The organism is Thioalkalivibrio sp. ARh3 (assembly GCF_000377265.1).
Taxonomy (GTDB): Bacteria; Pseudomonadota; Gammaproteobacteria; order Ectothiorhodospirales; family Ectothiorhodospiraceae; genus Thioalkalivibrio; species Thioalkalivibrio thiocyanoxidans.
On the sequence record NZ_KB897947.1, the window covers coordinates 397956 to 454943 of the forward strand.

Here is a 56988-nt window from a genome sequence, read left to right on the forward strand (position 1 = left end):
CCGAACAGGTTGGCCAGCACCGGGATCTCGGAACCCCTGGGGTTCTCGAACAGCAACGCAGGGCCGCCGGCGCGCAGCACACGATCGGCGATCTCGGTCATCTCCAGGTTCGGGTCGATCTCGGTGGTGATGCGCTTGAGCTCGCCGCGGGCCTCGAGCCCATCGATGAAATCACGCAGGTCCCTGTATTTCACGGGTATCTCCCAGGGCACGGCCGGTGGCCGGGCCTAGTCGCTGAATTCGGCCCAGACGGGGGCGTGGTCGGAGGGCCGTTCCCAGCCGCGGGGCTCGCGGTCGATCCCCGCAGCGGTCAGGCGTTTCTGCAAGGCCGGGCTGGCCAGCACCAGGTCGATGCGCAGGCCACGGTTGCGCCGGAACGAGGCGGCGCGATAGTCGAACCAGGAGAATTCCCCCTCCGGCTGATCGAACGCACGGAAGGTGTCCGCGAGGCCCAGCTCCGTGATGGCCGCCAGGGCCTCGCGTTCCGGGGTCGAGCAGAGGATGCGCTCGTGCCAGGCCTCGGGATCGTGTACGTCACGGTCCTCCGGGGCGATATTGAAATCACCCAGGACCACCAGATTCGGGTGCGCCTCGATCTCGGCGGCCAGCCAGGCGCGCATGCGCGCCAGCCAGTCGAGTTTGTAGGCGTACTTTTCGGTGCCTACGTTTTCGCCGTTCACCACATAGAGATTGACGACGCGGGTATCGCCGACCGTGGCCGCCAGGATGCGGCGCTGGGCATCCTCTAACCCGGGCGGGTCGGTGACCACGTCGGTCGCCTGGCTGCGCGAGAGGATGGCCACGCCGTTATAGGTCTTCTGGCCAGAGTAAACGACCTCGTAACCGGCATCCTGGATGGCGCTGACCGGGAAGTTCTCGTCGGTCAGCTTGGTCTCCTGCAGTGCGAGGATGTCGGTGCGCGAGCGGCCCAGCCAGTCGAGGACCTGGGGCAGGCGGACCTTCAGCGAGTTGACGTTCCAGCTGGCGATCTTCACGCGGCATCCTCCAGGCCGCTGTGGCGCAATAGCGCATCGATTTCGGGGTCACGTCCCCGAAACGCCCGGAACGAGTCGGCCGCGGGTCGCGAGGCCCCCACTTCCAGGATCTCGCGCAGATAGGCCGCTCCGACGTCGGGCGAGAACAGCCCCTCCTCCTCGAAGCGCGCAAAGGCATCGGCAGAGAGGACTTCCGCCCACTTGTAGCTGTAATAGCCCGCCGCGTAGCCGCCAGCAAAGATATGAGCGAAGCCATGGGGGAAGCGGTTGAACGCCGGCGGCCGGACCACCGCGACCTCGTCGCGGACCGCTTCCAGGAGATCGAGGATGGCCTGTGCACTGTCCGGTGCCGGACCCGCGTGCAGACGCATGTCGAACAGGGAGAACTCGACCTGGCGCAGCAGCTGGAGCGCCGCATGGAAGTGGCGGGTATCGACCAGGCGCTGGTAGAGGTCGTCCGGCATGGGCTCGCCAGTCTCGTGGTGACGAGCGAACAGATCCAGGGCCTCGCGCTCCCAGCACCAGTTCTCCATGAACTGGCTTGGCAGCTCCACCGCGTCCCATTCGACCCCATTGATCCCGGCAATCTCGGGCTCGTTCACGCGCGTAAGCATGTGGTGGAGACCGTGGCCGAATTCATGGAACAGGGTGATGACCTCGTCGTGCGTAAACAGAGCCGGCTTGCCATCCACGGGCGGGGTGGAGTTGCAGGTCATGAACGCGACCGGGACCTGCTGGGCGTCGGCGGAGACAAAACGCTGGCGGCAGACATCCATCCAGGCGCCACCGCGCTTGTTCTTGCGAGCGTAAAGATCGAAGTAGAAGCCGGCACGTTCGACACCGTTGGAATCAATAACACGGTAGTAGAGCACGTCGTCGTGCCAGCATTCGACACTCGGGTCGGCCTCGAAACGCACGCCAAACAGGCGCTCGACCAGACGGAACAGACCCTCGACAACCTGGGTGGCGGGGAAATAAGGCTTCAGCATCGTCTGGCTCAGGCCCAGGCGTCGTTCACGCATCTTCTCGGCGGCATAGGCCATGTCCCAGGCCTCGAGGGAATCGAGCCCCAGCTCCTCGCGCGCGAAGGTACGCAGTTCCTGCAGATCCTGCTCGGCCCGGGGGCGCGCGCGCCGGGCGAGGTCCTGCAGAAAAGTGTCGACCTGGGCGGCGGTCTCGGCCATCTTGGTCGCCAGCGAACGCTCGGCGTAGTGCCCGAACCCGGTGATACCTGCCTTCTCCTCCCGCAGCTGGAGGATTTCGACCATCACTTCGCTGTTATCGAAGCGGCCTGCATCGGGGCCCTGTTCAGATGCACGGGTCGCGAAGGCCTCGTAGACCCGGCGACGCAGGTCGCGATCGTCCGCGTGGCTCATGACGGCGAAATAGCTGGGAAAGTCGAGGGTGACAAGGTAGCCGGTCTGTTCGTGGGCACGGGCGTTCTGGGCGAGCATCGCCTGTTCGGCGGCCGGGACGCCCGAGAGTGCGTCCGGGTCGTCGGTCTGCCAGGTCCAGGACTGGGTCGCATCGAGGACGTTCTCCTCGAAGCGGGCCGTCAGCTCGGACAGACGGGAGTCGATCTCGCGCAGGCGAGCACGCGCATCCTCGGGGAGATCGACGCCGCTCAGATGGAAATCACGCAGGGCGTCATCGATGACCTTGCGCCGTTCGGGCGAGAGCTGGGCGTACTCCGGGCCATCGGCGAGGCGGCGGAAGGCGGCATACAGGCCCTGGTGCTGCGACACCCAGCTGCCGAACTCGGACAGCTTGGGCAGGCAGGCATTGTAGGCCTGACGCAGTTCAGGGCTGTTCATCACCGCATTCAGGTGACCAACCGGCGCCCATACCTGGGAGAGTCGGGCATCCAGGTGCTGGAGCGGTGCGACCAGGCCTTCCCAGGTGGGGGCCTCGCCGGCCTGCGCAACGAGCTGTTCGATCCCGTCGCGATTCTCCTGGAGGACGGTATCGAGCGCCGGTATCACGTGTTCGGGGGCGATCGATCGAAACGCCGGCAGACGATCCGTTTGCAGCAGGGGATTGGGCACGGAGACTCCTGGTTCGACTAGGAAGGGAATTATGCCATTCGGACCGCAACCCCGGGAGGGTGTTCCGGGGGTTGCGCGCCTCGATTCTGCACAGAAACCGTCCGGTCGACTCAGCGCGAAGTCTTGTCGGATGAAGGGGGCTGCAGGGGGAGGTAACGGCCCATGCCCGCGAGCCACGCAAGCGGTGCGTAGAAGGGGGCGCGCCGCGTACGCTGATACGCGTCCAGGGCGCTGTTGTAACGGACCAGGGTGTCCCGGATCGCCTGGTCCAGAGCGGCCACTCGGCGGCCCGCTTCCCCTTCTTTTTCGGCTTTTAAATCAAGACCTTGTGACGATATTGAATCCCAGAGGCTCCTGATCTCGCGTTCGGCCTCGGCGACTGTAGTCAGATCCCCCTGGCGACGGGCAGTCTCCTGGCGCTGCAAGGATCGATGCAGGTCTCGCAGGGCGGCGGGACCACGATCTCCGCCTTCGGTACAGACCTGCTGCAGGTGACCGTTTCGCTGCACCAGGAGGCGCTCCAGCTGGTCCCATGCCCCGACCACCCGCCGTTCCTGCACAGCCAGATGGGAATACAAGCGGGCGATCGCCAGTGTCAGAGCGACGAGCCCGACAATCGCAAGGATGACGAGGATCGCCATCAGTCACTACACGTCGACGTTCTCCGCACTGAGGGCCCGCGTCTCGATGAAATCGCGACGGGGTTCGACCTGGTCGCCCATCAGGGTGGTGAAGATCTCGTCGGCCCGGATCGCGTCCTCGACGCGAACCTGGAGGAGCCGCCGCGTTTCCGGATTCATGGTGGTCTCCCACAGCTGTTCCGGGTTCATCTCGCCAAGGCCCTTGTAGCGCTGGGTGGCAAGGCCACGGCGGCCCTCGTGAAGCAGCCACTCCATCGCCTCGGAGAAACCCTGGATGCGGTGAACCCGTTCGCCACGCTTGATGTAGGCACCGGAATCCAGCAGGGCATTCAGCCGGGCCGACAGATCCAGGATGGTCTGGAAATCGCGGGACGCCAGGGTGTCGTCGGTGATGTATTGCGAGAGGGCCGCCCCATGCTCGATGCGATCGAGGCTCAGCTGGGCATGGCCGTCGACGTCGGTGACGGGCCCGAGGCTGTAGCGGGTGGCACCCGCCCGGTCACTGGAGATGCTTTCGAGTATCCGGGCAAACCAGGCTTGAACGTCAGGGTTAGTGACACTGCGCGGTTCGGGAATGGCGTCCGCCTCGAGCATCGCCCAAAGGATGCGCGAATCGTACAGGCGACCCAGCCGCTCGACGGCTCGCGCAGCCTTCTGATAACCCTTGACCAGTTCTTCAAAGGCCTCGCCGGTCACCGGCGGGGCCTCGGGGCCCGGATAGAGCGCCGCGCCGTCCAGAGCAAGCGAGACCACGATTTCACCCATCTCGGCCTCGTCCCGGACATACTGCTCGCGCTTGCCGCGCTTGATCTTGTACAGCGGGGGCTGGGCGATGTACACGTGGCCGCGCTCGATCAGCTCGGGCATCTGCCGGAAGAAGAAGGTCAACAACAGGGTGCGGATGTGCGAGCCGTCGACGTCCGCGTCAGTCATGATGATGATGCGGTGGTAGCGCAGCTTGTCCGGATCGTATTCGTCCTTGCCAATCCCGCAACCGAGTGCCGTAATGAGCGTGCCGACCTCGGCGGAGCCGAGCATGCGGTCGAACCGGGCCCGCTCGACATTCAGGATCTTGCCCTTGAGCGGCAGGATCGCCTGGAAGTGACGGTCGCGACCCTGCTTTGCCGATCCGCCCGCAGAATCACCCTCCACCAGATAGAGCTCGGAATGGGCCGGGTCCTTTTCCTGGCAATCCGCGAGCTTGCCGGGCAGACCGGCGACATCCAGCGCCCCCTTGCGGCGTGTGACCTCCCGCGCCTTGCGGGCTGCCTCGCGGGCGCGCGCGGCCTCGAGCACCTTATCGGTGATCGCCTTGGCCTCGGTGGGGTTCTCCAGCAGGAAGTTGTGTACGGCATCTGACAGAACGCTATCGACGATCGGCTTGACCTCGGAGGACACGAGCTTGTCCTTGGTCTGCGACGAGAACTTCGGGTCGGGCACCTTAACCGACAGCACCGCAGTCAGGCCTTCGCGCATGTCATCGCCGGCAGTGGCGACCTTGGCCTTCTTGATCAGACCCTCGTTCTCCAGGTACTGATTGATCGTGCGCGTAAGGGCCGCGCGAAAACCGGCCATGTGAGTGCCGCCATCGCGCTGCGGGATATTGTTGGTGTAGCAGAAGATGTTCTCCTGGTAGGAGTCATTCCACTGCAGGGCCACCTCCACGACATAGTCATCTTCGCGGGTCTGGTTCGCATAGACAACGGTCGGGTGGAGAGCCGTTTTCTTCTGGTTCAGGTGTTCGACAAATGCGCGGATACCGCCCTCGAACAGAAAGGTCTCCTCGCGGTTGTCGCGCTGGTCGCGCAGCGTAATCCTTACACCGGAATTCAGGAACGAGAGTTCACGCAGGCGCTTGGCCAGGATCTCGTAATGGAATTCGATACCGCTGAAGATCTCCGCGCTCGGGCGGAACCAGATCCGGGTCCCGGTCCGGTCGGTCGGACCGGCGACCGCCAGCGCGGTTTCCGGGACGCCGAGGTGGTAGGTCTGCTCGTGGCGCTCGCCGGCGCGGTGGATCTCCAGGCGCAGCTCTTCCGACAGGGCATTGACCACCGAGACACCCACACCGTGCAGCCCCCCGGAAACCTTGTAGGAGTTGTTGTCGAACTTGCCCCCGGCGTGCAGTACCGTGAGGATCACCTCCGCCGCGGACTTGCCTTCTTCTTCGTGGATATCCACCGGGATGCCACGACCGTTATCCGAGACCGACACGGCGTTGTCTTCGTGGATCGTCACCTCGATGGTGTCGCAGTGGCCGGCGAGGGCCTCGTCGATCGAGTTGTCGACGACTTCGAACACCATATGGTGGAGCCCCGTCCCGTCATCGGTATCGCCGATGTACATACCGGGACGCTTGCGCACGGCATCCAGGCCCTTGAGGACACGGATCTGGGAAGAATCGTAGGTTTCGGGATCGAGCGGTTCAGTTTCGGACATGGAGTGCGGTATCCGGCCGGTGGCAGACACTGCAGTATAACCCAAAGACAGGGGCCGGGCGGACCTCAGGCCGGAGACACGACACCATGTTCCACGTGAAACAACTGGGTCGAGTCGGCACGGTCCAGCCCCGGGATCACCGGGTCCACCGCGGTCACCAGCACCTGCCATCCATAACTCGACAGGCCAGTCATCAGACCTTCCACTGCGTCGACATCCAGTTCCGAGACAACATCATCCAGGAGCACGACTGGAGCCCGGCCCCTCTGCGCCTCGAGCATCCCCGCCTGCCCACCGGTCAGCGCCACAATCAGGCGCTTTTGCTCACCCCTCGACGCCTCGGCCGCCGGCCGACCCTCGAAACGCAGCTCGATGTCCGCACGCTGCGGACCGACCTGCCCGAACCCGCGCTCCATATCCGACGCCCGACTCCGATCAATCGCCTCCGCAAGCGATCGGTCCCGATCCCAGCCCACCCGAAGCCGCAGCCGAAAACCGTCCAGACGTTCGGAGAAGCCAAATGCAGCGGCCGCCCTCGCGGTACTCGCTTGCCAGCTTTCGATGTAGCCCTCACGAGCCGAGGTAATCTTTTCCCCGGCCTCGATCAGCGGTCGCTCGAACTCGCGCACCGCCCGATGATCGCCGGTGCGCAGCGCCGCATTCCGTTGCTCGTGTGCCCGACGCCATTGCTGCCACTGCCGCCGATACGACGCCTCGGAGTGAAAGCAGCCCCAGTCCAGAAGCCGACGCCGCTCTTCCGGCGAACCGGTCAGGAGCTCGAACGAGCCCGCATGCAGTACCCGTACAGGAAGCCATTCGGCCACACTGGCGTGCCCCTCCATCCAGCGACCATCCAGGCGCGAGCGGCGCGCACCCTCCCAGTTGACCCCCAGGCGATGCACCCCGCCCTGGCGGTCCCGCACCTGACCGCCAACCCACAAAGATTTCTTCCCAGATGTCACCACCCTGCGAAGCTGCGGCGTCCGAAACGATCGACCCGCCGCGAGCACATGGCAGGCCTCCAGCACCGAGGTCTTGCCCGCACCATTCGGGCCGACGAGACGGTTGATGCCGCTACCCGGCTCGAAGGCCTGCTCCACGAGATTGCGCACACCATGCCACCACAGGGCTTCCAGCACGACGAGCGATCACCCCACCGCGACTAAAGTCGCATCGGCATCACGACGTAGCGCGCGCCGCCCGGTGGCTCAGCCTGGACCAGGATCGAAGAATTCCCATCGCGCAGACCGATCCGAACCTGATCCGTCTCGATCGCATTGAGTACATCGACCAGGTAACCAAGATTGAACCCGATCTCCATCGCCGGCCCCTGGTATTCCGCCTCGACAGATTCCTGCGCCTCTTCACGATCCGCATTGTGCGTCATTACCTGACACCCTTGATCCCCGAGCGTCATCCGGACGCCGCGATACTTGTCCGACGCCACAATCGCCACTCGCCCGAGTGCCTGCTTGAGGCGTTCCCGCTCCACCGTAAGCGTCGCCGGCAAATCCGTCGGGATGACGCGCTCGTAATCCGGGAAACGGCCTTCGATGACCTTGCTGCGTAGCACCGCTTCTCCCAGATCGAACAGCACCTGGTCATCGCTGAAGCCCACTCGCACCGGCACATCATCGTCGGAGAGATTGCGCCGCAGCTCTGCGATCGTCTTGCGCGGCACGATCTTCTCCACACGCCCGTCGACCGCCTGATCGAGTTCAGCCTCTGCCAGCGCCAGGCGATGCCCATCGGTCGCCACGGCCCGCAGACTTGGCCCACTGCCCACGAGCAACAATCCTTGCAAGTAGTAGCGCACATCCTGCTGCGCCATTGAGAACATCGTTGCCTCCAACAACCGCCGCAGCCGATTCTGCGGGATATCCAGGGTCCACTCTGCACTCTTGCTCTCCCAGTCCGGGAAATCCGCACCCGGAAGAGTCGCGAGACTGAAGCGGGAACCGGCGAACCCGACCGACATCCGCTCGCCATCGATCGTCGCCCGAATTTCGCTTTCTTCCGGTGCCGCCTTTACCACATCCAGCAACTTGCGCACCGATACCGTCACATCGCATTCGCCCGGGATTGTTCCGGCAGCCCCGCCCTGCCAGGCCAGCTCCAGGTCCGTCGTATCCATCCGGATTCCGCCACGTTCGTCCGGGCGTAAGCGGACGTTACCAAGTATCGGCATCGTCAAGCGCTTCTCGGCCGCCCCAACAATCCGTTGCAGGGCATCAGTCATCGCTTCGCGCTGGAAAGAGAGTTCCATGGCGGTGTCCTGTAATTGGGTTTAAGTAATTTAAAACTGATAATAATAAGGCCCGCGGCTCCCTGTGAGGAAAACCGTTATCTGTTTGACTTTAATGATTTTTTAAGGCTCTCAGCGGTCCTGAATCCTCTGCAAGGCCTGTGTCTATCCTGTGGATGAAATCGGGTCCGGACTTTTTCTGCTGGATACGCACGATTTACTCCCATCTTATCCACAGCTTGTTCCCGGGCCGGTATTCGCCTTTCCGAGGGTTCAGCTGCTCAGGGTACGCAGCAGATTGGCGTAATCCTCGTCCAGGCTGGCATCGGCTTCGCGCAACTCCGCGATCTTGCGGCAGGCATGGATCACCGTCGTATGATCGCGACCACCGAACGCTTGACCGATCTCCGGCAAGCTGTGCTGCGTAAGCTCCTTGGCAAGCGCCATGGCCATCTGGCGCGGCCTTGCGACCGAGCGGCTGCGGCGGGTGGAGAGCAGATCGGCCACCTTGATGCGATAGTAGTCCGCGACTGTCTTCTGGATGTTCTCCAGCGTGATCAGCTTGCTTTGCACCGCCAGGAGATCGCGCAACGCTTCCTTCGCAAAGTCGAGGGTGATGGGTTTCCCGGTGAAGTGCGCATTGGCAATGACCCGTCGCAGCGACCCTTCCAGCTCGCGGATGTTCGACCGTATGCGTTTGCCCATGAAAAAGGCGACTTCCGTCGGCAGCTCGATACCGGCCTGCTCTGCCTTGCGCTGCAGGATGGCTACGCGTGTCTCCAGTTCCGGGGGCTCGATAGCGATGGTCAGTCCCCAGCCGAATCGCGACTTGAGGCGTTCCTCCAGCCCCTCGACCTCTTTCGGGTAGCGGTCCGAAGTCAGAATGATCTGCTGCTGACCTTCCAGTAATGCATTGAAGGTATGGAAGAATTCTTCTTGCGAGCGTTCCTTGTTGGCAAAGAACTGGATGTCGTCGATCAGCAAGGCATCCGCGCTTCGATAGTACTGCTTGAAATCGTCGATCGCGTTGTGCTGCAACGCCTTGATCATGTCAGCCACAAAGCGTTCGGAGTGCAGATAGATGATCCGCCCCTCCGGTTGACGGGCCAGGATGCGGTTTCCGATTGCATGCATCAGGTGGGTCTTCCCGAGGCCCACGCCGCCGTATATAAACAAAGGGTTATAGGCGACGCCGGGATTCTCGGCGACCTGCAGGCTTGCGGCCCGTGCCAGCTGGTTCGATTTGCCTTCCACAAAGGTTTCGAAAGTGAACGCGGGGTTGAGGTTGCTTACCGGACCCTTCGGGAGGGTTGCCCGCGGTTGTTTCGTCCCTGACGGAGCCCTGACGGGCTCGACGCCCTCCGGCTGCCCGGCTGGCCACTCGGCACCGCCGATACCCAGCCGCACGCGCTGCCCATCGACCTCGTCGGACCCGGGACGTACTTCGCTCACGGCCTCCTCGATGGACCGCAACAGGTGATCGCGTACATGCTCGAAGACGAACTGGTTCGGTGCCAGCAAGCGCAAGGCCCCTTCCTCCTCTTCGGCGTGCAGGGGCCGCAGCCAGGTGTTCAGCTGTTGCTCACTTACGCGACCCTGCAGGCGATCCAGACAGGCTGTCCACAGGGAATTGGCAGTCACACGCGGCTCTCCGGGATCACGAGGTTCGGGGGCCCCGAGTCTACGCCGATGGCGCCCCCCGGCGCTAGCCGATTCCTGCCCCCTCATTGACTTCACGCACCGTTGGAGGTAGTTTTCTCCGCCCTTTATCCTATAGTCCGAGATCCGTCATGAAGCGCACCTTCCAACCGAGTCGGCTTGTCCGTGCCCGTACCCATGGCTTTCGTGCCCGCATGGCCACCCGTGGCGGCCGCAAGGTCCTGAACGCCCGTCGCGCCAAGGGCCGCAAGCGTCTCTGCCCGACCAACTGAACGCGCTGACCCGCCGGCCATCATGACTGCCCGGGCGCAGGGCTTCCCGCGCCAGGCGCGCCTGCTGGTCGGTGCTGATTACCAGCACGTCTTTGCCGATGCGCGGCCCGTACGTGGTCGTTACTTGACGCTGCTGTATCGCGCGCGCGAGGTTGCCGACGGGCCCCGGCTGGGGTTGGCCATTGGCAAGCGCCATGTCCGGAAGGCGACGGACCGCAATCGGATCAAGCGCATTGCGCGCGAGGCCTTTCGCCAACGCCGCGCCGTGCTGCCGCCGGTGGACCTGATCATCCTGGCCCGGCCAGGGGCCGGCGCCTGTGACAGTCGGGCCCTGCGCTCGGAGATGGAAACGCTGCTGGATCGCCTGCAATGACGCTCGTACGCAAGATTGCCCTGCTGCCGGTGCGCGCCTATCAATACGGCATCTCACCGTTCATGGCGCCGCACTGCCGGCATTACCCGACGTGCTCGGCCTACACGGTCGAGGCGGTGGAGAAACACGGCGTCGCGCGCGGCTTCTGGCTTGGCCTGCGGCGGATTCTGCGCTGCCACCCGTGGTCGCCCGGCGGTTATGACCCCGTCCCGGAACCTCGCCTGTCCGCCCATTCGCATCGCTCCCGGAAATAGTCGCGCTCATGGATAACTTGCGTCCCCTCTTGTGGCTCAGCCTGGCCTTTGTCCTGTTCCTGATGTGGCAGGCCTGGAACCAGGATTACGGCACCCCCGCGGAGCCCGAGACCGCCGAGCAGGAAGTCGAGGATCCCGAGGCGCGCCCCGAGGACGTGCCCGATGCGCCGCAGTTCGAGGACGAGGATGATCCCCGCGCCGCGGCCGAGGACGAGCCCGAGATCAGCCCGATCCAGGAACCGGATCGCCGCCAGTTCACGGTCCGTACCGACAAGCACGAACTACTGATTGACACCCGTGGCGGTACTATCCTGCGCGCCGATCTCCTCCAGTACCCACGGGACCTGCAGGACGACCCGCTGGTGCCCGTGCGCCTGTTCGACCATCGCGTGCGTGGTTACGTCGCCCAGAGTGGCCTGACCCACGACCGCGTCAACGACCGGGCGTTGGAGGGCCGAGCGCCCTCGCACCACGCCAATTTCGAAGTCGACGGCGATCACTTCGAGATGGCGGAGGACGATGACACGCTCCAGGTCCCGATGCGCTGGACTTCGGACGATGGCGAGATCGAGGTCATCAAGACCTACACCTTTACCCGAGGAACCCACCTGATCGAGGTGGACTACGAAATTCGCAACCAGGGCGATTCCTCCTGGACCGGTCGCCAGTATCGACAGCTGCGCCACGGCCCGACACCCGACCGGGAGGCCTGGTGGCTGTATACCTTTACCGGGGCCGCCTACTACGACGGCAGCTACCAGCGCGAACGTTTCGAGTCGCTCGCCGATGACCCGATCCAGCAGCGTCTGCATGGCGGCTGGGTCGCCATGATCCAGCACTATTTCGTCTCGGCCTGGGTCCCGGGCGGTGACGAGGTGAACGCCCTGTACGCGCGCGCCGTGCCCGGCGAGGTCGGCGAGGAATACCTGATCGGCCTGCACTCGGCCGAGCCCCTGACGGTGCGCCCGGGCGAAAGCGGGCAGCTGCAGACGCGCCTGTGGGTCGGGCCGAAGCTGCAGGACGAACTCTCCGAGATTGCCCAGGGGCTGGAACTGACCGTCGACTACGGGATGTTCACCTTCCTGGCCAAGCCGCTGTTCTGGCTGCTGGACCTGATCCACAGCGTGGTCGGCAACTGGGGCTGGTCGATCGTGCTGCTGACCATCCTGATCAAGATCGCGTTCTTCAAGCTGTCCGCGACCAGCTACCGCTCGATGGCGCGCATGCGCAAGGTCGCGCCCAAGCTGCAGGCACTGAAGGAGCGTTACAAGGACGACAAGCAGCGCATGAACCAGGCGCTGATGGACCTGTACAAGAAGGAGAAGATCAACCCGCTGGGTGGCTGTCTTCCGATCCTGGTCCAGATCCCGGTGTTCATTGCCCTGTACTGGGTGCTGCTGGAGAGTGTGGAACTGCGCCAGGCGCCGTGGTGGCTGTGGATTCAGGATCTGTCCTCGCGTGATCCGTACTTCATCCTGCCGATCCTGATGGGCGTGTCCATGTTCGTGCAGTACAAGCTGAACCCGCCGCCGATGGACCCGGTGCAGCAGAAGATCTTCATGGCACTGCCATTCGTGTTCACGATCTTCTTCGCCTTCTTCCCGGCGGGCCTGGTGCTGTACTGGTTCACCAACAACCTGTTCTCCATCGCCCAGCAGTGGTACATCACGCGCAAGATCGAGGGCGGCGAGGACCCGGACAAGCAGAAGAGCTGACCGGGCCGTGACCGTGGCGGATACCATCGTCGCGGTCGCCACCCCGCCGGGGGTCGGCGGCATCGGCGTGGTCCGCCTGTCGGGCCCCGAGGCACTGGCGATCGCGCGGCGCCTGACCGGGCGCGACCGCCTGCGACCGCGCCATGCCCACTACGGCCGCCTCCTCGATCCGGCCAGCGGCGAGGCGATCGACGATGGCCTGATCCTCTATTTCCCCGCCCCCCATTCCTACACCGGCGAGGACGTGATCGAGCTGCAGGGCCACGGCAGCCCGGTGCTGCTGGAGGGGATGGTCGCGGCAGCGGTCGGCCTTGGTGCGCGCCGCGCACGGCCGGGCGAATTCACCGAACAGGCCTTTCTCAATGGCCGCCTCGACCTCGCGCAGGCGGAGGCCGTCGCGGACCTGATCCATGCCCAGACGGCCCAGGCCGCGCGCCTGGCCCGCTCCAGCCTCGATGGCGCGCTGGCCGCGGAGCTGGAGCCGGTCTCCCGGGCCATCCGCGACATGCGCGTGATCATCGAGGCCGAGATCGACTTCGGCGAGACCGACCTCGAATCCGAGGCCGCCCCGGATATCGCCCGGCGGGCGGAGAACCTGCACACGACTATCCTTGCGCTCCTCGAGCGTTTGCGCCCGGCCCGCTACTTCGCCCAGGGCCTGCGTCTGGCCCTGGTGGGTGCCCCGAATGTCGGCAAGTCCAGCCTGATGAATCGCCTGGCCGAGAGCGAGGTGGCGATCGTCACCGATCGCCCCGGGACCACCCGCGACGTCCTGCGCTCACCCATCGCCATTCACGGCATCCCGGTCGAGCTGATCGATACCGCCGGCTTGCATGCCAGCGACGATCCGGTAGAGCGGATCGGCATGCAGCGCGCCCGCGAGGCGGCGACCGGGGCCGACCTGATCCTGGAGCTGCGGGATCTGACCCGGCCGGAGGCCGTCCCCGATCTGGAGGCCCCACCCGAGATCCCGCGGCTCACGGTCTGGAACAAGCAGGACTGCGTTGGGGATTCCCGACCTGCAGAGGGGATCGTCATCTCGGCGCGCACGGGCGCGGGCATTGATGAACTGAAGCAGGCGATCGTCGAGCGGCTGGGTGCCGGCGAGGGCGGACAGCAGCGCTTCAGTGTGCGGGCACGCCACCTAGATGGCCTGCGCCTGGCGGCGCTGCATCTGGGACGTATCGAGGCCAGTGCTGCGCCCGACCTGATCGCCGAGGAGCTGCGCCTGGCCGAGGCCGCGCTGGATGCCCTGCTGGGTCGCCAGGACCACGAGGCCCTGCTCGGCGAGATCTTCGCCGGCTTCTGCATCGGCAAGTGATGGCGTAGGGAAACCCTGATCCATGTATACGCTCGCCTTGTTACCCCAGCATTCCGCGATCCCGTTGCGGCCGCTTCGATGCCGCCGCCACTCCTGCTAAACTGCTGATTTTACGTTTTCGGGCCGACCATGGGTCGGGCTTATAGAGGTCATGGCAGAAGAATTCGATGTCATCGTGATTGGCGGCGGACACGCCGGCACCGAGGCCGCACTGGCCGCGGCGCGCGCGGGTGCGCGCACGCTGCTGCTGACCCACAACATCGAGACCATTGGCCAGATGAGCTGCAATCCGGCGATCGGCGGCATCGGCAAGGGCCACCTTGTGAAGGAGATCGATGCCCTGGGGGGCGTGATGGCGCGGGCGGCGGATGCCGCCGGCATCCACTTCCGCATCCTCAATCGGCGCAAGGGCCCGGCAGTGCGCGCGACCCGCGCCCAGTCCGACCGGCAGCTCTATCGCCAGGCCATTCGCCAGCTCGTGGAGGCCGAGCCGAATCTCGAGATCTTTCAGCAGCCGGTGGCCGACATCACCATGGAGGGTGACCGCGTGACCGGTGTAGTCACCGAGGCGGGGATTGCGTTCCAGACCCGTGCCGTCGTGCTGACGGTGGGGACCTTCCTGAATGGTCAGATGCATACCGGGCTGACCCAGCAGCCGGGCGGCCGCGCGGGCGATCCGCCGAGCGTGCGCCTGGCCGCGCGCCTGCGCGAGATGGCCTTTGCGGTCGGGCGTCTGAAGACCGGCACCCCGCCGCGCATCGACGGGCGCAGCGTCGACTTCGCGCGCCTCGAGGTGCAGCCGGGCGACGACCCGCGCCCGGTCTTCTCGTTCACCGGCTCGATGGACGATCACCCGGCCCAACGCCCCTGTCATATCGCGCGCACCAGCGAAAAGACCCATGACCTGATCCGGGCCAACCTCGATCAGGCGCCGATGTATTCCGGCCAGATCGACAGCACCGGACCGCGTTACTGCCCCTCGATCGAGGACAAGGTCGTGCGCTTTGCCGACAAGGCCAGCCACCAGGTCTTCGTCGAGCCGGAAGGGCTGACCACCCACGAGCTCTACCCGAACGGGATCTCCACCTCCCTGCCCTATGCGATCCAGGTGCCGCTGGTGCAGAGCATCGAGGGCTTCGAACACGCCCGCATAACCCGTCCGGGCTACGCGATCGAGTACGACTACTTCGACCCGCGCGGCCTGCGCCCGTCGCTGGCCACGCGCGAGGTGGCCAATCTGTTCTTCGCCGGGCAGATCAACGGCACCACCGGATACGAAGAGGCCGCCGCCCAGGGCCTGGTCGCAGGACTCAATGCCGCCCGCCTTGTGGAGGACGCTGAACCCTGGATCCCGCAGCGTTCCGAGGCCTACATCGGCGTGCTGATCGACGACCTGGTCACCCGCGGCACGCAGGAGCCCTATCGGATGTTCACCTCGCGCGCCGAATACCGGCTGCTGCTGCGCGAGGACAACGCGGATCTGCGCCTGACCCCGATCGGCCGCGAGTACGGCCTGGTCGACGATGCCCGCTGGGCACAGTTCGAGTGCCGCGCCGCCGCGATCGAGTCGGAAATGAGCCGGCTTGCACAGACGCGACCGGATCGGGATCAGCGCCTCCGCCCGGCGCTGGCCGAGCTCCTCGGCAAGGCCCCGGAGCCGGATGCCATGCTGCTCGACCTGCTGCGCCGGCCGGAGGCCGACTATGACGGGCTGATGGGTGCGCTCCCCGAACTGGATGCGGCCTGCACGCCGGACGTGCGCGAGCAGGTCGAGATCCAGGCCAAATACGCCGGGTACATCGAGCGCCAGCAGGCCGAGGTCGCACGCCAGGCGAAGGCCGACCAGACGGCACTGCCGGACAACCTCGACTACGCGCGTGTGCACGGCCTGTCCAACGAGATCCGCCAGAAGCTCGCCGAATTCCGTCCGCATACGCTGGGTCAGGCCCAGCGCATCCCGGGCGTGACCCCGGCTGCGCTGTCCGCCCTGGCCGTACACCTGAAACAGCGCGCCAGTGGCGAGTAACGACTGGCGCGCGGCGCTTTCCGCCGTGGCCGACGAGTGGGCGCTGGACGCAACCGCTATCGAGGCCCTGGCGGTCTATCTGGAGCAGCTCGGGCGCTGGAACCGGGTGCACAACCTGACCGCGGTGCGCGAACCGGCACAGTGGATCCCCCGCCACATCCTCGACAGCCTGACCCTGCGCCCGTATCTTCACGGGGACCGCATCCTGGATGTCGGGACGGGCGCCGGCCTGCCGGGCTTCGTGCTGGCCGCCTGCGAGCGCGAGCGCGATTTCTGCCTGCTGGACAGCGCGGCCAAGCGCATCCGCTTCCTGCGCAACGTGATCGGGCTGGCTGGCCTGACCCGGGTCGAGGCCGTGCACAGGCGGATCGAGGACTTCCGATCCACAGAGCCCTACACCACGGTGCTGGCGCGGGCGTTCAAGGCCCCGGCGGACATGGTCGCGCGCGTCGCACCGCAGGTGGCCCCGGGCGGTCGCGTGCTGGCCATGCTCGGACAGCGCTCGGTGGCGGACGCGCCGCTGCCCGCCCCGTGGTCGTACCGGAGTGTGGACCCGGTTACCATTCCCGGCGAGACCGCCGAGCGGCACATCGCCATTATCGAGAGAGCCGAGACGTGACCGATACGCTGGCCATCACCAATCAGAAGGGCGGGGTGGGCAAGACCACGACCTGCGTGAACCTCGCCGCCTCGCTTGCGCGGCTGGGCAAGCGCGTGCTGGTCGTGGACCTCGACCCGCAGGGCAATGCCACCACCGGTTCCGGTGTGGACAAGCATGCCGACGACCCGACCTCCTGCGAGGTGCTGCTGGGCCAGGCGACGGTTCCCGAGGCCGCCCATCGCGTCGAGGGAGGCTTCGATCTGGTGCCGGCCAACGGGGACCTGACCGTGGCCGAGGTTCGCCTGATGGACCAGGAGCGGCGCGAGTACCGCATGCGCGAGGCACTGGCCCCGGTGGCCGCCGACTACGACCATATCCTGATCGACTGTCCGCCCTCGCTGAACCTGTTGACGGTCAACGGCCTGGTGGCCGCCGACGGGGTGGTGATCCCGATGCAGTGCGAGTACTACGCGCTCGAAGGCCTGACCGCGCTGATGCGCACGATCGAGAGTATCCAGAAGGGCCCGAACCCGCAGCTGCGCATCGCCGGGTTGTTGCGCACCATGTTCGACCCGCGCAACCGCCTGTCCGGTGACGTCTCCGACCAGCTCACCGGCCACTTCGGCGAACGCGTGTTCCGGACTGTGATCCCGCGCAACATCCGTCTGGCCGAGGCCCCCAGCTTTGGTCAGCCGGCCTTGTTGTATGATGCCTCCTCGCGCGGGGCGGTGGCCTACCTCGCGCTGGCTGGCGAGATGCTGCGCCGCTGATCCCGCATACACGAGCAGGACTGAAACGATGGCAAAACGTGGACTGGGCCGCGGGCTCGATGCCCTCCTGTCGGGGGCACAGAGCGGCGGCGACGAGAGCGACTCCCTGGCGCAACTGCCGATCGAACAGATCCGCCGCGGTCAGTATCAGCCGCGCGTGCACATGTCCGAGCCCGCGCTCGCCGAACTGGCGGAGTCCATCCGCGCCCAGGGCATTGTCCAGCCGGTCGTCGTGCGGCGGGTCGAGGGCGGCTTCGAGCTGATCGCCGGCGAGCGCCGCTGGCGTGCCGCCCAGATCGCCGGGCTGGAGAGCGTCCCGGCGGTCGTGCGTGATATCCCGGATCAGGCGGCGGCCGCGATGTCGCTGATCGAGAACATCCAGCGCGAGGACCTCAATCCGCTGGAAGAGGCGCAGGCCATCCGGCGTCTGATCGACGAATTCGAGATGACCCACCAGGCCGCGGCCGATGCGGTCGGCCGTTCGCGTACGTCCGTGACCAACCTGCTGCGTCTGCTGGAGCTGCACGATGCGGTCAAGGAACACGTGAACGAGGGCCGCCTCGAGATGGGCCATGCCCGCTGCCTGCTCGCGCTGCCGCTGGACGACCAGCCCGGTGTGGCCGCGACGGTCGTCAAGCGCGACATGACCGTCCGCGCCACCGAACAACTGGTCAAGAAGGTGCTGTCCGCCCAGCCCGAGCCGCGCAAGGACAGCGGTCCCTCGCCCGAGGTCCGGCAACTCGAGAGCCGCCTGTCCGACCGCCTCGGCGCCCCCGTTCAGGTCCGCTACAACCGGCAAGGGAAGGGCCGCCTGGTCATCGAGTACAACAGCCTCGACGAACTCGACGGTATCCTCGAACACATCCAGTAAAGCGCCCGCCGGGGCTTCCCGAAACCCCTTGCAACAGGCCCTCCCGCACCCCATAACGGTTTGACCTAATAGAAGGGTGCTCTTATAATGCGCGCACTTTTTGGGAGAGGGGTGGGTGTGCCCATCCGCTGAATGACACCGCGACGCTACAGACACGCCCTGCAATCGATCGGTCTGCAGCTCGCCCTGACGCTGATACTGTCGGGCCTTTTTCTGGCCCTGTTCCCCCCGATCGTGGCGATCTCGGCCATGGTCGGCGGCATGACCGCGACACTCGGCAACGCCGTGGCCGCGGTCGTTGTGTTTCGAGCCTACCGTTCCGATCAGGTGGGCTCGCTCACGGCGCGCATGATGGGCGCCGAACTGGGACGACTCGTAATCATCGCGGTGGCATTCGGGGTGGCGTTCGCTTACCTGGACGAGCCGAACCTGCTGGCTTTGTTCGGCATCTTCCTCCTGGTGCATCTGGCCCCGCTCTGGTGGCTGCACCGGGTTTCTGATCAAGCAATGACGAGATAACTGCATGGCTTCAGAAAGCGAACTGCCCACGATGGAAGAGCACATTGCTCACCATCTCACAAACCTCACCTTCGGGCTCCATCCCGAGAACGGGTTGAGCTTCGCCACGACCAGCACCGAAGCCGCGGAAATGGGCTTCTGGGCGATTCATGTTGACTCCATGCTCTGGTCGATCGGTCTTGGCCTGCTGTTCATTCTGACGTTCCGCGCCGCCGCGAAGAAGGTCACTGCCGGCGTCCCGGCCGGATGGCAGAACTTCGTCGAAATGACGATGGACTTTGTCAACGACAACGTCCGTGGCTCGTTCAAGCACAAGAACGACATGGTCGCACCACTGGCGCTGACCATCTTTGTCTGGATCTTCCTGCTCAACCTGATGGATCTGGTGCCGGTGGACCTGCTGCCGCACATCGCCTATCTGCTGGGCATCCCCTACTTCAAGATCGTGCCGACCACGGACATCAACGTGACCGCGGGCCTGGCGCTGGGCGTCTTTGTCCTGATCATCTACTACTCGCTGAAGATCAAGGGCCCGGTCGGCTTCATCAAGGAACTGACGGGCATCCCGTTCCAGACCAACATCGTGTTCCTGAAGCCGATCTTCTGGGTGATCAACTTCGTCCTCGAGTTCATCAACCTGCTGGCCAAGCCCGCCTCGCTCGCCCTGCGACTGTTCGGCAACCTGTACGCGGCCGAGATGATCTTCATCCTGATCGGCGTGATGTACTCCGCGGGCCTGATCCTGGGTCTGGCCGGGGGCGTGCTGCATGTCGGCTGGGCGATCTTCCACATCCTCGTGGTGCCGCTGCAGGCCTTCATCTTCATGGTGCTGACCGTCGTCTATCTCGACATGGCGTACAGCGAAGACCACTGATCCGCTTCACCTTCAAACTGACCGTTTCAACACTCGACTGGAGATACAAAAATGGAAATGGCTAACGCTCTGATCGTCCTGGCTGGCTCGCTGCTTCTGGGTCTGGCCGCTGTCGGCGCCGCCATCGGCGTGGGTACCCTCGGTGGTCGCTTCCTGGAAGGCGCCGCGCGTCAGCCCGAACTGATCCCGATGCTGCGCACCCAGTTCTTCATCGTGATGGGTCTGACCGACGCCGTGCCGATGATCGGCGTGGGTATCGGCCTGTACGTTCTGTTCGCCCTGGGTTAACAAGGCTGAGCGAGTCCCGAGGTCCCCTCCACTCGTCAACCTGAGGTAGCAGGATGAATATCAATCTGACCATCATCGGCCAGCTCCTCGCGTTTAGCGTGTTCGTGTGGTTCACGATGCGCTACGTTTGGCCGCCCATGTCCGCCGCCCTGGAAGAACGCCGCAAGAAGATTGCGGACGGTCTGGCTGCCGCCGAGCGCGGCGCCAAAGAACAGGAGCTTGCCCAGGAGCGCGCGACCGAGGTGATCAAGGAGGCCAAACAGCAGGCCAACGAGATCATGGCCTCCGCGCAGAAGCGCGCCACGGAGCTGGTCGAAGAAAGCAAGACCACCGCGCGCGAGGAAGGCGAGCGCATCAAGGAACAGGCGCACTCCGAGATTGAGCAGGAGATCAACCGTGCCAAGGAAGACCTGCGCAAGCAGGTCTCCCAGCTGGCGGTTGCCGGTGCCGAGCAGATCCTGGCCAAGGAGATCGATGCCAAGGCCCACGGCGATCTGCTCAAGAAGCTCGCGGCCAAGCTCTAAGGAGACGTTATGTCAGACCTGATTTCGGTCGCCCGACCCTACGCCCGCGCCGCGTTCGAGCGGGCCCAGGAGAAGAACGATCTCGCTGGCTGGGCCGAGCAGCTGGAGTTGCTGGCGGCGATCGCCCGTGACTCGCAGATGCACAGTCTCCTCTCCAACCCGCGGCTCCCGCGTGCCGATCGCGCACAGCTGGTGCTCGATGTTGCCGGCGACAAGGTCGGCGCCGAAGCGGCCAACCTGGTTCGGCTGTTGGCCGAAAACGGTCGCCTGCCGGTGCTGCCTGCCGTGTTCGATGCGTTCTCCGCCATGAAGGCCGAGGCCGAAAAGCGTGTGCACGCCGATGTCGTCGCCTTCCGCAAGTTGACGCAGGCGCAGGAGAAAGAGATCCACGACGCCCTGGTCAAGGGCCTGGGCTGCGAAGTCGATCTCGAGTGTTCGGTCGACAGCTCCCTGCTCGGGGGGGCCATCATCCGCGCCGGCGACCTGGTAATCGACGGCTCCGTGCGAGGCCAGCTGAACCGCCTGGCTGCCAATTTGAGTCGCTAAGAGGATATTTAACATGCAACTGAATCCCTCCGAGATCAGTGATCTGATCAAACAGCGCATCGAGAAATTCGATGCCTCCTCCGAGGCCTCCACCGAGGGCACCGTGGTCAGCCTGACCGACGGTATCGCCCGCGTACACGGCCTTGGCGATGTCATGCAGGGCGAGATGATCGAGTTCCCCGGCGACACCTACGGGATGGCGCTCAACCTCGAGCGCGACTCTGTCGGCGTCGTGATCCTGGGTGACTACAAGCACATCAAGGAAGGTGATACCGCCAAGTGCACCGGCCGCATCCTCGAGGTGCCGGTCGGCGAGGCCCTGCTCGGCCGCGTGGTCGATTCCCTCGGTCGCCCGATCGACGGCAAGGGCCCGGTGGAGACCGGTGTCACCAGCCCGATCGAGAAGATTGCCCCCGGGGTTATCGACCGCCAGTCGGTCGATCAGCCGCTGCAGTCCGGTATCAAGGCGATCGACGCGATGGTCCCGGTCGGCCGTGGCCAGCGCGAGCTGATCATCGGTGACCGCCAGACCGGCAAGACCGCGGTGGCGATCGACGCGATCATCAACCAGAAGGACTCCGGCGTTAAGTGTGTCTACGTCGCCGTGGGCCAGAAGGCCTCCTCGGTCGCCTCCGTGGTGGCCAAGCTGGAAGAGGCCGGCGCGATGGACAACACCATCATCGTGGCCGCCAACGCCTCCGAGTCGGCCGCGATGCAGTTCATCGCGCCCTACGCCGGCTGCGCAATGGGCGAGTACTTCCGCGATCGCGGCGAAGACGCCCTGATCGTCTACGACGACCTGACCAAGCAGGCCTGGGCCTATCGCCAGGTCTCGCTGCTGCTGCGCCGCCCGCCGGGTCGCGAAGCCTATCCGGGTGACGTCTTCTACCTGCACTCGCGCCTGCTGGAGCGTGCGTCGCGCGTGAATGCCGACTATGTCGAGCAGCTGACGAACGGCGAAGTGAAAGGCCAGACCGGCTCACTGACCGCGCTGCCGATCATCGAGACCCAGGCCGGTGACGTCTCGGCCTTCGTGCCGACTAACGTGATCTCGATCACCGACGGCCAGATCTTCCTCGAGACCGACCTGTTCAACTCCGGCATCCGCCCCGCGATCAACGCCGGTCTGTCGGTGTCCCGAGTCGGTGGTGCCGCGCAGACCAAGATCATCAAAAAGCTGGGTGGTGGCGTGCGTCTGGCGCTCGCGCAGTACCGCGAGCTGGCCGCGTTCTCGCAGTTCGCCTCCGACCTGGACGAGCTGACCCGCAAGCAGCTCGATCGCGGCAAGCGCGTGACCGAACTGATGAAGCAGGGCCAGTACCAGCCGATGTCCATCGGCGAGATGGCGTTCTCGCTGTTCGCGGCCAACGAGGGCTACCTCGACGACGTCGAGGCCGACAAGGTCGTGAGCTTTGAAAAGGAACTGATCTCCTACGCGCGCTCCAGCCAAAAGGACCTGCTCGACGAGATCAACAGCTCTGGCGACTACAACGACTCCATCCAGGAAAAGCTGAAGAAGGCCCTGGAAGAGTTCAAGGCCAAGCACAGCTGGTAACGGGAGCACGCAATGGCGGGCACTAAGGAGATCCGGACGCAGATCAAGAGTATCCAGAATACTCAGAAGATCACCAAGGCCATGGAAATGGTGGCCGCGTCCAAGATGCGCAAGGCCCAGGACCGCATGGAAGAGTCCCGGCCTTACGCCCAGAAGATCCACGACGTGATGGGTCACGTCGCGATGGCCAATGCGGAGTACCAACATCCGTTCATGGTCGAGCGCGACGTGAAGCGCGTCGCTCTGATCATCGTCTCGACCGATCGCGGCCTGTGCGGCGGCCTGAACACCAACCTGTTCAAAAAGGCCGTTGGCGAGTTGCGGCGCTACCGCGACGAGGGCGTCGAGGTGGATCTGTGCGTGATCGGAAACAAGGCGCTGCAGTTCTTCAAGCGCCTGGGTGGCAACATCGTGGCCGAGGCGCGCGATCTGGGCGATCGCCCGCACATCACGGACCTGATCGGATCGATCAAGGTGGTGCTGGACAACTTCCGCGACGGCAAGGTCGATCGGGTCGTGCTGCTCGAAAACAAGTTCGTCAACACGATGACCCAGCAGCCCGAGGTCACCCAGTTGCTGCCGACCGCGCCCAGCAAGGACGAGTCCCTGAAGCATCACTGGGACTACATCTACGAGCCGGACACCGTTCCGGTGATGGATACCCTGCTCGAGCGCTATGTCGAGTCGCTGATCTACCAGGCGGTGGTCGAGAACGTGGCCTGCGAAATGGCCGCGCGCATGGTCGCGATGAAGTCGGCCTCCGACAACGCCGGCACGATGATCAAGGACCTGCAGCTCGTCTACAACAAGGCGCGCCAGGCTGCGATCACCCAGGAGATCTCCGAGATCGTCAGCGGCGCGGCTGCGGTCTAGCGCCCGCCGCCACGATTGGATCGGCTCGGCACGAATTACGACTTACGAGGATGAACAAATGAGTTCCGGAAAAATTGTCGAAATCATCGGCGCCGTCGTGGATGTGGAGTTTCCCCACGGCGAAGTGCCCAAGGTCTACGACGCGCTGACCCTGGAAAACGGCCTGACCCTGGAAGTGCAGCAGCAGCTGGGCGACGGCGTGGTGCGGACCATCGCCATGGGCACCACCGAGGGTGTGAAGCGGCAGACCCCGGTCACCGCGACCGGCAAGCCGATCTCCGTGCCAGTCGGCAAGGGGACCCTGGGCCGCGTGATGGACGTCCTCGGTCGTCCGGTGGACAACGCCGGCGACGTGGAGGCCCAGGAGACCTGGTCGATCCACCGTGCCGCCCCGACCTTCGACGAGCAGGCGGGCTCCACCGAGCTGCTGGAAACCGGCATCAAGGTGATCGATCTGCTCTGCCCCTTCGCGAAGGGCGGCAAGGTCGGCCTGTTCGGCGGTGCCGGCGTGGGCAAGACCGTGAACATGATGGAGCTGATCCGCAACATCGCGATCGAGCATTCCGGTTACTCGGTGTTCGCCGGCGTGGGCGAGCGTACCCGTGAAGGGAACGATTTCTACCACGAGATGAAGGACTCCAACGTCCTCGACAAGGTGGCACTGGTGTACGGTCAGATGAACGAGCCGCCGGGCAACCGCCTGCGTGTCGCGCTGACCGGCCTGACCATGGCCGAGTTCTTCCGTGACGAAGGCCGTGACGTGCTGATGTTCATCGACAACATCTACCGTTACACCCTGGCCGGGACCGAGGTCTCCGCGCTGCTGGGTCGTATGCCGTCCGCGGTGGGCTACCAGCCGACCCTGGCGGAAGAAATGGGTGTGCTGCAGGAACGCATCACCTCGACCAAGAAGGGTTCGATCACCTCCATCCAGGCGGTCTACGTGCCGGCGGATGACTTGACCGACCCGTCGCCGGCCACGACCTTCGCGCACCTGGATGCCACCGTCGTGCTCTCGCGCCAGATTGCCGAGCTGGGTATCTACCCGGCCGTGGACCCGCTGGATTCGACCTCGCGCCAGCTGGACCCGCAGATCATCGGGCAGGAGCACTACGACACCGCGCGTGCCGTGCAGAACACCCTGCAGCGCTACAAGGAGCTGAAGGACATCATCGCGATCCTCGGCATGGACGAGCTGTCCGAAGACGACAAGCTGGTCGTGGCCCGTGCGCGAAAGATCCAGCGCTATCTCTCGCAGCCGTTCTTCGTGGCCGAGGTCTTCACCGGCGCGCCCGGCAAGTACGTGTCCCTGAAGGACACCATCCGTGCGTTCAAGGCCATCGTCGCGGGCGAATATGACCACCTGCCCGAGCAGGCCTTCTACATGGTCGGCACCATCGAGGAAGCCGTCGAGAAGGCCGAGAAGCTCGGCTAAGGAGTAATCGAGATGCCCATGACGATGCACGTGGATGTGGTCAGCGCCGAGGAGTCGATCTACTCCGGCACCGCGCTGATGATCGCGGCCCCGGCCGAGGGTGGCGAGGTCGGCGTCTATGCGGGCCACACCCAGATGCTGGCACGGCTGAACCCGGGCGAGCTGCGCATCCTGGAAAAGGAAGGTGCCGACCCGCAGCCGGTGTTCGTCTCGGGCGGGATCCTCGAGGTCCAGCCCTATCACGTGACCGTGCTTGCGGACACGGCGGTACGGGCCAAGGACCTCGACGAGGCCGAGGCCCTGGAGGCGCAGAAGCGCGCGGAAGAGGCCCTGGCCAATTCCAAGGCCGATTTCGACTACGCCAAGGCGCAGGCGGAACTCGCGGAGGCTGCCGCCCGCCTGCAAATGATCCAGAAGCTGCGCCGGAAATAATCCGGCAAACTGCGACGGATGACCGACCCCAAGGGCCAACCGATTCGGTTGGCCCTTTATGATTGCACCCATGCCTGAAACGACACCCCTTCATATCGCGGTCCTGGCGGCGGGTAAGGGCACGCGCATGCGGTCGCGCCTCCCCAAGGTCCTGCAATCGCTTGCCGGACGCCCCCTCCTTGCCCATGTCCTGCAGCGCGTGGCACCGCTGGATGCGGCCGCGGTTCATGTCGTGGTCAGCCACGAACAGGAACGCGTGCGAACGGCGTTTGCCGATCACATGCCCCCTCTCGAGTGGATCGACCAGGGCGAGCCGCGGGGGACCGGACATGCGGTCTATCAGGCCCTGAAACAGATCCCGGACAACGCGCGGGTGCTCGTCACCTACGGGGATGTCCCGCGGATCCCGGTCACAGACCTGGAGGCCTGTGCCCGTGGAGCCGGCGTGACGGTTCTGGCCGCTCAGGTCTCCGACCCGAGCGGCTACGGTCGCCTGATCCTCGACGGCGCTGGCCAGCTCGAGCGCATCGTCGAGCACAAGGAGGCCACCGCGGCGGAGCGTGCGGTCGATCTGATCAACACCGGTGTCCTTGCGGCACCCGCCGGCGACCTGCGTCGCTGGCTTGCGTCCTGCGAACCGGAACCAACTGGGCCCCGGGAATGGTATCTGACGGATATCGTGGCCGTGGCGCGAGGTCAGGGGCGGATAATCGATGTCGTGCGCAGCTGCGACCCCGCGGCCGTACTGGGTGTCAATGACCGCGAGCAACTGGCCGTGCAGGAGCGCTTGCACCAGGCGGAGGAGTGCTCGCGCATGATGCGGGAAGGCCTCGCCGTAGCGGACCCCGCGCGCCTGGATGTGCGCGGCGTCCTGAAATTCGGACAGGACTGCACGATTGACGTGAACGTCGTGATCGAGGGCACGGTGACCCTGGCGGATGATGTCTATATTGGCCCCGGCTGCGTGCTGCGCGATTGCGAGATCGGATCCGGCACGCAGATCGCGGCACACAGTGTCCTGGAAGGTGTGCGGCTCGGCGAAGCCGCCAACGTTGGACCGTTTGCTCGCTTGCGGCCGGGTACGGAATTGGGCCCCGGCGCCCGCGTGGGCAATTTTGTCGAGATCAAGAACGCTACGCTCGGCCCCGGCGCGAAGGCCAACCACCTGACCTATGTCGGGGACGCAAGCGTCGGGGCTGGCGCCAATCTGGGGGCAGGAACGATCACCTGCAACTATGATGGTGCGAACAAGCATCGCACCGAGATCGGCGAGCGTGCGTTCATCGGCTCGAACACGGCCCTGGTGGCGCCCATTCGCATCGGGGATGATGCGACGGTCGGTGCAGGTTCGACCTTGTCCGACGATGTGGAGCCACGCGCGCTGGCGTTGACCCGCGCCCGCCCGCGCATCATCCAGGACTGGCCGCGCCCGAAAAAGAAATCTGACTAAGGAGCTTCCATGTGCGGCCTGCTGGCAGGTATTGGTGAGCGCAATCTGGTCCCGATTTTTGTCGAGGGTCTGCATCGACTGGAATACCGCGGGTATGACTCTGCGGGTGTAGCGGTCGTCGCGGACCATGCGCTGCGCGACGTCCGTGCGGTCGGCAAGGTGTCCGCGCTCGAGGAACAGATCCAGGCTGTGGGTCTGCAGGGGCCGGTCGGGATCGCGCATACGCGCTGGGCCACGCACGGACCACCGACCGAGGTGAATGCGCATCCCCACCGCTCGCGGGATGGGCGGGTCGCGATCGTCCATAACGGCATCATCGAAAACCACGCGAAGCTGCGAACCGACCTGGCAGCGGCCGGTTGGCCCTGTGCGTCGGCAACCGACAGCGAGGTGATCGCCCACCGCATCGAGCGCAGCCTGCTCGACGGTGCCTCCCCCCTCGAGGCCATGCGCCATGCCTGTGCCGAGCTGGAGGGCGCGTACGCCATTGCCGCGGTATTTGCCGACTTTCCCGACGAGCTGATTGTTGCGCGGTCCGGCAGCCCGCTGATCCTGGGACTGGGCATTGGCGAGTTCTTCGCGGCGTCGGATGTCCAGGCGCTCTTGCCGGTTACGCAGCGTTTCATCGACCTCGAAGATGGCGATATCGCGCGGCTGACCCGCGACGGTGTGGAGGTCCAGGACCTGCATGGCCAGCCGGTCGAGCGCCGCATGCGCGAGACCAGCTGCCAGGCGAGCGTGGCCGATCGCGGCGAGTACCGCCACTTCATGCTCAAGGAGATCTACGAGCAACCCCACGCGCTGGAGGAGACCCTGTCCGGTCGCTTGGGCGAGGATACCGTACTGGAAAACATCCTCGGGCCCGGCACGAGCGAGCACTTGGCTGACGTCGGTGCCGTCCAGATCATTGCCTGCGGCACCAGCTACCACGCCGGCATGGTCGCCGCCCACTGGATCGAGGAGCACCTGGGCCTGCCCGCCCGTGTCGACGTGGCCAGCGAATACCGCTACCGGCGTCACGTATTGGCCCCGGGCACGCTACTGGTCGTGATCTCCCAGTCGGGGGAGACCGCCGATACCCTCGCCGTGCTCCGGCAATCCCAGGAGGAGCCCTTCCTGGCGCGCCTCGCCATCTGCAATGTCCCGGAAAGCACCATGGCGCGAGCTGCCGATCTGGTGCTCATGACGCACGCCGGCCCCGAGATCGGCGTCGCCTCCACCAAGGCCTTTACTACCCAGCTGGCCGCTCTGGCGACCCTCGTGCTGCTCCTCGGGCAGACCGCCACGGCCGCCCGTATGACCGCCGAGGCGCGCGCGACCGCCGTTACCGCCCTGCGCGGTCTCCCGGATCAGGTTGCCCGCATCCTCGCCCTGGATGGCCCGATTGCCCGTATCGCCGAAGACCTGCTGGAGCGTCACCATGCCCTCTTCCTCGGGCGCGGGGCGTACTTCCCGATCGCCCTGGAAGGTGCGCTCAAGCTGAAGGAGATCTCCTATATTCACGCGGAGGCCTATCCCTCGGGCGAGTTGAAGCACGGCCCACTGGCGCTGGTCGACACCGAGATGCCTGTGGTTGCGGTGGCCCCCGACGACGCGCAGCTGGAAAAACTCTCCAGCAATCTGCAGGAGGTGCGCGCCCGGGGAGGCCAGCTGATCGTAATTGGCGAGTCCAGTGCAGCCCGCACCCTGGCCCCGGAGGACATCTGGATCGGCCTGCCGCAGAGCGAGCCCCTCAGTCCCTGGCTGGCGCCGGTCCTGCTGACCGTGCCGTTGCAGTTGCTCGCCTACCATACGGCCGTGCTGAAGGGCACCGACGTCGACCAGCCGCGCAATCTGGCGAAATCGGTGACGGTGGAATAGCGCCCCGTACTCGGCACTACCAGACTTTCTATCAGGAAACGCTTGTATTCCCCGGGTGGGTCGGCTAGATTCGGGCGCGCTCGAATAACCGTACGATCAGGAGTACCCCATGGATCAGCAAGAGCTCAACAACCGTTGCGTTACCCTGTTTCAGTCCCCGCGCATCCAGACTAAGCTCTGGAATCCGCGCATGTTCTGGAACGTCGGCCGCAAGCTGAATGTGACCCCCGAGGAACTGACCGAGCCGAAGGTCGACCTCTGCGAGCTCGAGGTGATGCTGTCCGCGGCCGCCTATGAGCCGTCCCAGTGCGCCGACAACCTGAATGGTCGTGAATCCGGCCGCGCCGACTTCATCCGTCGTGCCGTGCAGTCCGGCCAGCGTCCGTTCCTGCGTCGCGCTGCCTGACCCAGTCTCCTGACTGGTGATGTCGAAGACCCGGCCTTTGCGCCGGGTCTTTTGTTTGGGGCCTCGGTCAGGCCTTCTCAGCCGCGCGTCTCCAGCCAGAAGGTCACCGGGCCGTCGTTGACCAGGCTGACCTGCATGTCCGCACCGAAGTGGCCGCTGGCGACCCGCGGGTGTAATCCCCGCGCCTGAGCCACCAGGTATTCGAACAGGGCCTGGCCGTGCTCCGGGCTGGCGGCGGCGGTAAAGCTCGGACGCATCCCCTTGCGCGTATCCGCGGCCAGTGTGAACTGCGGCACCAGCAGCAGACCGCCACCGGTATCCTGCAGGCTACGATTCATGCGCCCCTCGTCATCCGCGAACACGCGATAGCCGAGCATGCGCTCCAGCAGCCGTTTCGCCGCCGATTCGTTGTCCTGTGGCTGCACCGCGACCAGCGCCAGCAGTCCCGGCCCGATCGCGCCGACGCGTTCGCCGCCGCTGTCCACCGCGGCCTCGGTCACCCGCTGGATCAGGGCAATCACGCCGAGGCCGCCCCGGTCCCGCCCGCGACCTGCCCCGCCAGATCGTCGGCCAGGGTGTCGGTTGCCGCGACCAGCTTGCGCACAATGCCCGGTTCGGCCGCGGAGTGTCCGGCGTCCGCGACGATCGCCATGTGCGCCTGCGGCCAGGCCCGGTGCAGCTCTACCGCCTGCTCTACCGGGCACACCACGTCATAGCGCCCGTGCACGATCCAGCCCGGTATATCGCGCAGGCGCGGCGCGTCGCGCAGCAACTGCTCCGGTTCCAGGAAGGTGTCGTGCATGAAGTAGTGGCACTCCAGCCGCGCCAGGCTCACGGCCACGTCCGGGTCTTCAAAGTGCGCGATCACGTCGTCGTTCGGGATCAGGCAGGAGGCGTGCCCCTCCCAGCCCGACCAGGCGCGGGCAGCCGCTCGGCGGACTTCGGGATCTGTGTGGGTCAACCGCCGGTGGTAGGCCCCGACCAGGTCGTCGCGCTCCTCCGCGGGAATCGGCCGTAGGTAGTGCGCCCACGCCTCGGGAAACAGGCGGTCGGCCCCCGACTGGTAGAACCACTGGATGTCCCGCGGCCGGCACAGGAATACGCCGCGCAGGACCAGGCCGAGCACGCGCTCCGGGTGGGTCTGGGCATAGGCCAGCCCCAGCGTCGAGCCCCAGGAACCACCGAACACCGCCCAGCGCTCGATCCCCAGGTGCTCGCGCAGGCGTTCGATATCGGCCACCGCGTGCCAGGTGGTGTTGGCCTCCAGACTCGCGTGAGGCGTCGAACGCCCGCAGCCACGCTGGTCGAACAGCACGATGCGGTAGCGTTGCGGGTCGTAGAAGCGCCGATGCCACGGCTCGCAGCCCGAGCCCGGCCCGCCGTGCAGGAATACGACCGGGATCCCGTCGGGTGTGCCACATTCTTCAAAGTAGAGCTCGTGGCCGTCACCCACCGCGAGCCTTCCTGTGCTGTGCGGTTCGATCTCCGGGTACAGGGTGTCCATCAGTGTTTTCCTAGATTGCGGGCCCCGAGTGTCGCCAAAACGTGCGCGCAGGGAAAGTGCGCGGCTCGCCTATTCGTCGATGAGCTGCCCCCGGTACACGCGGCGTCGTTGCGGCTCCACGCGGCGCTCCGGTGTGTCCGGCGAAGCTTCTGGCGGTGCCAGGTGCCCCGAACGCTGCAACTCGCTGCGCAGCGAGAGTGCGGCGGCCCGGGCGGCGCTCGACTGCGAGCGTGAGGCGTAGTCAAGAATCGCCTCCATGAAGTCCGGGTGGGTGACCGACAGCCGTACCACCGCCGGGAACTCCGCGCGGAGGTTCCGGCGCAGCTCGGCAGCCAGGCTCAAGCTTTTGCGATTGTGCATACCGGTCCCCCACCGTTGATGCGTCCGCCCATCTTGTATGCAAGCGGGGTGCCATGGGCTTGGTCCCAGCTTGAGTGGCATGCGCGGGGATCTGTTGCCTCCACCAGGTGCAGAAGGGCGAGCGCCTGCACCGACAATGGGCGCCACCTTGCAACCGCTGTGGGTATGGCGGCGCTTGCGAAGCAGGCCTCGCCGCCCTATGTTGCGGGCCATGGAAACGCCCGCCGTCCCCGCCTCCATCCGCCGCCTGGCCGGCCGCGCCATCGCGGACTTCGACATGATCCGCGAGGGCGACCGCATCCTCGTCGGGTTGTCCGGCGGCAAGGATTCGCTGACCCTGCTGTGGCTGCTGCACAATCTGTCGCGGCGGGCACCCGTGCGCTTCGAGGTCGGCGCGGTCACGATCAACCCGGAGATCGAGGGCTTCGAGCCGCAGCGGTTGATGGACTATCTCGGCGGGTATGGCATCCCGTATCACTTCGTCTCCGAGCCGATCGCGGAACTGGCCGGCGAGCACATGGACAACGACTCGTTCTGCTCCTTCTGCTCGCGAATGAAACGTGGCCTGATGTATCGCACCGCGCGCGAACACGGCTACAACGTGCTGGCGCTGGGCCAGCACCTGGATGACCTCGCCGAGAGCTTCATGATGAGCGCCTTCCACGGTGGCCAGCTGCGCACGATGAAGGCCCATTACGCGATTGACGCCGGCGACCTGCGGGTGATCCGCCCGCTGGTCTACGTGCGCGAGCGCCAGACCCGGGATTTCGCCGAGGCCGCCGGGCTGCCGGTGATCCTGGACAACTGCCCGGCCTGCTTCGCGATGCCCACCCAGCGCGAACACATGAAGCAGCTGCTCGCGCAGGAGGAGGCCCAGCACCCGCGGTTGTTCCGCAACCTGCGCACCACCCTGAAGCCGCTGATGACCGAGGGCGGCATCCCGCCGCGGACCCCGGCCGACCCACCCGAATCTTGCGATCATGGCCGAACGCCGGCATCTGCGTGACCGGCTGATCGCCGGCGGTCTGCGCCTGCTCGCCCGCCTCCCGCTGCGCGTGAATCATGCGCTGGGCGGGTTGCTCGGTGCGCTGGCCTGGTACTGGCCGACGCGCTCCGCCCGGATCACCCGCCGCAACCTCGAACTCTGTTTCCCGGACAAGGACGCCGCCTGGCGCCGCCGGGTCGGCCGTCGATCGCTGATGGCGATGGGCCGGGCGCTGACCGAGTCCCCCTGGCTCTGGCAGGCCTCGCCGCAGACCCTCGCGCGACTGGCGGTGGAGCCGCCCCGCTACGCCCGCCTGCGCGAACGCGAGGGCGGGCGGGCGCTGTTCCTGTGCGCCCCGCATCTGGGTTCCTGGGAGTTCGCCGGGCTGCAGGCCGCCTGCCACGGGCCGATGGCCACCCTGTACAGCCCGTTCAAGACGCCCGAGATCGACCGCTGGGTGCGCGAGGCCCGCGCCTCCACCGGCGCGACCCTGGCCCCGGCCGACCGCTCCGGGCTGCGCGTGCTGCAGCAGTCACGTGATCGCGGCGAGATCATCGGCATCCTGCCGGATCAGAGCCCGAAGGGCGCCTCCGGTACGCATGCACCGTTCTTCGGCCACCCGGCGCTGACCATGACCCTGCTGCCGCGCCTGCTGCGCGGGCGCGACGACCATGTCGTGTTCTTGTTCGCCGAGCGCCTGCCGAAGGGGCGCGGGTTTCGCTATCACGAGATCGAGGCCGGGCCGGAGGTCGCGGACCGCGACTTCGCCCGAGCGGCCGCCGCGATCAACGCCCATGTGGAGGCCCTGGTCCGGCGCTGCCCGGAGCAGTACAACTGGGCCTACAAGCGTTTCCACCCGGCCCCCGAGGGCCAGCCCAGCCCTTATAGAAGCGCTGAATAAAGCCATCCTGGCTTTCGGAGCCGCGCGCGGCGCTGCAACGTTCTGTATGCCTTTGCACGGGCAAAGGGATTTGCAGCTTGTGTCGGAATCCTCCACCTGCGGTGGTCGATTCCGGCGGCACGTCCCTGTGCCGCCGGGAAACGCCGATAAATCGATGTTTCCCGGTCGCTGACACCCGGTCGGGTCGGATCCCGCGCACAAAAAAGCCGCCGGACCCGGAGGTCGCGGCGGCCAGTGCCTCTGGCCCCGAGGGGCCGGAAGCGGATGCCTTACAGGCTGTAGTACATGTCGAACTCGACCGGATGGGTGGTCATGCGCATGCGCGTGACCTCTTCCATCTTCAGGTCGATGTAGGCATCGATCATGTCGTCGGTGAACACGCCACCCTGGGTCAGGTATTCGCGATCCTGGTTCAGGGCTTCCAGCGCCTGGTCCAGCGAATGGCAGACCTGCGGGATGCCCTTTTCCTCTTCCGGCGGCAGATCGTAGAGGTTCTTGTCCATCGCGTCGCCCGGGTGGATCTTGTTCTGGATCCCGTCCAGGCCGGCCATCAGCATTGCGGCGAACGCCAGATAGGGGTTGGCGGTGGAGTCCGGGAAGCGCAGCTCGATGCGACGGGCCTTCGGGCTCATCACGAACGGGATGCGCAGCGACGCGGAGCGGTTGCGCGCGGAGTAGGCCAGCATCACCGGCGCCTCGAAGCCCGGCACCAGACGCTTGTAGCTGTTGGTGGACGGGTTGGTGAAGGCGTTCAGCGAGCGGGCGTGCTTGATGATACCGCCGATGTAGTACAGCGCGGTCTCGGACAGACCGCCGTACAGGTCCCCGGAGAACAGGTTCTTGCCGTCCTTGGACAGCGACTGGTGCACGTGCATGCCGGAGCCGTTGTCGCCGACGATCGGCTTGGGCATGAAGGTCGCGGTCTTGCCGTGCATGTGGGCCACGTTCTGCACCACGTACTTCAGTACCTGGACCTCGTCGGCCTTCTGGGTCAGCGTTGCGGGGCCGACACCGATCTCGCACTGGCCGGCGGTGGCCACCTCATGGTGATGCACCTCGGTGACCAGACCCATCTCGGTCAGCACTTCGCACATGGTGGAGCGGATGTCGTGCAGGCTGTCGACCGGCGGGACCGGGAAGTAGCCGCCCTTCACGCCCGGGCGGTGGCCGATGTTGCCGTCCTCGTAGACGCGTTCGGAGTTCCAGGAGGCCTCGGAGGAGTCCACGCGGCAGTAGGAGCCGGAGAGATCCGCGCCCCACTTCACGTCGTCGAACACGAAGAATTCGTTCTCCGGGCCGAACAGCGCGGTATCGGCGATGCCGGTGCTCTGCAGGTAGGCCTCGGCGCGGCGCGCCAGCGAGCGCGGGCAGCGGTCGTAGCCCTGCATGGTGGCCGGCTCGACCACGTCGCAGCGGATGTTCATGGTCATGTCTTCGAAGAACGGGTCGATGACCGCGGACTCCGCATCCGGCATCAGGATCATGTCGGACTCGTTGATGCCCTTCCAGCCGGAGATCGAGGAGCCGTCGAACATCTTGCCTTCTTCAAAGGCCTCTTCGTCGAGGTCATGAGCCGGAACGGTTACATGCTGTTCCTTGCCCTTGGAGTCGGTGAAGCGGAAGTCGATGAAACGGACCTCCTTTTCCTGGATCTGCTTCAGCACGTCGGCTGCGGACATGGGAGTCTCCTTGAGTTTGCACTTCGTCTTTTAGGGTTTGCCGCACCGAATCGGGGCCGGGCGACGTCGATGCGGTTCTATGCAGGCATCATGCCACTTCGCCCAAATGGCCCCGTGACGGTGGTCCGGCACATGTACGGGGAATACAGCGCCGGCCTCTGCACGGTATCCGTGCGGCTTTGGCACCACAGTAGTGCATCAGGGTATTTGTTGCACATCCGTGGTGCATGGGCGATAGAGGATCTTCACTTCACCCAGCCGGCCCTTCAGTCGAGGATGGCCCTGCAGCGTCTGTGACAGGGCCTCGGCACGCACGTTCAGCTCCGCGGGGGTGCATGCCCCTTCAAGGCGCAGTGTCAGGGTCAGATGGATACGGCCGCCCAGATAATGCAGGGACAGGTGCTCCAGCCGGTCCAGCTCCGGACTGTCCGCCCATGCCTCGCGGACCGCCTCGGCGATCTCCGGGCGCAGGGGCAGATTCGAGCTGCGGGCCTGTTCCTCGTCGTTCTCCGGGTCGACGTGAACGGTGAAATCACGCAGACGCTGGTGTCGCTGGGTGACGGTCCGGTGAACGGCATCGGCGATCCGGTGCCCCTCGGAAACCGAGATCATCGGGGCGACCTGTACATGTACGTCGGCGACCACGTCGCTGCCGTGACGTCGTGTACGCAGCATGTGCGCATCCTTTACGCCGGGTACCTCCATGATAGTGCGATGGATGCGCTCGACCTCTTCGGGGTCCAGTGCCGTGTCGATCAGTTCGGCCGCGCTGCGCACGATCAGCCGTCCGGCGATGTGCAGGATGAACAGGGCGACGATCAGCGCGGCCAGGGCGTCGGCCCACGGGAAGCCCGCGACCGCGGCTCCGACCCCGACCAGCACGAACAGCGACGAGATCGCATCCGTGCGGTGGTGCCAGGCATTGGCGTCCAGCATGCGCGAGCCGGTGCGCTTCGCGACCCGGTGGGTGTATTGATAGAGCCCCTCCTTGGCCACCAGCGTCAGCACGGCGAAGGCAAGGGCGGCAGGGGCCGGTCCGATCGCGGCCTCGGTGTCCACAAGCCGCTGCCCGGCGGCCCAGGCGATCCCGAGGCCGGCCAGGGCGAGGAATACGCCCACCACCACCGTGGCCAGGGTTTCGATCCGGCCATGTCCGTAGGGGTGATCATGATCCGGCGAGGCTGCGGCCTTGCCGGCGGCAAACAGCACTACCCCGTCGGTGATCAGGTCCGACAGGGTGTGGACGCCGTCCGCAATCAGTGCCTGCGAGTTCAGCAGCCATCCGCTAAGCAGCTGTGCCAGGGCGAGGAAGGCGTTGACTACCGCACCCACAACGGTCACCCGGCGAGTGGCTCTGTAGCGCCGGCCGTTTTCTGGCGTGACTGCGGTTTCGGAGTTGGCGCGGGGATCGCTCAGGGCGGCTCTCCCGAAGGTAATCCAGACCCCAGTATGGGCGTGCTTCCGCCACATGCAAGACGCTTGCACTGCCGCCGGCGGTGGCCGCAGCCGGAGCCCGGCCGATATACTGTCCGCTTTGCCCTGACCCGGGATCCCGCATGGCGCACGAACGCACCCCGTCCAGCAGCAGCCCCACCTTCCAGGACCTGATCCGGCGTCTGCAGGATTACTGGAACGACCACGGCTGCGTGGTCCTGCAGCCCTACGACATGGAGATGGGGGCCGGCACGTTCCACCCGGCGACCTTCCTGCGTTCGATCGGGCCGGAGCCGTGGCGCGCGGCCTACGTGCAGCCCAGCCGCCGCCCCACCGACGGGCGCTATGGCGACAACCCCAACCGCCTGCAGCACTACTACCAGTTCCAGGTGCTGCTGAAGCCGTCGCCGCCGGACATCCAGGACCTCTACCTGGGCTCCCTGGAGGCGCTGGGCTTCGACACGCTCACCCATGATGTGCGCTTCGTCGAGGACAACTGGGAGTCGCCGACCCTTGGCGCCTGGGGTCTGGGATGGGAGGTCTGGCTGAACGGCATGGAGGTCACCCAGTTCACCTACTTCCAGCAGGTCGGCGGGCTGGACTGCCACCCGGTCTCCGGCGAGATCACCTACGGGCTGGAACGCCTGGCGATGTACCTGCAGGGGGTGGAAAGCGTATTCGACCTGGTGTGGACCGTCGGGCCCGACGGCCGCCCGGTGACTTATGGCGACGTCTATCACCAGAACGAGGTGGAGCAGTCCACCTACAACTTCGAGCACGCCGACCGCGATGCCCTGTTCGCCGCCTTCGATCAGCACGCAAACGAGAGCGACCGCATGATCGAGCTGGGCCTGCCGCTGCCGGCCTACGAACAGATGCTGCGCGCCTCGCACAGCTTCAATCTGCTGGATGCGCGCGGCGCCATCTCGGTCACCGAGCGCCAGCGCTACATCCTGCGCGTGCGCGAGCTGTCGCGAAACGTCGCGCAGAAGTACTACGACTCGCGCGAGGCCCTGGGCTTCCCGCTGTGCGCCGACGACGACTCGAGCAAGCCCGACGCCGCCTGAACCCTATTTTCCGGATCGCGCGCCCTTGCGCGCGGTCGTGATGGACCCGACACGGACCCGACATGGCTGAAGCCCGCGAACTCCTGATCGAACTGGGCACCGAGGAGCTGCCCCCCACCGCCCTGTCCCGGCTGCGTGACGCCCTGGCCGACGGCCTGGCCACCCGGCTGCGCGAGGCCGGGCTGGAACCGGGCGCGCCCGAGACCTTCGCCACCCCGCGCCGGCTGGCCGTGCTGTTCCCGGACGTCCCGGGGCAGCAGCCGGACCAGTTGCAGGAGCGTCGCGGCCCGGCCGTGGCCGCCGCCTTCGATGACGCCGGCGAGCCGACCAAGGCGGTGCTGGGCTTTGCCCGCTCCTGCGGCGTGGAGGTCGAGCGCCTGGAGCGCGAGACCACCGACAAGGGCGAATACCTGGTCTTCCGCCAGATGCAGCCGGGCCGTGCCCTCGGCGAGCTGCTGCCGGAGATGCTGGAAGCCGCGCTGGAAGCCCTGCCCACGCCCAAGCGCATGCGCTGGGGCAGCAGCCGCACCGAGTTCGTGCGTCCTGCGCACTGGCTGGTCGTCCTGCACGGGACCGAGGTGCTGGAGATGACGGTGCTGGAACAGACCGCCGGGCGGGCCACGCATGGCCACCGCTTCCATCAGCCCGGCGCGCTGGAGCTGAAGCGCGGGAGCGACTATGCCGAGCGGTTGCGCAGCCCCGGCTTTGTCGAGCCGTCGTTCGAGGCGCGGCGCGAGAACATCCTGGCCCAGGTGCATGAACAGGCCAAGGCCCTGGGCGGGCGCGCGCTGGTCGATGCCGACCTGCTGGACGAGGTGACCGCACTGGTGGAGTGGCCGGTCGCCCTGACCGGCGGCTTCGACCCGCGTTTCCTGGATGTCCCGCAGGAGGCGCTGATCTCCACCATGCAGGACCACCAGAAATACTTCCCGGTGGTCGACGAGGCCGGGCGCATGCAGCCGCACTTCATCGTGATCAGCAACATCGAGTCGCGCGACCCGCACGCGGTGCGCGACGGCAACGAGCGCGTGCTGCGTCCGCGCTTCGCCGATGCCGAGTTCTTCTGGCAGCAGGACCGAAAGAAGCGCCTGGAGGAACGGCTGGACGCGCTGGACTCGGTGGTGTTCGAGAAGCGCCTGGGCACGCTGCGCGACAAGTCCGTGCGACTGGAGGCCCTGATGCAGCGCCTGGCCGGCCTGATGGGGCTGGATGCCGGTTTCGCCGCGCGCGCCGCGCGCCTGGCCAAGTGCGATCTGGTGACCCAGATGGTGTTCGAGTTCACCGAGCTGCAGGGCACGATGGGCCGCTACTACGCCCTGCACGACCGCGAGGACGAAGCGGTTGCGGCCGCGATCGAACAGCACTACTGGCCACGTCAGTCCGGCTCCGAGCTGCCGGATGTCCCGCTGGCCCAGGCCCTGGCGCTCGCGGATCGGCTGGATACGCTGGTCGGGATCTTCGCGATCGGCAAGCAACCCACCGGCACCAAGGACCCGTTCGCCCTGCGCCGCGCCGCGCTGGGGCTGGTGCGCATCCTGGTCGAGCGCGAACTTCCGCTGGCACTGACTCCGCTGTTGCAGGCCGCCGCCGAGCCGATCCGCGAGCGCGTGCCGGAGGCCGACCAGGCGGTGGAACCGGTACGTGAGTACATCCTGGAGCGCCTGCGTGGCTACCTGCTGGAGCAGGGACAGGCGCACGAGACCATCGAGGCGGTGGCCGCGGTCACGCCTGATACGCCGCTGGATTTCGTCCGCCGCGTGCGCGCGGTCAGCCTGTTCCGCGAGCGTCCCGAGGCCGAGGCCCTGGCCGCGGCGAACAAGCGCATCCACAACCTGCTGCGCAAGGCCGGCGAGGAGGCCGAGGCTGACCTCGACCCCGAGGCCCTGGCGCTGGGCGAGGAGCGGAGCCTCTACCAGGGCCTGCAGGCAGTGCGTCCCGGTGTCGAGCAGGCCGTGGCCGATGGCGACTACCTGCACGCCCTGGGCGAGCTGGCGGGCCTGCGTGATCGCGTCGATACCTTCTTCGACCAGGTGATGGTGATGGCCGAGGATGCCGCCGAGCGGCGCAACCGCCTGGCCCTGCTGCGCGAGCTGCGCCGCGCGTTCGAGACCGTGGCCGACATCGGCCGCCTGGCCACGGGATAGCACCGCCGCATGCTCCCCCTGATCCGTGGCCTGCTGTTCCAGGTGGGGTTCATCGGCTCCACGCTGGTGTTCGGCCTGCTGGTCCCGCCGCTGATCTGGCCACTTTCGCGCCCGGCGCGCTACCGCGTCCTGACCCAGTGGGGGCGCTTCAACGTCTGGTGGCTGCGCATCACCTGCGGCGTGGACTACCGGGTGCGCGGCGCCGAGCACATCGACCCCTCGCGGCCGCATGTGGTGCTGTCCAAGCACCAGTCCGCCTGGGAGACGGTCGCCTTTGTGGCGATCTTTCCAATGCAGACCTGGGTGCTCAAGCGCGAGCTGATGCGCATCCCCCTGTTCGGCTGGACGCTGTCGATGCTGGACCCGGTCCCGATCGACCGCGAGGCCGGGCGCCAGGCCCTGGAGAACCTGGTCGCGGAGGGCCAGCAGCGCCTGGACCAGGGCCGCTGGGTGATCGTCTTCCCCGAGGGGACGCGCGTGGCACCGGGCGAGCACGGGCGCTACCGTCAGGGCGGCGCAATACTGGCGGCACGCACCGGCTACCCGGTGCTGCCGGTGGCGCTGAACAGCGGTAGCTTCTGGCCGAAAAAGGGCCTCCGGCGCTACCCCGGCACCATCGAGGTGGTGGTCGGCCCGCCGATCGAGACCGCCGGGCGCAAGCCCGTCGAGGTACTAAGCGAAGCCGAAGAATGGATCGAGACCACCATGGCCGAGATCGAGCCGCGTCCCGCGAAATCGCCGTCGGAGGAGCCGCATGGGCAGTGAACCCCTGATCAGCGCCCCGCTGGTCGAGCTGCGTGACCGCAGCATCTACCGCGTGGGTGCCTCGGACCCGGCCGTCTGGCTGATCGACGACCGCGAGCTGGGGGGTGTGCTGGTCAATGCCCCGGCCTACTCCGAGCCCTTGCTGGAGGCGATTCGGGCGCTCACGAAGCCCGCCTACCTGTTCCTGCCCAGCCGCCTTGGGGTGCGGGACCTGGGGGCCTGGAGGGCGGCCGGGCTGGAGACCCTCGCGTTCGAGGCCGAGGCCCCGGCGATCCGCGCCGCCGGCGGCGAGATCGACATCGCCTTCAACCGCAAGCAGCGGCTGTCGCGCACCATCGATTTCCTGCCGATGGCCGGGGTGACCGAGGGTACCTGCGCCCTGCGCCTGAAGAACCTGCCGGGTGTCGTGTTCTTTGGTCCCGCGCTGGCGCCGGGGGCGGATGGCTGGCCCACGCTGACCCAGAACCCGGGGGATCACTCCTTCGAGGCGCGCCTGTTCGGCGCCCTGGGCGTGAAGGACCTGAAGTTTGCCTACGCCTTCTGCGACCGCTTCGACCCGGCCAGCACGCAGTATGGCCCGGACGCCGACCAGCACATCCAGGCCCGCATCGAGGCGGTATTCGACGAATAGCAACTTCATATGGGGTGGAGTTGTATTGGCCTGTGGGAGGCCAGCCCTCTGGCCGATGGGGTCGGGCCGTGCCGTATCGCTCAGGGGGCTGAGCTCCCACAGGGCGGGGCGGTACTCGAGGATGCAGGGGCCTGACGGTGCGAGCCGTGTATGGCGGTCAGGCGCGGGCGATCAGGGTCTGGATCACGCGGCCGGCGGCCGTCAGACCGAAGATCGCGGGCAGGTAGGAGATCGTGCCGTTGACCGAGCGCGGCCGGCCGCCCTCGACCGGCCGGTGCTCGGTGCCCTTGCACGGCTGCTCGATCGAGAACACCACGGGGTAGTCGAGCCGCGCGTCCATGCGGCGCAGGTTCTTGCGCATCTGCCGCGCCAGCGGGCAGACGCGGGTAGATTCCAGCGGGCCGACGCGAACGGCCGTGGGGTCGATGCGCCCTCCGGCCCCCATGCTGGAGATCACGGCCTGGCCGCGGCGCTGCGCCCCGGCCACCAGCGCGGCCTTGCAGGCGATGGAGTCGATCGCGTCGAGCACGAAGTCGGCATCGTCCGGCACCAGGTCGGCGATGCTGTCCGGGCGCAGGAACTCGCGCCGGATGTTCAGCTCGATCTCCGGGTCGATATCGCGGATGCGCGCCTCCATCACCGCGGTCTTGGGCTGGTCCAGGGTGGAACGCAGGGCGACCAGCTGGCGGTTCAGGTTGGAGGCGGCGACCACGTCGTGATCCACCAGGGTCATGCGTCCTACCCCGGCGCGTGCGATGGCCTCGGCGGCATAGCTCCCGACGCCGCCCAGCCCGGCGATGAACACATGGCGGTCGCGCAGGCGCGCGGTGACATCGGGACCCAGCAGGAGGTCGGTGCGTTCGCTGTAGGGGTTGTGAGGCGTGCTCATGAATCCGGGTCGTTCGGGAGCCGGAGGACCCGGCGTGCATTTTGTGACGTGATTATAGCCATCTCGGCCGGGTCGATGTCGCGCAGGCGTGCCAGGTGGCGGTTCACCTCGGCGGTCATCATCGGTTCGTTGCGCTCGCCCTGGTGCCCGGCCAGCGGCTGGTCCGGGGCGTCGGTCTCCACGACCAGGGCCTCCAGCGGGGCCTCGCGCACCACGCGGTGCAGTCGTTTCGCCCGCTCGTAGGTCACCGGCCCGCCGATGCCCAGGCAGCAGCCGAGATCCGCCGCCTGCCGGGCCTGCTGCGGTGATCCGATAAAGGCGTGCAGGATGCCGGTCACGCCGGGCTGCTCGCGCAGGCCCTTCAGTACCGGGTCCAGCGCGCGCCGGCTGTGGATGATCACCGGCAGGTCGCGCTCCCGCGCGATCGCCAGCTGCCGCGTGTAGAAGCGCCACTGGCGGTCCCAGTCCAGCCCGTCCTGGTAGCCATCGAGCCCGATCTCGCCGACCGCGATGGTCTCCGGGTGCGTATCCAGCCAGGCCTCCAGGGCGTCGAGGTCCGCGTCCGCATGATCCTGCAGGAAGATTGGGTGCAGGCCGTAGGCGACATGCAGACCCGCGTGCTGGCGGTGCAGGGCCTCCAGGTCCGGCCAGCGCGCGCGGGTGACGCCGGGCAGGACGAGTTCCTGAACCCCGGCGGCGCGGGCGCGGTCCAGCACCGCCGGGCGATCCGGATCGAACGCGTCCAGGTCCAGGTGGACGTGGGTGTCGATCAGGTGCACCGGGCCGTCCGGGATCTATGGGCAGGGGTAGGTATAGCGGGCGTGGATGGCCTCGATGGCCTTCAGCACGGCATCGGACAGCGTGATGTCCACGGTCGCGATGTTCTCGCGCAGCTGTTCCATCGTGGTCGCCCCGATCAGGTTGCTGGTCACGAAGGGCTGCTGGTTGATGAAGGCCAGCGCCAGCTGCGACGGGGTCAGGCCATGTTCGCGCGCCAGTCGCGCGTACTCCGCGGTCGCGGCGAGGCCGGATTCGTTGCTGTAGCGCTGGAAGCGCTCGAACAGCGTCAGGCGTGCCCCCGCGGGCTTTGCCCCGTCCAGGTACTTGCCGGAGAGCATGCCGAAGGCTAGCGGCGAATAGGCCAGCAGGCCGGCATCCTCGCGGATGGCCATCTCCGCCAGGCCCGCCTCGAAGCTGCGGTTGAGCAGGTTGTAGGGGTTCTGGATGGAGACGATGCGCTCGGACAGGCCGCGGTCATGGGCGCGGATCCACTCCATGAACCCCCACGGGGTCTCGTTGGAGATGCCGATAGTGCGCACGCGGCCGCTCTCGACCACCGCCTTCAGTGCGGCCGCGGTCTCCTCGATCGGGGTCGCGCTTGCGTCCGGCTTGTGGACGTAGCCGAGCTGGCCGAAGAAGTTGGTGGCGCGCGCCGGCCAGTGGACCTGGTAGAGGTCCAGGTAGTCGGTCTGCAGGCGCTGGAGGCTGTCGTTCAGGGCCTGCTCGATGTGTTCGCGGTTCAGCTGCGGGCCGCCGCGCAGGTAGTCGATCATCCCGGGCCCGGCGACCTTGCTGGCCAGTACCACGCGGTCACGGTTGCCGCGCTTCGCCAGCCAATTGCCGATGTAGGTCTCGGTCAGCCCCTGGGTCTCCTCGCGCGGCGGCACCGGGTACATCTCCGCGGCATCAATCAGGTTCACGCCCTGATCGAGCGCGTAGTCCAGCTGTTCGTGGGCCTCGGCCTCGGTGTTCTGCTCGCCCCAGGTCATGGTGCCCAGGCCAATCAGGCTGACCTCGATATCGGTACGTCCCAGTTTGCGGTATTGCATGCGGTTCCCTTGGCGGTTCAGGTGAACAGGGTGAGGACCCCGGTGTAGCCGTACAGGCGGTTGGCGAAGATCTCGCCATTGGCGAAGAAGCCGACCAGGGGCGCGTCTCCCAGACCCTGCTGGATGATCGCCAGTTCCGCCCCCTCCTGGCCGAACTGGTGGCGCCCGCGCCCGATGCAGGAGACGTAGATCGCCCCGCGGATCCCGTTCGGGGCCTGGGCGCGGATCTGTTCCAGCATGTGTTCGAGGTCCTCGCGGGCGGCCTGGCCGTCGCGGCGCACGAACAGGATCTTCTGCCTGGGCTCCAGCAGTTCGCCGACCGCGAGCACCTGCTGGTCGAGATCCACGCCGATGATATTGCGGACGCGGTAGTCGCCGGTGTCGGAGCCGGGGATCGGGAAGCCGACCAGGATGTAGCCCAGTGCCCGCTCCAGGTCGCGCGACAGGACATCGCCGATGATGCCCTTGAATGCTGGAAGCGCCCGCTGGCCGTCCAGTTGCACGATGATGTTGCGCCAGGTCTCGGTCAGCTCGTGCTGGCCGGGCAGCGGGGTGCAGCCCTGGCTGTGGCGTGCAGCGATCGCGACATCGTCGCGCAGCGCGAGCCCGGTGATGCCCGAGGCGACCACGCCGTCGGCGATCTGCACCGCCCCCTCCTCGCCGGAGTGTATGCCGCCGGTGGCGAACCAGGCGGTCTGTTCGCCGATCTCGGTCAGCACGGCCTCCACGCCCTCCATGCGCGGATCGGCATTGAGCAGCAGGCGGCCCGGGGTTGCGGGGTCGAGAAAGCCGTCCAGGGCCTGCTTCAGTTCGTCCAGGCTGTGGACCGGACGCTGAATCACGCGCGCGGAACCGGCCGGCAGGTCGCCGATCATCAGGGTGATCGCCGGGTCTTCGTAGAATTCCTGGTCCGGCCCGATCACGGCCATGCCCATGCCGCCGACGAAATGGTCTATCCCGAGTTCCTTGCGCAGCGTGTCCATGACCAAGCGGGCATTGCGGCTCAGCGCGTCCGAGACATAGATGAAGCCCACGCGCACGGTCTCCGGGTCCCGGGGCGGCAACGGGCCCAGCCCCTGGATCAGTTCCGCGGCGAGGGTGCGCGGGTCATTGCCGCTGGCGGCGGTACTGACAAAGCGTTCCATCGGCATCCTTGGTTCGGTCACAGTCCTAGGGAAACACTGATCAATGTGCACGCTCGCGCTCGAGTCGCTTTTGCGTGCGAACAAGGCGCGGCGACTGCCGTGCAGTCATTCTGCACAAGGGAGCCGCAACGCCGTGCGCGCGCAAAAGCGGCCGAGCCCCAGCATTCAATGGTTTGTGGGGTTGGCACCCCAGGTTCCCCGATCCTGCGTTGCGCCGCTTGCGGGTAGAACCACTACCCGCTGCACGGCGCGCCTTGTCTCGGAAAACCTGGGGTGCCAACGCGAGCGTGCACATTGATCAGTGTTTCCCTAGCTGTTCCAGCATGCTGAGGGCCTCGTTGTCGGTTTCGGGGATGCCGCGCTGGACGGTCATCTGGTCGTTCTCCGCGAACTCCAGGCGGGCATGGTGGCGGGTGTCCAGCTCCTCCAGGAACCAGGCGATCTCGGAGGGGTGGACCGCGCGTTCGCCCCGCATCAGGTGGCGCGCGAGGATCGCGTCCTCGCGGACGTCCAGATACAGCGGCTGGGGCAGCCCAAGGGGCAGCACATGGGTCTGTACCAGCCACTCGATCGGGGTCGGACGCCGGGTCGGCAGACGGCGGCTGTCGATGCGGAAGTGCCCGCCGCCGCCGGGCTGCTTCAGCAGTTCCTCCAGCCAGTCGCCCTCGAAGCCCTGGTGCACGATCAGCGAGCGGCCGGTATAGCGGCTGCGAAAGCGTTCCATCTGTTGCGCGGGGCGCGGCCCGAACAGTCCGAACACGGCAACTCCATGAGTCCAGGTGGGATGGCCGGAATGCTAGCCCAACCGTCGGTGACCACAAAAAAGCCCCGCCGGAGCGGGGCTTGGACACCGTCGATACGGTGCTGCGATCAGCCGCGACTCTTCAGCATGTCGTGGATGATCGGGGCGAGGATGACCTCCATCGCGAAGCTCATCTTGCCGCCGGGTACCACGATGGTGTTGGGCCGGGACATGAAGGAGTCGGGCAGCATGTTCAGCAGGTAGGGGAAGTCGACGCCGAACTTCTTCGGCTCCTTGAAGCGGATCACCACCATGCTCTCGTCCGGGGTGGGGATGTCCCGGGCGATGAACGGGTTGGAGGTGTCCACCGTCGGTACGCGCTGGAAGTTGATGTCGGTGTAGCCGAACTGCGGGGTGATGTAGTTCACGTAGTCGGGCATGCGACGCAGGATCGTGTCCACAATCGCCTCGGCGGAATAGCCGCGCTCGGCGTTGTCGCGGAAGATCTTCTGGATCCACTCGAGGTTCACGATCGGTACCACGCCGATACCCAGGTCCACGTGCTGGGCGGCGTTCACGTCACCGTTCACGACCAGGCCGTGCAGGCCTTCGTAGAACATCAGGTCGGTGCCCGGCTGAATCTCTTCCCAGGGGGTGAACTCGCCCGGGCCGAGGTTGGTGCCGAGACGCTCGTTGTGAGCAGCCGCTTCCTCGTCCGAGTGCAGGTAGTAGCGCTTCTGGCCCTGGCCGGTCTCGCCGTAGGTCTTGAACAGGTCTTCGATGCGATCGAACAGGTTGGCCTCGGGGCCAAAGTGCGAGAAGTGGTGATTGCCTTCGTCGGCCGCCTTCTGCATGGCCTCCTTCATCGCCTTGCGGTCATAGCGATGGAAGCTGTCGCCCTCGATGACGACCGGGTTGATCTGCTCGCGGCGGAAGATTGACTCGAACGAGCGCTTCACGGTGGAGGTGCCGGCCCCCGAGGAGCCGGTGACCGCGATCACGGGGTGTTTTTGCGACATGGGGTTTCTCCTTGCAAACGAAGTTGCGACAAGTTGTCAGAAAATGAGATTGAGCATCAGCATGGCCACGATACCGAATAGCAGCGTCATGATACCGCCGGCCTTCATGTAGTCCTTCACCCGGTAGCCGCCGGGGCCCATGATCAGGGCGTTCACCTGGTGGGTCGGGATCAGGAAGGAATTCGAGGTGGCGATCGCCACGGTCAGCGCGAACACGCGCGGGTCGGCGTCCATGCCTGCCGCCTGGGCGGCGACCGCGAAGTTGATCGCCAGCGGCACCAGCAGCACGGTCGCGCCGACATTGGACATGACCAGCGTAAAGAATGTGGCCAGTGCGAAGATCGTCGCCTGCAATACCCAGGGCGGGACCGTGCCCAGCATCTCCAGGGTGTTCTGCGCGATCCAGGCGGCGGTGCCGGTGTTTTCCACCGCCATCCCCAGGGGTATCAGCGAGGCCAGCAGGAACACCGTCTTCCAGCTCACCGAGCGATAGGCGTCGTCGATACTGATGACCCCGGTCAGGATCATGCCCAGTGCGCCGGTCAGCAGCGCGACCGACAGCATGATGTCGGTGAACAGGATCAGCCCGACGGTCAGCGCCAGGAAGAACAGCGCATGCGGGACCTTGGAGGGCCGCAGCTCCTCGTGCGGATAGTCCGAGGTGATCACGACAAAATCGCGATCCTTCTCCAGGCGCGCCAGCGACTCCCAGGTGCAGTGCACAACCAGGATATCGCCGGTTTCCAGCGGGATATCGCGCAGGCCCTCGCCGAAGGTCTCGCTGCCGCGCTGGATGCGCATCACCGAAAGGCCGTAGGTCTGGCGCATGGCCAGCTCGGTTACGGTCTTGCCGGCGAGATTGGAGCCGGGCGCGATTGCGACCTCGGCGACCCCGGAACGGCCGGTATCCAGGGCATTCGCGAACACGTCCAGGCGGGTCGTCGGGCGCTTGCGCGTGTCCGCGCACAGCTTCTCCATGCGCGCGGGGCTGGCCAGCACGGCCAGATGCGAGTTGGGCTGGATCTCGTAGCCGGTCCAGGGGGCCATGCGCAGTTCGTCGTGCTTGTAGGTGCCGACGATCGCGATCCCGGTCTCGCGTTCGATCTCGGCCACGGTGCGACCGACCAGCGGATCCTTCTCGGGCACGAACACCTCGTGGATCTCGTAGGACAGCCCGTATACCCGCTGGAAATAGTCCTGTGCGCTCTCGCGCTGCGTCGCCTTGGACTTGACCGACGGCAGCACGAAGCGGCCCAGCAGCACGAAGTAAACGATGGTGGTGGCCAGCAGTGCCAGGCCGATCGGGGTCACGTCGAACAGCTGGAAGGGCTCCATGTCCGCCGGCAGCAGGTCGTTCAGCAGGATCAGCGGGCTGGACCCGACCAGGGTGATGGTGCCGCCGACGATCGCGGCGAAGCCCATCGGCATCAGCAGCCGCGACAACGGAATTCCCAGCCGATTGGATATCCGGCTCATCACCGGCATGAACAGCGCGGCCGCGCCGATGTTCTGCATGAAGCTCGAGATCACGCCGACCGTGCCGGACACGGTCGGGATGATGCTCTTCTCGGTGGTGCCGCCCACGCGCATGATGAAGGCGGCCACCTTGTGCATCACGCCGGTCTTGTCGAGCCCGGCGCCGATGATCATCACCGCGATGATCGCGATCACCGCGTTCGAGGCAAACCCGCTGAACAGCTCGTCCTGCGCGACCAGCAGCCCGAGTCCGGGCACCAGTGTCAGCAGGCCGAGCAGCACCATCACCGAGATGGCGGCCAGATCCACGCGGATGATCTCCGTGACAAACAGGAAGATGGTGAACGCAAGAAGCGCGAGCACCACGATCATCTCGGTGGTCAGCGTAAGGTTTTCCATGTATCGATTTCGTGTCCTGAAGGCCCGCGCCAGACGGCGCAGGGCCGGGGCCGAGGGGGCTGACGAGCGAGGTCCGGCCGCTGGCCAGGGAAGCGCAAGACGGCCTTGAAAGCGCGGGATTATTTCATTCCGGCCAGTCGGACGCAAAACCGGGCCGTCTGTCCCTTTCGCGCCATGCTGGCTGCCGTGTGCCGGCCGGTCGGTTATGCTGGGCAAAAACCGTCAGGGAGACGTCCCATGTCCGATGCCCCGCTTTGCCGATTCGAGACCATCGTGCTGGCGACCGACGGGTCCGAGTTCAGTGAGTCCGCCGAGGCCGTCGGCCTGGATCTGGCCCAGCGCTGCGGGGCCCGGCTCATCCTCGCCCGTATTATTCCGACCGATACCCAGCACGACGCGTTGTCGCCCCGGCGCAGCCATGATGCGAGCGTGACGGCCCAGGGCGACCTGGATGTGCTCGAGAAAAAGGCACGGGAGCGGGGAGTCGATCCCTCTCCAATCCTGCGCCACGGTGTGGATCGCCACCAGGAGATCGTCAGGATCGCCGAGGAGTACAACGCGGGCCTGATCGTGATCGGACGCCGCGACCGAGGCGATCTTGCGCGCCTGATGGTCGGCGATGCCACGCGCAAGGTGGTGGGAACGGCGCCATGCAATGTCATGGTCGTCCCGCGTGGCGCCCAGGCGCCGCACCGGGGGCTGCTGGTCGGGACCGATGGCTCCGAACTGGGTGATCAGGCGGCGCGTGCGGCCATCGAGCTGGCCGGTCATTGCCAGTTGCCGATCACCATCGCCTCGGTCGCCGTTCCCGGCCAGAGCGACGAGCGACGCCAGGAGGGCGTCGACGCGATCCAGCGCCTGCAGGGCGAGGCCCGGGAGCAGGGCCTTCAGGCGGACGCAACCTTCGAGGAGGGCCGCGCGGAGGTGAGCCTGATCGACGTGGCAAGGCGTGACAACCGCGACCTGATCGTGGTGGGCAGCCACGGGCGTACTGGGCTGAAGCGCCTGCTGATGGGATCGGTATCCGAGCGCGTGATCGGGGGGGCCGACTGCCCGGTGCTGGTGGTCAAGAACCTCAGCGTCTAGCCGCGCCCCCTGGTTCACGACTCCCCCCCTGAACCCTTTCTGACCGGCGTTTGCCGGGCCCCTCAACTGGATTCCTCTAGGGAAACACTGATTCATGTGCACACTCGCGTTGGCACCCCAGGTTTTCCGAGACAAGGCGCGCCGTGCAGCGGGTAGTGGTTCTACCCGCAAGCGGCGCAACGCAGGATCGGGGAACCTGGGGTGCCAACCCCACAAACCATTGAATGCTGGGGCTCGGCCGCTTTTGCGCGCGCACGGCGTTGCGGCTCCCTTGTGCAGAATGACTGCACGGCAGTCGCCGCGCCTTGTTCGCACGCAAAAGCGACTCGAGCGCGAGCGTGTACATGAATCAGTGTTTCCCTAGATCTCGATGGCTCTTCTGACCCTGCGCGATATCCACCTGGCCTATGGCATGGCCCCCCTGCTGGATGGCCTCAACCTGAGCCTGGAGCCCGGCGAACGCGTGGCGGTGGCCGGGCGCAATGGCGAGGGCAAGTCGACCCTGCTGAAGGTGATCGCGGGCGCGATCCAGCCGGACTCGGGCGAGGTGGTCCGTCAGGACGGCCTGACGACCGCCTGGCTGACCCAGGAGCTGCCGCCCGGGGTCGAGGGCACGGTGTTCGATGTGGTCGCCGAGGGACTGGGCGAGTCCGGGCAGCTGCTGGAGCGTTTCCATCACCTGAGCCAGGCCGCCGCCAGCGGGGATGCCGAGGCCCTGGAGAAGATGGGGCCGGTCCAGGCCCGGCTGGACGCAATTGACGGCTGGAGCCTGCAGAACCGGGTCGAAACGACGCTTTCGCGCCTGGAGCTCGATCCCGAGGCCGGTTTTGCCGCGCTCTCCGGCGGCCTCAAGCGACGTGTCTGGCTGGCGCGCGAACTGGTGCGCGAACCGCAGCTGTTGCTGCTGGACGAGCCGACCAACCACCTGGATGTGGCCGCGATCCGCTGGCTGGAGGAGTTCCTGCGCGGGAGCGGGCTCACGGTGGTGTTCATCAGCCATGATCGCCAGTTCATGGAGCAGGTCGCCACCCGCATCCTGGAGCTGGATCGCGGCCAGGTGTACGAGCACCCGCCGTCGATCGAGGCCTTCCGCACGCGCCAGGCCGAGCGCCTGGAGGTCGAGGCGCGCCAGCGCGCCGAGTTTGATCGCAAGCTGGCACAGGAAGAGACCTGGATTCGCCAGGGCATCAAGGCGCGGCGTACCCGCAACGAGGGCCGGGTGCGCGCCCTGCAGGCTCTGCGCAGGAAGCGCGCGGAGCGGCGCGAGCGCGGGGGGCAGGTGCGCATGCAGCTGTCGCCCGAGCAGCGTTCCGGGCGCCTGGTGATCGAGGCGGAGCATGCGGACTTCGGCTACGACGACACGCCGGTGGTGCGCGACGTGAACCTGCTGCTCCAGCGCGGCGATGCCCTGGGCATTGTCGGCCCGAATGGCGCCGGCAAGACCACACTGCTGCGCGGCTTGCTGGGCCAGGTGGCGCCACTGTCCGGGACCGTCAAGCTGGGCACCCAGCTCGAGATCGCCTATTTCGACCAGGCCCGGGCGCGCCTCGACGAGACGACGACCGTACAGGATGCGGTCGGCGAGGGCCGTGACCGGGTCACCGTGAACGGCGAGACCCGGCATGTGCTGAGCTATCTGGGGGACTTCCTGTTCCCGCCGGAGCGCGCGCGCCAGCCGGTGTCGGCCCTGTCCGGTGGCGAGCGCAACCGGCTGCTGCTGGCCAAGCTGTTCCTGCGTCCGGCCAACCTGCTGGTGCTCGACGAGCCCACCAACGACCTGGACGTCGAGACCCTGGAGCTGCTGGAACAACTGCTGATCGAGTACACCGGTACGGTGATCGTGGTCAGCCACGATCGCGCCTTCCTCGACAATGTCGCCACGAGCACGCTGGTGCTGCCTGGCGATGGCACGGTCGAGGAATTCGTCGGCGGCTGGTCGGATCTGCCTGCTCGCGTCACGCAACGCCTGCTGACCCGCGAAGCGGATACCGGGACGCCGCCCCCCGTCGTGCCGGAGGCTCGGGTTCGGCCCGATTCCACGCCCGCGGAACCGGCACCGCCGCCCCGCGCCCGCAAGCTGTCCTACAAGGAGGCCCGTGAGCTGGAGGCCCTGCCAGGCCGGATCGAGGCCCTGGAGACCGAACACCAGTCGCTGGCCGAAGCCCTGTCGGACCCGGAGGTGCTGCGAGATGGCGAGCGGGTGCGCGAGCTGCAGGGCCGGCTCGAACAGGTCGAGCGTGACCTGGCGGTGGCCTTCGAGCGCTGGGAGGCGCTGGAATCACCCTGACCCTTCCCCCGTCATCCGCTGTGATGTAATTCTCAAAACGGCCCGAACCTCAACTCTGGGGGCAAGCGGCCGTAACAGGGGATGAAACGTCTCTACAGGCAGCGGAAGAGCCCGCTTGCGCGTGAGGACATGCGCCCGGCAGAAGGCGCTGAGGAAGGAGTCAACATCATGCTGGACAAACTCTCCATTCGGGGGCTGCTGATCGCCGGCTTCGGGCTGGTCGTCGCGATCCTGATCATCAACTCGCTACTGGCACTGCGCGCCCTGAACGTGGGCGGGCAGGGCGTGGCCGAACTCACGCAGTCGGACTATCCGGCGGTGGCGCGTGTCAACGAGGTGGAGCAGTTACTGCAGGAGAGTGCCGCCTTTCTCGGGTTCTACCTGATGAGCGAAGAGGACGAGCACCGCGACGCCTGGCTGGCCACCATGGATGACCTGGATGTCGCCATGGATGCACTGATGAATGACCCGGTGGTGCAGGCCTCGGACGAGCTGAGTGGCTCCGCGGAGCAGGTGCGGGCGAACATCGATGGGTTCGCCGATCACCGTGAGCGCCTGATCGAGATCGCGGAGGATGTGGCCGAGAACATGCCGGCCCAGGGTGTTGCGAACTCGCGCGCCAACCCCGCGACCATGCAGATGACCCAGCTGACCAGCACCATGATCGACGAGGAGATGGCGCGGGCCCGCTTCGAGCGCTCGTTCGATCGCCTTGGCGACTTCTACAGCCTGCGCACCAACCTCCTGCAGATCACCTCGAACCTGCGCGGCTTCATCGCGTTTCGTGACGACTCCTTCGAGCAGAACCTGCGCCTTTATCTCGGCCAGACCCATGACGTGCTGGCGCGGCTGATGGAGCAGTACGACGAGCTGGATTTCGAGCAGCAGATCGCGGTCGAGGACTTCGAGGGAGAGCTGGAAACACTGGACAGTGCGATCCAGGAGATCGTACGTATCCACGGCAGCGAGGAAGCCCTGCAGGATGCTTTCCTGATCCGCACCGAGGTCGGCCCGGTGATCCTGGAGGCGCGCACCGAGCTGCAACAGCTGTCCGAGCGGATCACCGACCGGGCCGAGCGTTCCGCCGGCGAGCTGACCGCGACCATGCGCAACACCCAGATGACTCAGGGCGTGCTGGCGCTGATCGGCGTGGTCCTGGGTGTGGCCGCCGCGGTGTTCATCATCCTGGTGGTACGCCGTGCACTGGCTCACTCGACCGAGGCGCTGGAGGAGATTGCCGATGGCGATGGCGACCTCAGCCGTCGGCTGGACGAGAACGGCCTGCTGGAGACCGCCCAGCTGGGGCGTGCGTTCAACCGCTTCACCGACAAGATCGCGCAGGCCGTGGGCAATGCCCGCAGTGGGACCGAGACCCTGAACCGTGCGACCGAGAACCTGAACCAGGAGGCCTACCAGGCCCGCGAGGCCGTCTCGGGTCAGCGCGACGAGACCGAGCGCGTCGCCACCGCGATCAACGAGCTGCAAAGCAGTGCCGAGGAGATCGCGCGCAACACCGACGCCACCTCCCAGGCCGGCCAGGAGGCCAGCGGGGCGGTGAACAACGGCGCCGAGGTGATGGAGAAGAACATCGAGTCCATGGCCTCCCTGCTGGGCACGGTCGAACAGGCTGCCGGTACCGTGGCCAAGCTGGGCGAGGACTCCAAGCAGATCGGCACCATCCTCGAGGTCATCCGCGGCGTGGCCGAGCAGACCAACCTGCTGGCGCTGAACGCGGCCATCGAGGCCGCCCGGGCCGGTGAACATGGCCGCGGGTTCGCGGTGGTCGCCGACGAGGTGCGCAAGCTGGCGACCCGGACGCAGGAATCCACCGACGAGATCGAAAGCATGATCTCGCGCCTGCAGACCGCCACCGGCAGTGCGGTGAAGGCCATGCAGCACGGCCAGGACGAGGCCGAGACCACCATGGAGCACACGGCCGAGGTGAACGGGGCCCTGCAACAGATCCAGCAGTCGGTGACCACGATCGTGGAGATGACCGACCAGATCGCGGTCGCCGCGCGTCAGCAGAGCACCGTGGTCGAGGACATCAACCGCAACATCGTGCAGATCTCCGACGGGGCCGACCAGTCGGCCAACACCGCCGACCGGGTCAGTGCCGCGTCCGACGAGCTCAAGCAGGTCGAACGCGAGATCCAGCAGGCCCTGGCCCAGTTCCGCCTGTAAGACGGGACGCTACAGCCCGCGGGCCTCCAGCCAGGCCCGGGCGGCGCGGCGCAGCCTGCGGGTGACGCCGCGCCGCCCGGACACCCCGAGCTCGCGGGCCAGCCACGTCCAGTCGACGGGCGCCGCCAGGCTCGCTGCCAGCAGGCGGCCTTCCGGATCGACCGGCGGGGCCGCCTCCAGCTGCCGCAGCAAGGCCGGCAGCGCCCATTCCAGTGGCCGTTGCCGTTGCGCAAAGGCCCGAACCTCTTCTATGTCATGGGCATGATTCGCCGCTGGCGAAGCGCCATTGGGCGGCAGCATGGCTTCAAGGGCCTGGCGTCGACGTCCCGTTGGATCGCCCAGGTACTCTGCGCCGGTGTCGCGCCAGTCGCGGGCGAAGGACGCCGAGGCCGCATCCACGGCGGTGACGATGTCCTGAGCCATCGCTTTCGCCAGTATGACCGAGACCTCGCCACTGGCAGGGTCGGGTCGCTCCCCGACCCGAACGGGCTGCCAGCCCGCCTGCGCCCAGAACCGTACCAGTGCCGATTGCAGTCCGAAGCTCGTACCGACCAGCGGGACACCGCAATGCGCAGCGCGCTCTTCGACTGCTCGCAGCAGTCGGCTACCAAGGCCTCTCCCTTGCCAGGCGGGATGTACGGCGAGACGCTGGATCCGCCACCAGGTTCGACTGGCCAGCTCGAACTCGCCGCGCGCAGCCAGGGTGCAGGGCAGGAAATGCCCCTGGGGGCGGCGCTCGCCGGCCCACACCGCTTCCGCGAGCTGGGGCGTCAGACCGCCCTCTTCCTGTGCCAGGGCTACCCCAAACAGTGTGTTGTCATGCGTGCCGGTGAGCAGCATAAGGTGTACGCGAGCGTCCTCCAGCCAGCGCGCGAGATCCGACGGACGTGTGCGATAGTGGGCATCGGCAAGCAGGCCGGCCAGGTCTTCGAGCCGGCGCTCGTCACAAGCCAGCTCGTGGCCACAAAGCCAGTCGAATTGCAGTGCTTGTGGGGCAGGGGTGCGACTCTCGGCACGCATCAGAAACAGGCTGTCCAGCCAGGCTTCCAGCGGATCGTCGCTTGCCCAGCGTACCGGCTGAGCCAGGCCAATCTCCCGAACCCGGAACCCCGAGCGTTGCAGGGCTGGGAGCGCGCGCAGGCGAAACCCCTGGCCGCTGCCTTCGAAGCCCCCGGTGGTCGTCGACAGCACCAGGCGCCGGGCGTGGCGTGCCAGACGCACCAGGCGATCGACCGGCAGTGCGGCCGCCTCGTCGATGACCAGCGTGTCTGGTGGGGTGGCGAGGGTCTCCAGCTGGTCGGGGGCGCAGAAAGGGACAGGGGCCCCCGGGTGGCGCTCCAGCTGGCGGAAGAGCGCACGAACGGCGCCTGCATTCGGGGCGGTAACGAGGACCTTTGCACCGGCATCTCGTTGTTCGGCGATCCATTCGCCAAGCAGGGTCGACTTTCCGCGTCCACGGTCGGCGATCAGCGCACCGCACTCCCCCGGGGCCAGCTGCTTCAGCGCCTGGAGACCGCGCCGCTGGTCCTGCGTCCAGGACCAGGTGGCATTCCCGGTTGCGGAAGGGCCTGGCCACTCCAGAATATCCTCGCCCACCCATTGAACAGGCGCCTGCCGCAGTGCCTTCGTCCAGCGCCTGCCAAAAGCCCCGGTGCCGGGCGTCCCGACCAGCAGGAGGAGCACCCCGCCCCCCCGCAACAGGCCGCCAACGATGGCCAGCGCGTCCGCGGGAAGGGGCCAGGGGGCCTCGAACACGATCGCGTCGGCCTCGCGCCCAAGCCAGTGAGCGACCTGTGCGGGGTTTGCCTTCGGCACATCCGAGGGTGCCCCGCGGCCCACCCAGAGAGGCTGTGTCCCGCTGGGCATCCGCGCAAGCCAGGCGGCCGCACTCTCGCGCGCCGCTTTCGACAGCGGGTGGGCCAGCAATTGCCGCCAGGTTCGGGTGGATCTGTCCTCCGCTGGTCTCATTCTGGTCCTTGTCGGATACCCGGTTTGCGTGGGGCGACATGCATGCGTCGACCAGGAGGGTACTGCACTTGACGGCCCCCGGTGGGTTCGGGGGCGGCATGACAATACGGTGGTCCCGCGACGGCTCGTGTGGCGACTGAAATGGGTTCCGGTTAGCCTGCCGCTGAACCCATTCCGGGAGGAGAGATTACATGAGCGATGGTGTCATTCGGGCGGCACTGGTGACAGGCAATTCCAGCGGTTTCGGTCTGGGGCTGACGCGCGTGCTGCAGGGGCAGGGTTCGCGCGTATACGGGATGAGCCGGCGTGGCTGTCCGGAGCCCGGTGTGGCGGGCGACGAACGCGTCGACCTGTCCGACTTCGGTGCCACCGGCGCGGCGATGGAACGCCTGCTCGATGGAGTCGACGAGCTGGACCTGGTGGTCCTGAACGCGGGGCTGCTGGGCCAGATGCAGCGCATGCAGGACGCGCCGATGGACGAACTGCGCCTGCTGATGGATGTGAACACCTTCGCCAACAAGGTCATCCTGGACGCGCTGCTTCGCCGCGACGTGCGCGTCGGGCAGATCGTCGCGATCTCGTCCGGGGCCTCGGTATCCGGTCATGCCGGCTGGAGCGGCTACTCGCTGTCCAAGGCGGCGCTGAACATGATGATGCAGCTCTATGCCCACGAGTTCCCGGAGGAGACCGCGATCAACGCCCTGGCACCGGGCCTGATCGATACCGCGATGCAGGACTACTTGTGCGAGGAGGCCGACCGCGAGGCCTTCCCCGTGCTGCAGCGGCTAAAGGCCGCACGGGGAACCGAGGCCATGCCGACGCCGGAGAAGGCCGCCGAGGCTGTGCTGGCAGTACTTCCGCGCCTGCGTCGGACGACGCGGGGGAGTTTTGTGGACATCCGGCAGCTCGACTAGCGTCGATGCAGGAGGTATTCCAGCCGAACCCCCTGATTGTCACGAAAGTTTCTCGGAAGGCGGTTGGCTTTTGCCGGAATGCAGGCGTATAGTCGTGATCGTGGTCTGCGGATGAACGGCAACACTAGGAAGTTTCTAGTTTCTGAACCAGTGCTCCCGTTGATCTGTTGGCAGCATCCCGCGACCACATTTGTTAGTTACATTGAAGAGGTTACAAGTTGTGAATACTGGTGTTGTTAAGTGGTTCAACGAGAGCAAGGGTTTCGGTTTCATCACCCCGGATGATGGCGGCAAGGACGTGTTCGTCCACTTCTCCGCGATCACCGGTTCGGGTTTCAAGACCCTGGCCGAAGGCCAGAAGGTCTCCTTCGAAATCCAGGAAACCGCCAAGGGCCTGGCCGCCGGTGAAGTGACCGCCCTGTAAGGCGCGCTTCCCAAGGCTGACGACCCCTCGCGGGTCGTCCGAGAAAGGTCGCCTCCGGGCGGCCTTTTTTGTGTCTGCGTTTCCGTCAGCGGTTCGGCCCTTCGACGCGCCGACATGACTGTGCGCGCCCCTCTGGAAGCTGTGCACGGCCGGGCGTATTCGATTGC

53 protein-coding genes (1 of these 53 cut by a window edge) are annotated in these 56988 nt (G+C 66.3%); 32 read left to right on the forward strand and 21 right to left on the reverse strand.

Going from position 1 to position 56988, the window contains the following annotated elements; translation table 11 throughout:
* From ubiD to dnaA, 8 genes are all read right to left on the reverse strand, one after another.
* Positions 1-194, reverse strand: the start of a protein-coding gene (gene ubiD, locus C995_RS0101850) for a 4-hydroxy-3-polyprenylbenzoate decarboxylase (protein ID WP_018863310.1). 1270 nt of this gene lie to the left of the window's left edge; only the first 194 of its 1464 coding nucleotides appear in the window; it begins with the start codon at positions 192-194; its stop codon lies beyond the left edge, outside the window.
* Positions 195-227: 33 nt separating this feature from the next.
* Positions 228-995, reverse strand: a complete 768-nt coding sequence (gene xth, locus C995_RS0101855) for an exodeoxyribonuclease III (RefSeq protein WP_018863311.1) — start codon at positions 993-995, stop codon at positions 228-230.
* Positions 992-3040 (reverse strand): M3 family metallopeptidase, encoded by a 2049-nt coding sequence (locus tag C995_RS0101860; protein WP_018863312.1) that lies wholly within the window; start codon positions 3038-3040, stop codon positions 992-994. The genes xth and C995_RS0101860 overlap by 4 nt, the downstream gene beginning before the upstream one ends.
* 110 nt (positions 3041-3150) lie before the next feature.
* Positions 3151-3681 (reverse strand): hypothetical protein, encoded by a 531-nt coding sequence (locus C995_RS0101865; RefSeq protein WP_018863313.1) that lies wholly within the window; start codon positions 3679-3681, stop codon positions 3151-3153.
* A 6-nt stretch (positions 3682-3687) separates the two neighbouring features.
* Positions 3688-6120, reverse strand: a complete 2433-nt coding sequence (gene gyrB / locus C995_RS0101870; protein ID WP_018863314.1) for a DNA topoisomerase (ATP-hydrolyzing) subunit B — start codon at positions 6118-6120, stop codon at positions 3688-3690.
* A 65-nt stretch (positions 6121-6185) separates the two neighbouring features.
* Complete coding sequence (locus C995_RS0101875; protein WP_018863315.1) at positions 6186-7259, reverse strand: DNA replication/repair protein RecF; 1074 nt, start codon at positions 7257-7259, stop codon at positions 6186-6188.
* Positions 7260-7282: 23 nt separating this feature from the next.
* Positions 7283-8386 (reverse strand): DNA polymerase III subunit beta, encoded by a 1104-nt coding sequence (dnaN, locus tag C995_RS0101880; protein WP_026278884.1) that lies wholly within the window; start codon positions 8384-8386, stop codon positions 7283-7285.
* Positions 8387-8638: 252 nt separating this feature from the next.
* Complete coding sequence (dnaA, locus tag C995_RS0101885; RefSeq protein WP_369771643.1) at positions 8639-10093, reverse strand: chromosomal replication initiator protein DnaA; 1455 nt, start codon at positions 10091-10093, stop codon at positions 8639-8641.
* A 62-nt stretch (positions 10094-10155) separates the two neighbouring features.
* On the opposite strand from dnaA, the gene rpmH reads away from it, so the two are divergent.
* The 21 genes from rpmH to C995_RS0101990 all read left to right on the forward strand — a co-directional run bounded on the left by rpmH (position 10156) and on the right by C995_RS0101990 (position 28989).
* The gene (gene rpmH, locus C995_RS0101890; protein ID WP_012983964.1) at positions 10156-10296 is read left to right on the forward strand and encodes a 50S ribosomal protein L34; all 141 of its coding nucleotides are present in this window, start codon (positions 10156-10158) and stop codon (positions 10294-10296) included.
* Between the two features lie 22 nt (positions 10297-10318).
* Entirely contained in the window at positions 10319-10669 is a 351-nt protein-coding gene (rnpA, locus tag C995_RS0101895) for a ribonuclease P protein component (protein WP_018863318.1), read from the forward strand.
* Positions 10666-10923, forward strand: a complete 258-nt coding sequence (gene yidD, locus C995_RS0101900; protein WP_018863319.1) for a membrane protein insertion efficiency factor YidD — start codon at positions 10666-10668, stop codon at positions 10921-10923. The genes rnpA and yidD overlap by 4 nt, the downstream gene beginning before the upstream one ends.
* Positions 10924-10931: 8 nt before the next feature.
* A complete protein-coding gene (gene yidC, locus C995_RS0101905) occupies positions 10932-12638 on the forward strand; it encodes a membrane protein insertase YidC (RefSeq protein ID WP_038070480.1) in 1707 nt (568 codons plus the stop codon).
* A 7-nt stretch (positions 12639-12645) separates the two neighbouring features.
* Positions 12646-13959: a tRNA uridine-5-carboxymethylaminomethyl(34) synthesis GTPase MnmE gene (mnmE, locus tag C995_RS0101910; protein WP_018863321.1), complete on the forward strand. Its 1314-nt coding sequence runs from the start codon at positions 12646-12648 to the stop codon at positions 13957-13959.
* 151 nt (positions 13960-14110) lie between these two features.
* On the forward strand, positions 14111-15985 hold the full coding sequence (gene mnmG, locus C995_RS0101915; protein ID WP_018863322.1) for a tRNA uridine-5-carboxymethylaminomethyl(34) synthesis enzyme MnmG: 1875 nt from the start codon (positions 14111-14113) through the stop codon (positions 15983-15985).
* On the forward strand, positions 15975-16604 hold the full coding sequence (rsmG, locus tag C995_RS0101920) for a 16S rRNA (guanine(527)-N(7))-methyltransferase RsmG (protein ID WP_018863323.1): 630 nt from the start codon (positions 15975-15977) through the stop codon (positions 16602-16604). Before mnmG ends, rsmG begins: the two co-directional genes overlap by 11 nt.
* A complete protein-coding gene (locus C995_RS0101925) occupies positions 16601-17356 on the forward strand; it encodes a ParA family protein (protein WP_018863324.1) in 756 nt (251 codons plus the stop codon). Before rsmG ends, C995_RS0101925 begins: the two co-directional genes overlap by 4 nt.
* Positions 17357-17384: 28 nt before the next feature.
* Positions 17385-18227 (forward strand): ParB/RepB/Spo0J family partition protein, encoded by an 843-nt coding sequence (locus C995_RS0101930; RefSeq protein ID WP_018863325.1) that lies wholly within the window; start codon positions 17385-17387, stop codon positions 18225-18227.
* Between the two features lie 132 nt (positions 18228-18359).
* Positions 18360-18746, forward strand: coding sequence for an ATP synthase subunit I (locus C995_RS0101935; protein ID WP_018863326.1), 387 nt, complete (start codon positions 18360-18362; stop codon positions 18744-18746).
* Positions 18747-18777: 31 nt separating this feature from the next.
* The gene (gene atpB / locus C995_RS0101940) at positions 18778-19620 is read left to right on the forward strand and encodes a F0F1 ATP synthase subunit A (protein WP_020008858.1); all 843 of its coding nucleotides are present in this window, start codon (positions 18778-18780) and stop codon (positions 19618-19620) included.
* A 51-nt stretch (positions 19621-19671) separates the two neighbouring features.
* Positions 19672-19908, forward strand: a complete 237-nt coding sequence (gene atpE, locus C995_RS0101945; protein WP_012983953.1) for a F0F1 ATP synthase subunit C — start codon at positions 19672-19674, stop codon at positions 19906-19908.
* A gap of 53 nt (positions 19909-19961) precedes the next feature.
* A complete protein-coding gene (locus C995_RS0101950; protein ID WP_018863328.1) occupies positions 19962-20432 on the forward strand; it encodes a F0F1 ATP synthase subunit B in 471 nt (156 codons plus the stop codon).
* Positions 20433-20441: 9 nt separating this feature from the next.
* Positions 20442-20978, forward strand: coding sequence for a F0F1 ATP synthase subunit delta (locus C995_RS0101955; RefSeq protein WP_018863329.1), 537 nt, complete (start codon positions 20442-20444; stop codon positions 20976-20978).
* Between the two features lie 13 nt (positions 20979-20991).
* Positions 20992-22533 (forward strand): F0F1 ATP synthase subunit alpha, encoded by a 1542-nt coding sequence (gene atpA / locus C995_RS0101960; RefSeq protein WP_018863330.1) that lies wholly within the window; start codon positions 20992-20994, stop codon positions 22531-22533.
* Positions 22534-22545: 12 nt separating this feature from the next.
* Entirely contained in the window at positions 22546-23406 is an 861-nt protein-coding gene (gene atpG, locus C995_RS0101965; protein ID WP_018863331.1) for a F0F1 ATP synthase subunit gamma, read from the forward strand.
* 58 nt (positions 23407-23464) lie between these two features.
* Entirely contained in the window at positions 23465-24841 is a 1377-nt protein-coding gene (gene atpD / locus C995_RS0101970) for a F0F1 ATP synthase subunit beta (protein ID WP_012983948.1), read from the forward strand.
* Between the two features lie 12 nt (positions 24842-24853).
* Entirely contained in the window at positions 24854-25273 is a 420-nt protein-coding gene (locus C995_RS0101975) for a F0F1 ATP synthase subunit epsilon (RefSeq protein WP_018863332.1), read from the forward strand.
* A 127-nt stretch (positions 25274-25400) separates the two neighbouring features.
* The gene (gene glmU, locus C995_RS0101980; RefSeq protein WP_019623872.1) at positions 25401-26723 is read left to right on the forward strand and encodes a bifunctional UDP-N-acetylglucosamine diphosphorylase/glucosamine-1-phosphate N-acetyltransferase GlmU; all 1323 of its coding nucleotides are present in this window, start codon (positions 25401-25403) and stop codon (positions 26721-26723) included.
* A 9-nt stretch (positions 26724-26732) separates the two neighbouring features.
* Entirely contained in the window at positions 26733-28583 is a 1851-nt protein-coding gene (gene glmS, locus C995_RS0101985) for a glutamine--fructose-6-phosphate transaminase (isomerizing) (protein WP_018863334.1), read from the forward strand.
* A gap of 109 nt (positions 28584-28692) precedes the next feature.
* The gene (locus C995_RS0101990) at positions 28693-28989 is read left to right on the forward strand and encodes a hypothetical protein (protein ID WP_012983944.1); all 297 of its coding nucleotides are present in this window, start codon (positions 28693-28695) and stop codon (positions 28987-28989) included.
* Between the two features lie 77 nt (positions 28990-29066).
* Here C995_RS0101990 and dtd read toward each other — a convergent pair whose 3' ends face one another.
* The 3 genes from dtd to C995_RS0102005 form a co-directional block, all read right to left on the reverse strand.
* Positions 29067-29510, reverse strand: a complete 444-nt coding sequence (gene dtd / locus C995_RS0101995; protein WP_018863335.1) for a D-aminoacyl-tRNA deacylase — start codon at positions 29508-29510, stop codon at positions 29067-29069.
* Positions 29507-30493 (reverse strand): prolyl aminopeptidase, encoded by a 987-nt coding sequence (gene pip, locus C995_RS0102000; RefSeq protein ID WP_018863336.1) that lies wholly within the window; start codon positions 30491-30493, stop codon positions 29507-29509. Before pip ends, dtd begins: the two co-directional genes overlap by 4 nt.
* A 69-nt stretch (positions 30494-30562) precedes the next feature.
* Positions 30563-30853 (reverse strand): hypothetical protein, encoded by a 291-nt coding sequence (locus C995_RS0102005; protein WP_018863337.1) that lies wholly within the window; start codon positions 30851-30853, stop codon positions 30563-30565.
* Positions 30854-31064: 211 nt separating this feature from the next.
* On the opposite strand from C995_RS0102005, the gene C995_RS0102010 reads away from it, so the two are divergent.
* Positions 31065-31859: a tRNA 2-thiocytidine(32) synthetase TtcA gene (locus C995_RS0102010; RefSeq protein WP_018863338.1), complete on the forward strand. Its 795-nt coding sequence runs from the start codon at positions 31065-31067 to the stop codon at positions 31857-31859.
* Complete coding sequence (locus tag C995_RS0102015; RefSeq protein ID WP_018863339.1) at positions 31834-32739, forward strand: lysophospholipid acyltransferase family protein; 906 nt, start codon at positions 31834-31836, stop codon at positions 32737-32739. Before C995_RS0102010 ends, C995_RS0102015 begins: the two co-directional genes overlap by 26 nt.
* Positions 32740-33008: 269 nt before the next feature.
* Here the strand turns inward: C995_RS0102015 and glnA are convergent, their stop codons facing one another.
* Positions 33009-34418, reverse strand: a complete 1410-nt coding sequence (gene glnA, locus C995_RS0102020) for a glutamate--ammonia ligase (protein ID WP_018863340.1) — start codon at positions 34416-34418, stop codon at positions 33009-33011.
* A gap of 198 nt (positions 34419-34616) precedes the next feature.
* A complete protein-coding gene (locus C995_RS0102025) occupies positions 34617-35888 on the reverse strand; it encodes a cation diffusion facilitator family transporter (protein ID WP_026278885.1) in 1272 nt (423 codons plus the stop codon).
* A gap of 86 nt (positions 35889-35974) precedes the next feature.
* On the opposite strand from C995_RS0102025, the gene glyQ reads away from it, so the two are divergent.
* The 4 genes from glyQ (at position 35975) to C995_RS0102045 (ending at position 40459) form a co-directional block, all read left to right on the forward strand.
* Positions 35975-36919, forward strand: coding sequence for a glycine--tRNA ligase subunit alpha (gene glyQ, locus C995_RS0102030; RefSeq protein ID WP_018863342.1), 945 nt, complete (start codon positions 35975-35977; stop codon positions 36917-36919).
* 62 nt (positions 36920-36981) lie between these two features.
* A complete protein-coding gene (glyS, locus tag C995_RS0102035; protein WP_018863343.1) occupies positions 36982-39063 on the forward strand; it encodes a glycine--tRNA ligase subunit beta in 2082 nt (693 codons plus the stop codon).
* Between the two features lie 9 nt (positions 39064-39072).
* Positions 39073-39828, forward strand: coding sequence for a 1-acyl-sn-glycerol-3-phosphate acyltransferase (locus C995_RS0102040; protein WP_018863344.1), 756 nt, complete (start codon positions 39073-39075; stop codon positions 39826-39828).
* A complete protein-coding gene (locus C995_RS0102045; protein WP_018863345.1) occupies positions 39818-40459 on the forward strand; it encodes a hypothetical protein in 642 nt (213 codons plus the stop codon). The genes C995_RS0102040 and C995_RS0102045 overlap by 11 nt, the downstream gene beginning before the upstream one ends.
* 157 nt (positions 40460-40616) lie before the next feature.
* Here the strand turns inward: C995_RS0102045 and C995_RS0102050 are convergent, their stop codons facing one another.
* The 7 genes from C995_RS0102050 to C995_RS0102080 all read right to left on the reverse strand — a co-directional run bounded on the left by C995_RS0102050 (position 40617) and on the right by C995_RS0102080 (position 47958).
* Positions 40617-41348, reverse strand: coding sequence for a ThiF family adenylyltransferase (locus C995_RS0102050; RefSeq protein ID WP_018863346.1), 732 nt, complete (start codon positions 41346-41348; stop codon positions 40617-40619).
* On the reverse strand, positions 41345-42127 hold the full coding sequence (locus C995_RS0102055) for a TatD family hydrolase (RefSeq protein WP_018863347.1): 783 nt from the start codon (positions 42125-42127) through the stop codon (positions 41345-41347). Before C995_RS0102055 ends, C995_RS0102050 begins: the two co-directional genes overlap by 4 nt.
* A 15-nt stretch (positions 42128-42142) precedes the next feature.
* On the reverse strand, positions 42143-43177 hold the full coding sequence (locus C995_RS0102060; RefSeq protein ID WP_018863348.1) for an NADP(H)-dependent aldo-keto reductase: 1035 nt from the start codon (positions 43175-43177) through the stop codon (positions 42143-42145).
* Positions 43178-43194: 17 nt separating this feature from the next.
* The gene (locus tag C995_RS0102065) at positions 43195-44322 is read right to left on the reverse strand and encodes an FIST C-terminal domain-containing protein (RefSeq protein WP_026278886.1); all 1128 of its coding nucleotides are present in this window, start codon (positions 44320-44322) and stop codon (positions 43195-43197) included.
* A gap of 298 nt (positions 44323-44620) precedes the next feature.
* The gene (locus C995_RS0102070) at positions 44621-45082 is read right to left on the reverse strand and encodes a hypothetical protein (protein ID WP_018863350.1); all 462 of its coding nucleotides are present in this window, start codon (positions 45080-45082) and stop codon (positions 44621-44623) included.
* Positions 45083-45192: 110 nt separating this feature from the next.
* Positions 45193-46083, reverse strand: coding sequence for a phosphoribulokinase (locus C995_RS0102075; protein WP_018861097.1), 891 nt, complete (start codon positions 46081-46083; stop codon positions 45193-45195).
* A 36-nt stretch (positions 46084-46119) separates the two neighbouring features.
* The gene (locus C995_RS0102080; RefSeq protein ID WP_018863351.1) at positions 46120-47958 is read right to left on the reverse strand and encodes an SLC13 family permease; all 1839 of its coding nucleotides are present in this window, start codon (positions 47956-47958) and stop codon (positions 46120-46122) included.
* A 237-nt stretch (positions 47959-48195) separates the two neighbouring features.
* On the opposite strand from C995_RS0102080, the gene C995_RS0102085 reads away from it, so the two are divergent.
* The 3 genes from C995_RS0102085 (at position 48196) to C995_RS0102095 (ending at position 53515) form a co-directional block, all read left to right on the forward strand.
* A complete protein-coding gene (locus C995_RS0102085; protein ID WP_018863352.1) occupies positions 48196-49044 on the forward strand; it encodes a universal stress protein in 849 nt (282 codons plus the stop codon).
* Positions 49045-49414: 370 nt separating this feature from the next.
* A complete protein-coding gene (locus C995_RS0102090; protein WP_018863353.1) occupies positions 49415-51331 on the forward strand; it encodes an ATP-binding cassette domain-containing protein in 1917 nt (638 codons plus the stop codon).
* A gap of 168 nt (positions 51332-51499) precedes the next feature.
* Entirely contained in the window at positions 51500-53515 is a 2016-nt protein-coding gene (locus C995_RS0102095) for a methyl-accepting chemotaxis protein (RefSeq protein ID WP_018863354.1), read from the forward strand.
* 9 nt (positions 53516-53524) lie between these two features.
* On the opposite strand, the gene C995_RS0102100 is transcribed toward C995_RS0102095, so the two are convergent.
* Positions 53525-55483: a GNAT family N-acetyltransferase gene (locus tag C995_RS0102100; protein WP_051075134.1), complete on the reverse strand. Its 1959-nt coding sequence runs from the start codon at positions 55481-55483 to the stop codon at positions 53525-53527.
* A gap of 191 nt (positions 55484-55674) precedes the next feature.
* Between C995_RS0102100 and C995_RS0102105 the strand changes: the two genes are divergently transcribed.
* A complete protein-coding gene (locus C995_RS0102105; protein WP_018863356.1) occupies positions 55675-56397 on the forward strand; it encodes an SDR family NAD(P)-dependent oxidoreductase in 723 nt (240 codons plus the stop codon).
* Positions 56398-56617: 220 nt separating this feature from the next.
* Entirely contained in the window at positions 56618-56821 is a 204-nt protein-coding gene (locus C995_RS0102110; protein WP_018863357.1) for a cold-shock protein, read from the forward strand.
* Positions 56822-56988 lie beyond the last annotated feature (167 nt).

Bases quoted from the DNA above. Each gene is read 5' to 3' on its own strand.
- C995_RS0101865 (WP_018863313.1), bottom strand. From the start codon at position 3,681: ATGGCGATCCTCGTCATCCTTGCGATTGTCGGGCTCGTCGCTCTGACA.
- gyrB (WP_018863314.1), bottom strand. From the start codon at position 6,120: ATGTCCGAAACTGAACCGCTCGATCCCGAAACCTACGATTCTTCCCAG.
- dnaN (WP_026278884.1), bottom strand. From the start codon at position 8,386: ATGGAACTCTCTTTCCAGCGCGAAGCGATGACTGATGCCCTGCAACGG.
- dnaA (WP_369771643.1), bottom strand. From the start codon at position 10,093: ATGAGGGGGCAGGAATCGGCTAGCGCCGGGGGGCGCCATCGGCGTAGA.
- rpmH (WP_012983964.1), top strand. From the start codon at position 10,156: ATGAAGCGCACCTTCCAACCGAGTCGGCTTGTCCGTGCCCGTACCCAT.
- rnpA (WP_018863318.1), top strand. From the start codon at position 10,319: ATGACTGCCCGGGCGCAGGGCTTCCCGCGCCAGGCGCGCCTGCTGGTC.
- yidD (WP_018863319.1), top strand. From the start codon at position 10,666: ATGACGCTCGTACGCAAGATTGCCCTGCTGCCGGTGCGCGCCTATCAA.
- yidC (WP_038070480.1), top strand. From the start codon at position 10,932: ATGGATAACTTGCGTCCCCTCTTGTGGCTCAGCCTGGCCTTTGTCCTG.
- mnmG (WP_018863322.1), top strand. From the start codon at position 14,111: ATGGCAGAAGAATTCGATGTCATCGTGATTGGCGGCGGACACGCCGGC.
- C995_RS0101930 (WP_018863325.1), top strand. From the start codon at position 17,385: ATGGCAAAACGTGGACTGGGCCGCGGGCTCGATGCCCTCCTGTCGGGG.
- C995_RS0101935 (WP_018863326.1), top strand. From the start codon at position 18,360: ATGACACCGCGACGCTACAGACACGCCCTGCAATCGATCGGTCTGCAG.
- atpB (WP_020008858.1), top strand. From the start codon at position 18,778: ATGGAAGAGCACATTGCTCACCATCTCACAAACCTCACCTTCGGGCTC.
- atpE (WP_012983953.1), top strand. From the start codon at position 19,672: ATGGAAATGGCTAACGCTCTGATCGTCCTGGCTGGCTCGCTGCTTCTG.
- C995_RS0101950 (WP_018863328.1), top strand. From the start codon at position 19,962: ATGAATATCAATCTGACCATCATCGGCCAGCTCCTCGCGTTTAGCGTG.
- C995_RS0101955 (WP_018863329.1), top strand. From the start codon at position 20,442: ATGTCAGACCTGATTTCGGTCGCCCGACCCTACGCCCGCGCCGCGTTC.
- atpA (WP_018863330.1), top strand. From the start codon at position 20,992: ATGCAACTGAATCCCTCCGAGATCAGTGATCTGATCAAACAGCGCATC.
- atpG (WP_018863331.1), top strand. From the start codon at position 22,546: ATGGCGGGCACTAAGGAGATCCGGACGCAGATCAAGAGTATCCAGAAT.
- atpD (WP_012983948.1), top strand. From the start codon at position 23,465: ATGAGTTCCGGAAAAATTGTCGAAATCATCGGCGCCGTCGTGGATGTG.
- C995_RS0101975 (WP_018863332.1), top strand. From the start codon at position 24,854: ATGCCCATGACGATGCACGTGGATGTGGTCAGCGCCGAGGAGTCGATC.
- glmU (WP_019623872.1), top strand. From the start codon at position 25,401: ATGCGGTCGCGCCTCCCCAAGGTCCTGCAATCGCTTGCCGGACGCCCC.
- glmS (WP_018863334.1), top strand. From the start codon at position 26,733: ATGTGCGGCCTGCTGGCAGGTATTGGTGAGCGCAATCTGGTCCCGATT.
- C995_RS0101990 (WP_012983944.1), top strand. From the start codon at position 28,693: ATGGATCAGCAAGAGCTCAACAACCGTTGCGTTACCCTGTTTCAGTCC.
- pip (WP_018863336.1), bottom strand. From the start codon at position 30,493: ATGGACACCCTGTACCCGGAGATCGAACCGCACAGCACAGGAAGGCTC.
- C995_RS0102005 (WP_018863337.1), bottom strand. From the start codon at position 30,853: ATGCACAATCGCAAAAGCTTGAGCCTGGCTGCCGAGCTGCGCCGGAAC.
- C995_RS0102010 (WP_018863338.1), top strand. From the start codon at position 31,065: ATGGAAACGCCCGCCGTCCCCGCCTCCATCCGCCGCCTGGCCGGCCGC.
- C995_RS0102015 (WP_018863339.1), top strand. From the start codon at position 31,834: ATGGCCGAACGCCGGCATCTGCGTGACCGGCTGATCGCCGGCGGTCTG.
- glnA (WP_018863340.1), bottom strand. From the start codon at position 34,418: ATGTCCGCAGCCGACGTGCTGAAGCAGATCCAGGAAAAGGAGGTCCGT.
- C995_RS0102025 (WP_026278885.1), bottom strand. From the start codon at position 35,888: ATGTGGCGGAAGCACGCCCATACTGGGGTCTGGATTACCTTCGGGAGA.
- glyQ (WP_018863342.1), top strand. From the start codon at position 35,975: ATGGCGCACGAACGCACCCCGTCCAGCAGCAGCCCCACCTTCCAGGAC.
- glyS (WP_018863343.1), top strand. From the start codon at position 36,982: ATGGCTGAAGCCCGCGAACTCCTGATCGAACTGGGCACCGAGGAGCTG.
- C995_RS0102040 (WP_018863344.1), top strand. From the start codon at position 39,073: ATGCTCCCCCTGATCCGTGGCCTGCTGTTCCAGGTGGGGTTCATCGGC.
- C995_RS0102045 (WP_018863345.1), top strand. From the start codon at position 39,818: ATGGGCAGTGAACCCCTGATCAGCGCCCCGCTGGTCGAGCTGCGTGAC.
- C995_RS0102050 (WP_018863346.1), bottom strand. From the start codon at position 41,348: ATGAGCACGCCTCACAACCCCTACAGCGAACGCACCGACCTCCTGCTG.
- C995_RS0102060 (WP_018863348.1), bottom strand. From the start codon at position 43,177: ATGCAATACCGCAAACTGGGACGTACCGATATCGAGGTCAGCCTGATT.
- C995_RS0102065 (WP_026278886.1), bottom strand. From the start codon at position 44,322: ATGGAACGCTTTGTCAGTACCGCCGCCAGCGGCAATGACCCGCGCACC.
- C995_RS0102075 (WP_018861097.1), bottom strand. From the start codon at position 46,083: ATGTCGCAAAAACACCCCGTGATCGCGGTCACCGGCTCCTCGGGGGCC.
- C995_RS0102080 (WP_018863351.1), bottom strand. From the start codon at position 47,958: ATGGAAAACCTTACGCTGACCACCGAGATGATCGTGGTGCTCGCGCTT.
- C995_RS0102085 (WP_018863352.1), top strand. From the start codon at position 48,196: ATGTCCGATGCCCCGCTTTGCCGATTCGAGACCATCGTGCTGGCGACC.
- C995_RS0102090 (WP_018863353.1), top strand. From the start codon at position 49,415: ATGGCTCTTCTGACCCTGCGCGATATCCACCTGGCCTATGGCATGGCC.
- C995_RS0102095 (WP_018863354.1), top strand. From the start codon at position 51,500: ATGCTGGACAAACTCTCCATTCGGGGGCTGCTGATCGCCGGCTTCGGG.
- C995_RS0102100 (WP_051075134.1), bottom strand. From the start codon at position 55,483: ATGAGACCAGCGGAGGACAGATCCACCCGAACCTGGCGGCAATTGCTG.
- C995_RS0102105 (WP_018863356.1), top strand. From the start codon at position 55,675: ATGAGCGATGGTGTCATTCGGGCGGCACTGGTGACAGGCAATTCCAGC.